Annotated in this window: 34 protein-coding genes and 1 pseudogene; 16 read left to right on the forward strand and 19 right to left on the reverse strand. The window is 72.0% G+C overall.

Translation table 11 applies throughout. From position 1 onward, the window contains the following. Positions 1 to 69: 69 nt before the first annotated feature. From ACFU3E_RS31935 to ACFU3E_RS31950, 4 genes are all read right to left on the reverse strand, one after another. A complete protein-coding gene (locus tag ACFU3E_RS31935; protein ID WP_030247095.1) occupies positions 70 to 444 on the reverse strand; it encodes an RNA polymerase-binding protein RbpA in 375 nt (124 codons plus the stop codon). 266 nt (positions 445 to 710) lie between these two features. Further along, positions 711 to 2,057, reverse strand: coding sequence for an MFS transporter (locus tag ACFU3E_RS31940; RefSeq protein WP_384166139.1), 1,347 nt, complete (start codon positions 2,055 to 2,057; stop codon positions 711 to 713). A 49-nt stretch (positions 2,058 to 2,106) separates the two neighbouring features. Beyond that, positions 2,107 to 2,874 (reverse strand): glycerophosphodiester phosphodiesterase, encoded by a 768-nt coding sequence (locus ACFU3E_RS31945; protein WP_384166142.1) that lies wholly within the window; start codon positions 2,872 to 2,874, stop codon positions 2,107 to 2,109. Continuing rightward, on the reverse strand, positions 2,871 to 3,524 hold the full coding sequence (locus tag ACFU3E_RS31950) for a YitT family protein (RefSeq protein ID WP_384166145.1): 654 nt from the start codon (positions 3,522 to 3,524) through the stop codon (positions 2,871 to 2,873). Before ACFU3E_RS31950 ends, ACFU3E_RS31945 begins: the two co-directional genes overlap by 4 nt. A gap of 100 nt (positions 3,525 to 3,624) precedes the next feature. Here ACFU3E_RS31950 and ACFU3E_RS31955 point away from each other — a divergent pair, with 100 nt between their 5' ends. After that, on the forward strand, positions 3,625 to 5,124 hold the full coding sequence (locus ACFU3E_RS31955; RefSeq protein ID WP_384166148.1) for a PLP-dependent aminotransferase family protein: 1,500 nt from the start codon (positions 3,625 to 3,627) through the stop codon (positions 5,122 to 5,124). A 58-nt stretch (positions 5,125 to 5,182) separates the two neighbouring features. Here ACFU3E_RS31955 and ACFU3E_RS31960 read toward each other — a convergent pair whose 3' ends face one another. Next, positions 5,183 to 6,892 carry a hypothetical protein gene (locus ACFU3E_RS31960; protein WP_384166151.1) on the reverse strand — a complete coding sequence of 570 codons (1,710 nt, stop codon included), beginning with the start codon at positions 6,890 to 6,892 and terminating at the stop codon, positions 5,183 to 5,185. A 52-nt stretch (positions 6,893 to 6,944) separates the two neighbouring features. After that, the gene (locus tag ACFU3E_RS31965; RefSeq protein WP_030843336.1) at positions 6,945 to 7,139 is read right to left on the reverse strand and encodes a hypothetical protein; all 195 of its coding nucleotides are present in this window, start codon (positions 7,137 to 7,139) and stop codon (positions 6,945 to 6,947) included. A 299-nt stretch (positions 7,140 to 7,438) separates the two neighbouring features. Between ACFU3E_RS31965 and ACFU3E_RS31970 the strand changes: the two genes are divergently transcribed. Both ACFU3E_RS31970 and ACFU3E_RS31975 read left to right on the forward strand, forming a co-directional pair. Beyond that, complete coding sequence (locus ACFU3E_RS31970; protein ID WP_384166156.1) at positions 7,439 to 7,831, forward strand: ankyrin repeat domain-containing protein; 393 nt, start codon at positions 7,439 to 7,441, stop codon at positions 7,829 to 7,831. A 300-nt stretch (positions 7,832 to 8,131) separates the two neighbouring features. Next, the gene (locus tag ACFU3E_RS31975) at positions 8,132 to 9,550 is read left to right on the forward strand and encodes a HEAT repeat domain-containing protein (RefSeq protein WP_384166159.1); all 1,419 of its coding nucleotides are present in this window, start codon (positions 8,132 to 8,134) and stop codon (positions 9,548 to 9,550) included. Between the two features lie 507 nt (positions 9,551 to 10,057). Here the strand turns inward: ACFU3E_RS31975 and ACFU3E_RS31980 are convergent. The 5 genes from ACFU3E_RS31980 to ACFU3E_RS32000 are packed head-to-tail and all read right to left on the reverse strand — an operon-like array spanning position 10,058 to position 14,428. Then, complete coding sequence (locus tag ACFU3E_RS31980; protein ID WP_384166162.1) at positions 10,058 to 10,927, reverse strand: biotin-dependent carboxyltransferase family protein; 870 nt, start codon at positions 10,925 to 10,927, stop codon at positions 10,058 to 10,060. Next, positions 10,924 to 11,541 carry an allophanate hydrolase subunit 1 gene (locus ACFU3E_RS31985; protein WP_384166165.1) on the reverse strand — a complete coding sequence of 206 codons (618 nt, stop codon included), beginning with the start codon at positions 11,539 to 11,541 and terminating at the stop codon, positions 10,924 to 10,926. The genes ACFU3E_RS31980 and ACFU3E_RS31985 overlap by 4 nt, the downstream gene beginning before the upstream one ends. Then, entirely contained in the window at positions 11,538 to 12,290 is a 753-nt protein-coding gene (locus tag ACFU3E_RS31990; protein ID WP_384166168.1) for a LamB/YcsF family protein, read from the reverse strand. Before ACFU3E_RS31990 ends, ACFU3E_RS31985 begins: the two co-directional genes overlap by 4 nt. A gap of 12 nt (positions 12,291 to 12,302) precedes the next feature. Further along, positions 12,303 to 13,130 (reverse strand): putative hydro-lyase, encoded by an 828-nt coding sequence (locus ACFU3E_RS31995; protein ID WP_384166171.1) that lies wholly within the window; start codon positions 13,128 to 13,130, stop codon positions 12,303 to 12,305. Further along, on the reverse strand, positions 13,127 to 14,428 hold the full coding sequence (locus ACFU3E_RS32000; protein WP_384166174.1) for an MFS transporter: 1,302 nt from the start codon (positions 14,426 to 14,428) through the stop codon (positions 13,127 to 13,129). Before ACFU3E_RS32000 ends, ACFU3E_RS31995 begins: the two co-directional genes overlap by 4 nt. A gap of 172 nt (positions 14,429 to 14,600) precedes the next feature. Between ACFU3E_RS32000 and ACFU3E_RS32005 the strand changes: the two genes are divergently transcribed. The 4 genes from ACFU3E_RS32005 (at position 14,601) to ACFU3E_RS32020 (ending at position 22,483) form a co-directional block, all read left to right on the forward strand. After that, positions 14,601 to 15,296, forward strand: coding sequence for a GntR family transcriptional regulator (locus tag ACFU3E_RS32005; RefSeq protein ID WP_384166177.1), 696 nt, complete (start codon positions 14,601 to 14,603; stop codon positions 15,294 to 15,296). A gap of 79 nt (positions 15,297 to 15,375) precedes the next feature. Next, entirely contained in the window at positions 15,376 to 16,902 is a 1,527-nt protein-coding gene (locus ACFU3E_RS32010; RefSeq protein WP_384166180.1) for a hypothetical protein, read from the forward strand. 31 nt (positions 16,903 to 16,933) lie between these two features. Then, positions 16,934 to 17,815, forward strand: a complete 882-nt coding sequence (locus ACFU3E_RS32015; protein WP_384166183.1) for a hypothetical protein — start codon at positions 16,934 to 16,936, stop codon at positions 17,813 to 17,815. Positions 17,816 to 17,851: 36 nt separating this feature from the next. Beyond that, positions 17,852 to 22,483, forward strand: a complete 4,632-nt coding sequence (locus ACFU3E_RS32020) for a hypothetical protein (protein WP_384166187.1) — start codon at positions 17,852 to 17,854, stop codon at positions 22,481 to 22,483. A gap of 516 nt (positions 22,484 to 22,999) precedes the next feature. On the opposite strand, the gene ACFU3E_RS32025 is transcribed toward ACFU3E_RS32020, so the two are convergent. Next, on the reverse strand, positions 23,000 to 23,605 hold the full coding sequence (locus ACFU3E_RS32025) for a hypothetical protein (RefSeq protein ID WP_384166189.1): 606 nt from the start codon (positions 23,603 to 23,605) through the stop codon (positions 23,000 to 23,002). Positions 23,606 to 23,983: 378 nt separating this feature from the next. On the opposite strand from ACFU3E_RS32025, the gene ACFU3E_RS32030 reads away from it, so the two are divergent. The 5 genes from ACFU3E_RS32030 to ACFU3E_RS32050 are packed head-to-tail and all read left to right on the forward strand — an operon-like array spanning position 23,984 to position 32,179. Further along, a complete protein-coding gene (locus ACFU3E_RS32030) occupies positions 23,984 to 27,058 on the forward strand; it encodes a nitrate- and nitrite sensing domain-containing protein (protein ID WP_384166192.1) in 3,075 nt (1,024 codons plus the stop codon). After that, positions 27,055 to 27,489 carry a roadblock/LC7 domain-containing protein gene (locus tag ACFU3E_RS32035; RefSeq protein WP_384166195.1) on the forward strand — a complete coding sequence of 145 codons (435 nt, stop codon included), beginning with the start codon at positions 27,055 to 27,057 and terminating at the stop codon, positions 27,487 to 27,489. Before ACFU3E_RS32030 ends, ACFU3E_RS32035 begins: the two co-directional genes overlap by 4 nt. 9 nt (positions 27,490 to 27,498) lie before the next feature. Further along, a complete protein-coding gene (locus tag ACFU3E_RS32040) occupies positions 27,499 to 27,894 on the forward strand; it encodes a DUF742 domain-containing protein (RefSeq protein ID WP_384166198.1) in 396 nt (131 codons plus the stop codon). 24 nt (positions 27,895 to 27,918) lie between these two features. Continuing rightward, a complete protein-coding gene (locus ACFU3E_RS32045) occupies positions 27,919 to 31,593 on the forward strand; it encodes a hydantoinase B/oxoprolinase family protein (RefSeq protein WP_384166201.1) in 3,675 nt (1,224 codons plus the stop codon). Further along, positions 31,574 to 32,179 (forward strand): ATP/GTP-binding protein, encoded by a 606-nt coding sequence (locus tag ACFU3E_RS32050; RefSeq protein ID WP_384166204.1) that lies wholly within the window; start codon positions 31,574 to 31,576, stop codon positions 32,177 to 32,179. Before ACFU3E_RS32045 ends, ACFU3E_RS32050 begins: the two co-directional genes overlap by 20 nt. Positions 32,180 to 32,263: 84 nt before the next feature. Here the strand turns inward: ACFU3E_RS32050 and glpK are convergent, their stop codons facing one another. The 4 genes and pseudogenes from glpK to ACFU3E_RS32070 all read right to left on the reverse strand — a co-directional run bounded on the left by glpK (position 32,264) and on the right by ACFU3E_RS32070 (position 36,648). Beyond that, positions 32,264 to 33,784, reverse strand: coding sequence for a glycerol kinase GlpK (gene glpK, locus ACFU3E_RS32055; RefSeq protein ID WP_384166207.1), 1,521 nt, complete (start codon positions 33,782 to 33,784; stop codon positions 32,264 to 32,266). Positions 33,785 to 33,805: 21 nt separating this feature from the next. After that, positions 33,806 to 34,035, reverse strand: a pseudogene (locus ACFU3E_RS32060) (aquaporin); the annotation flags it as partial. Between the two features lie 1,000 nt (positions 34,036 to 35,035). After that, positions 35,036 to 36,226 carry a lipid-transfer protein gene (locus ACFU3E_RS32065; RefSeq protein ID WP_384166210.1) on the reverse strand — a complete coding sequence of 397 codons (1,191 nt, stop codon included), beginning with the start codon at positions 36,224 to 36,226 and terminating at the stop codon, positions 35,036 to 35,038. Beyond that, on the reverse strand, positions 36,223 to 36,648 hold the full coding sequence (locus ACFU3E_RS32070) for a Zn-ribbon domain-containing OB-fold protein (RefSeq protein WP_384166232.1): 426 nt from the start codon (positions 36,646 to 36,648) through the stop codon (positions 36,223 to 36,225). The genes ACFU3E_RS32065 and ACFU3E_RS32070 overlap by 4 nt, the downstream gene beginning before the upstream one ends. A gap of 175 nt (positions 36,649 to 36,823) precedes the next feature. Between ACFU3E_RS32070 and ACFU3E_RS32075 the strand changes: the two genes are divergently transcribed. Beyond that, positions 36,824 to 37,633 (forward strand): M15 family metallopeptidase, encoded by an 810-nt coding sequence (locus ACFU3E_RS32075; protein ID WP_384166212.1) that lies wholly within the window; start codon positions 36,824 to 36,826, stop codon positions 37,631 to 37,633. A 47-nt stretch (positions 37,634 to 37,680) separates the two neighbouring features. Further along, positions 37,681 to 38,217 (forward strand): NUDIX domain-containing protein, encoded by a 537-nt coding sequence (locus ACFU3E_RS32080; RefSeq protein ID WP_384166215.1) that lies wholly within the window; start codon positions 37,681 to 37,683, stop codon positions 38,215 to 38,217. A gap of 2 nt (positions 38,218 to 38,219) precedes the next feature. Here ACFU3E_RS32080 and ACFU3E_RS32085 read toward each other — a convergent pair whose 3' ends face one another. Then, positions 38,220 to 40,586, reverse strand: a complete 2,367-nt coding sequence (locus ACFU3E_RS32085) for a TIM-barrel domain-containing protein (protein ID WP_384166217.1) — start codon at positions 40,584 to 40,586, stop codon at positions 38,220 to 38,222. A 210-nt stretch (positions 40,587 to 40,796) separates the two neighbouring features. Between ACFU3E_RS32085 and ACFU3E_RS32090 the strand changes: the two genes are divergently transcribed. Together ACFU3E_RS32090 and ACFU3E_RS32095 are read left to right on the forward strand one after the other, a co-directional pair. Then, the gene (locus tag ACFU3E_RS32090) at positions 40,797 to 42,764 is read left to right on the forward strand and encodes an acetoacetate--CoA ligase (RefSeq protein WP_384166220.1); all 1,968 of its coding nucleotides are present in this window, start codon (positions 40,797 to 40,799) and stop codon (positions 42,762 to 42,764) included. Between the two features lie 171 nt (positions 42,765 to 42,935). Continuing rightward, positions 42,936 to 43,826 (forward strand): hypothetical protein, encoded by an 891-nt coding sequence (locus tag ACFU3E_RS32095; protein WP_384166223.1) that lies wholly within the window; start codon positions 42,936 to 42,938, stop codon positions 43,824 to 43,826. A 71-nt stretch (positions 43,827 to 43,897) separates the two neighbouring features. On the opposite strand, the gene ptsP is transcribed toward ACFU3E_RS32095, so the two are convergent. Together ptsP and ACFU3E_RS32105 are read right to left on the reverse strand one after the other, a co-directional pair. Next, entirely contained in the window at positions 43,898 to 45,568 is a 1,671-nt protein-coding gene (gene ptsP / locus ACFU3E_RS32100; protein ID WP_384166226.1) for a phosphoenolpyruvate--protein phosphotransferase, read from the reverse strand. A 77-nt stretch (positions 45,569 to 45,645) separates the two neighbouring features. Next, complete coding sequence (locus ACFU3E_RS32105) at positions 45,646 to 46,095, reverse strand: PTS glucose transporter subunit IIA (protein ID WP_384166229.1); 450 nt, start codon at positions 46,093 to 46,095, stop codon at positions 45,646 to 45,648. Positions 46,096 to 46,447 lie beyond the last annotated feature (352 nt).

Here is a 46,447-nt window from a genome sequence, read left to right on the forward strand (position 1 = left end):
GCGCCGTACTTCTCGTACGGCGCCCGCGGTCTTCTGATGCGCTGTTACTTCGGCCAGGCCCTTGCGGGACTATGCCGACTTGCGGCTGTCGCGGGGATGAACAGCGATGTTCATCGCACCGGAGCGCAGAACCGCCAGGCGCTCCTCGAGGACCTCTTCGAGTTCCTCACGGGTGCGCCGCTCCATCAGCATGTCCCAATGCGTACGCGCGGGCTTGCCCTTTTTCTCTTCAGGGACATCGCCGTCGACCAGGAGTGCCTGGGCCCCACAGACCTTGCACTCCCACTCCGGCGGGATCTCCGCCTCGACCGAGAAGGGCATCTCGAAGCGGTGCCCCTTCTCGCATGCGTACTCCACGGCCTGGCGCGGGGCCAGGTCGATGCCGCGGTCCGTCTCGTAGCTGGTCACCACGAGGCGCGTGCCGCGAAGAGCTCGCTCACTCATGAATCGTGCCTCCCGGGCTTGTCGCCCACAGGACAGGTGTCGCTGTCGTCGTCATCCGGTCAACGTCCGGTCGGCGGTAAAGATTCCCGTTCCGAGTCCCGTTCCGGGTCATGCGTCGCCGTCGTAGCCGCCCTTGTTGTACCCACCAGCGCCCGGTTTGTCACATCTGATAGCAGATATAACCCAGCGTTTCGGCATCTTTGACGCGCAGTAACGGTACGCCTGGCAGGCCAAACGCGTACACTACAGCCCTTTCGCTCTGAGTGCTAAATCCTGTCAGGAACCGGATTCCCCGCTTCGCTGATCGCACGCCGCACCGGAACCCGCGCCAGCAGGGCGAAACCGAGCACGAAGAACGCCACCAGCGAGATGATCGCGTCCCGGTAGCTCCCGGTCAGCTGGTAGGTGACCCCGAACAGCAGCGGCCCGAGCCAGCTCATGCCGCGGTCGCTCATCTCGTACGCCGAGAAGTATTCGGCCTCCTTGCCCGGCGGGATCAGATGGGAGAACAGGGAACGGGACAGCGCCTGGCTGCCGCCGAGGACCAGGCCGATCCCGGCGGCCAGGACGAAGAACCACACCGGGGCCTCGGCCGGCAGGAAGTATCCGGCCGCCAGCGTCGCCGTCCACGCGACCAGCGAGCCGAGGATCGTGCGCTGGGCCCCGTACACCCGGGCCAGCCTCCCCATGGCCAGCGCGCCCGCCACCGCCAGCACCTGCACCAGCAGCACGGCGCCGATGAGGGTGGACTGCCCGAGACCGAGCTCCTCGGAGCCGTAGACGGAGGCCTGGGTGATCACCGTCTGGATGCCGTCGTTGTAGACGAGATAGGCGAGCAGGAAGGCCAGCGTCAGCGGATGGCGGCGCATGTCGCGGACGGTCGCCGCGAGCTGCCGGAAGCCCGGGAGGGCCGCCTCGCGTCCGGCCGTCCTGCGATCGCGCAGCCGCCGCAGCGGGATGAGGGCGAACGCACCCCACCACAGGCCGGCCGAGGCCAGGCAGATGCGGACCGCCGAGCTCTCGGAGAGGCCGAAGCTGTCGTGCCCGGTGTAGAGGACCAGGTTGGCGACGAGGACCAGTGAGCCCGCCGCGTAGCCGAAGGCCCAGCCGCGGGAGGAGACCGCGTCCCGCTGCTCGGGCGGGGCGATCTGCGGCAGGTAGGAGTTGTAGAGCATCATCGCCACGGACTGCGCGGCGTTCGCCACGATCAGGAGGGCCCCGCCCAGCAGGTAGCGGTCGCCGTCCAGGAAGAAGAGGGCCGCCGTGGCCGTGGCACCGGTGTAGGCGGCGGCCGCGAGGAGGGGTTTCTTGCGGCCGGTGCGGTCGGCGGCGGCGCCCACCAGGGGCATCACCAACACGGCCACGATCACCGACAGGGACACCGAGTACGCGAAGAAGGAACCGGCCCGTACCGGAATGCCGAGGGGGTGGACGTACCCGTCGGCATCGGCCGCCGACTTGGCCACCGAGGTCAGGTAGGGGCCCAGGAACACGGTGAGCACGCTCGTCGAGTAGACGGAGCACGCCCAGTCGTAGAAGTACCAGCCGCGCTGCTCGCGCCTCAGCTCCGCGGCCTCGTCGGCCGGCGGTGTCCGCACGGTGTCCTTGCCCACCCGTGCCCTCGCTTCCCCGTGAACGCGCAGAGGGGACGGTCCCGGGGCCTCAGACCCAGACGCCGCGGTCCTCCATGACCTTGCGCAACGTGTCGATGTGATCGGTCATGATGCCATCCACGCCCAGGTCGAGAAGCCGGTGCATGCTCTCCTCGTCGTTGACCGTCCACACGTGCACCTGGAGCCCGCGCGCGTGGGCTGCGTGCAGGAAGCGCTGGTCCACGACCTGGATGCCGGACTGGATCTCCGGGACCTGCGCGGCCACCGCCGAGCGGCGTACCGCAGCGGGCAGCCCCCAGGAGCGCAACCGCAGGTTCAGCACCCCCCGCGTGCCGTACGACGTGGCCAGGCGGGGGCCGGCCAGCCGCTGGGCTCGCACCACCCGCGCCTCGGAGAACGAGCCGAGGCAGATCCGGTCCCAGGAGTCCGTCCGCCCCACCAGGTCGAGGAAAGGCAGCAGGGCCGCCTCCGCCTTGACGTCCACGTTCCAGCGCACGCCGGGGAAGGTCTCCAGGAGTTCCTCGAAGAGGGGCAGAGGTTCCTCACCCGCCACGCGCGCCTGCCGGACCTCCTGCCACGGCAGGTCGGCGATCCGGCCCGCGCCGTCCGTCACCCGGTCCAGGGTCATGTCGTGGAAGGCGACGAGTTTGCCGTCCCGGGTGGTGTGGACGTCGGTCTCGATGTACCGGTAGCCGGCCTCGACGGCACACCGGAACTGCCGCACGGTGTTCTCCAGGCCGTCCGCGGCCCCGCCCCGGTGGGCGAAGGCGATCGGGCCGGGGTGGTCGAGGTAGGGATGGCGTATCCGCGGGGTCACGGACGCAGTATCGCCCCTCGGGGTTGACCCGTGGCAACGACCGTGCTGCCGCCGGATGCCGCAGGGACGGCGAACACGCGCAGGAACACCTGGGCGAGGGGGCCGATCGCCAGGGCGTACAGGAGGGTGCCGATCCCGACCGTCCCGCCCAGGGCGAAGCCGGCCGCCACGACCGCGAGCTCGATGCCCGTGCGGACCAGGCGGATCGAGACGCCCGTGAGCTGGTGCAGCCCGGTCATGAGGCCGTCGCGCGGCCCCGGTCCGAAGCGGGCCGCGATGTACAGGCCGGTCGCCGCGCCGTTCAGGACGATCCCCGCAGCCATCAGCGTGACGCGTGGGGCCAGGCCGTGCGCGTCGGGCACCAGGGCCAGCGCCGCGTCCATCGCCATGCCGATGACCAGCACGTTCGAGATCGTGCCCAGGCCAGGCCGCTGGCGCAGCGGGATCCATGCGAGCAGTACGGCGGCGCCCAAGAGGGTCAGCACGACGCCGATGGACAGCCCGGTCCGCTCGGCGAGGCCCTGGTGCAGCACGTTCCACGGCTCCAGTCCGAGCCCCGACCGGACGAGCAGTGCCGAACTCGCGCCGTACAGCGCGAGACCGGCGTAGAGCTGGACGAGCCGCCGGGTGAGACGTCCTCGCGTGGACATGATGTGCCCCCCTGTGGTGGTAGTGGACTGCTGCATGACACCATGTGGCTTGGATGGAGAGGCCATCCATGGCCAATCCGAGGAAGGTGGACTGATCTCTATGGCGGAATGGACCTCGGCCGTGGGTGCGGCGCAGCTCGCCCGGCTCCTCAGCTCCCAGCAGGACCGGCCAGCGGGTCCCGGCACCCGCCGCCCGCCCGCCTACCGCGCACTCGCCGACGGCATCCGCCTGCTGGTGCTCGAAGGGCGGGTCCCGGTGGCCGCCCGGCTGCCCGCCGAACGCGAGCTCGCCCTCTCCCTGTCCGTCAGCCGCACGACGGTCGCCGCCGCGTACGAGGCGCTGCGCAGCGAGGGGTTCCTGGAGTCCCGGCGCGGTGCCGGGAGCTGGACCGCCGTCCCGGCCGGGAACCCGCTGCCCGCGCGCGGGCTGGAGCCCCTGCCGCCGGAGGCCCTCGGCTCGATGATCGACCTCGGCTGCGCCGCACTCCCCGCTCCCGAGCCCTGGCTCACCCGGGCGGTCCAGGGGGCCCTGGAGGAACTGCCGCCGTACGCGCACACGCACGGCGACTACCCCGCCGGGCTTCCCGCGCTGCGGGCGATGATCGCCGAGCGGTACACGGCGCGCGGCATTCCCACCATGCCCGAGCAGATCATGGTGACGACCGGGGCGATGGGCGCGATCGACGCCATCTGCCACCTTTTCGCCGGGCGGGGCGAGCGCATCGCCGTCGAGTCACCCTCGTACGCCAACATCCTTCAGCTGATGCGGGAGGCCGGGGCCCGGCTGGTGCCCGTCGCCATGGCCGAGGGGCTCACCGGGTGGGACATGGACCGCTGGCGCCAGGTCCTGCGGGACGCCGCGCCCCGCATCGCGTACGTCGTCGCCGACTTCCACAACCCGACCGGGGCCCTCGCCGACGAGGACCAGCGGCGGCGGCTCGTGGACGCCGCGCGGTCCGCGGGGACGGTGCTGATCGCCGACGAGACCATGAGCGAACTGTGGCTCGATCCGGAGGTGCGGGTGCCGCGGCCGGTGTGCGCGTTCGACCCGGCCGGGTCCACGGTGATCACGGTGGGGTCGGCGAGCAAGGCGTTCTGGGCCGGGATGCGGATCGGGTGGGTGCGCGCCGCGCCGGACGTGATCCGCAGCCTGGTCGCCGCCCGGGCGTATGCCGATCTCGGTACGCCGGTGCTGGAGCAGCTGGCTGTGAACTGGCTCTTCGGGACCGGGGGATGGGGGCAGGCCGTGGAGGTGCGGCGGGAGCAGGCGCGGGCGAACCGGGACGAGCTGGTGGCCGCGGTGCGGCGGGAGCTGCCCGGGTGGGAGTTCGAGGTGCCCCGGGGCGGGTTGACGCTCTGGGTGCGCACGGGCGGCCTGTCCGGGTCGCGGCTGGCCGAGGCGGGGGAGCGCGTGGGAGTACGGGTGCCGTCCGGGCCGCGGTTCGGGGTGGACGGGGCGTTCGAGGGATACGTGCGGTTGCCGTTCACCGTGGGCGGGGCGGTGGCCGAGGAGGCCGCGGTGCGGTTGGCCGCGGCGGCGGCTCTGGTGGAGAGCGGCGCGGTGGGGAGCGCGGAGGCGCCGCGTACGTTCGTGGCCTGAGGGCCGGTCGGGCATGGCCGCCGGGGGCCGTGCATCCCCGGCGGCGCGCGGCCCATGGCTACTTCTCCTTGGTCAGGACCGGTACCGGCTTCGGCAGGGGCTCCTTGGTCAGGACGGGCACTGCCTCCGGCTCCGGTTCCGGCGTTTCCGGCGCCACCGGAACCGGCTCAGGTCCCTGCTCACCGGCCTGCTCCATCGGCACCGGCTCCGGCTCGCCTTCCGGCTGGTCCTGCTCCGGGATCGTCTCCCCGTCCGCCGGGGTCGTGCGCGGCGGGAGGAGGTCCAGGACCGCCTGGCAGAGGACGTCGGGCGTCGCGTCGTCGTAGGGGTTCGGGGTGGCGGGGACCTGCAAGCGGTGGACCGGGCCCGCGCCCAGGCGGGCGTAGCCGCGCCCGGGTGGGAGCTCGTCGATCGGAGTGGTGTGCGGGGGCGCGCCCAGGACCGACTCGAGCTGCTCCGCAGTCGCCGGGCCGAGGACCACGCGGGCGCGGGTGTGCCGGCGCACCGGCTCGCTCAGGGCGTCCATGCTGTCCAGCTGGTCGGCCACGACCACCGTCACGTTCGCCGGGCGGCCGTGCCGGAGGGGGACCTGGAGGAGGGACTGCGGGTCCTTGCGGCCGTCCGCCGCGGCCAGGTGGGTGAACGCGGTCGGACGGTCGAGGAGGATCCACAGCGGGCGCTTGGTGTCGTCGGGCGGCGGATGGCCCGCCTGGTGCGCGCGGTTGGCGGCGATGAGACGGCGCTCCGTCTCGGTCGCGGCCCACTCCAGGCTGGCCGTGACCCCGGCCGGCCCGGCCTCGACGGCCAGGACGCCGTCCCGGCCGGTCAGGCAGGCGTACTCGCCGGTGCCGCCGCCGTCGACGATCACCACGTCCCCGTGCTGCAGGGCCTGCAGGGCGATGGACCGCAGCAGGGTGGAGGTGCCGCTGCCCGGCTGGCCGAGAGCCAGCAGGTGCGGCTCGGTGGAGCGCAGGCCCGTGCGCCAGACGACCGGCGGCACGTCTCGCTGCTGCTCCCCGTGGGTGAGGGGGAGGGTGCGCCGGACCCGGGTGGGGTCGGTGAAGCCCAGGACCGTCTCGCCGGGGGTGGTGACGAAACGCTGGGCGGCGATGTCGACGGGCAGCGGCAGGAGTACGCCCACCGTCAACTGGTTGCCCTCCTCGTCCCACGTGAAGTGGTATTCGCGGCCCCGGCCCGACTTGGCCGCGAGGAGGTGCTCGATCCGGGCACGGGCCTCGGCCTCGCCGTCGGTGAAGTACGCAGGGTAGCGGACCACCAGCTGCGAGATCCGGCCCCCGCCGTCGAACGCGTAGGTGGGGAAGGCCTTGTCCCACGCGCCGCCGTGGGAGTACAGCGGATCGGGGTCCTCGGCGGCGGAGAAGTACGGCACGAGCGCCTCGTACAGCGACTTCAGCCGCTGGGTCTGCGGCTCGTCGGGCCCGTCGGACGCCGCCGAAGAGCGGTCCCGGCCCTGCCAGGCCGCCGCCGCCATCAGGGTGATGGCGGCGAGCAGCGGTCCGTACGGCACCAGCGCCACGACCAGGATCACGGAGGCCACCAGGAACAGCAGCGCCCCCCGTCGCTCCTTGGGGGTCTCGGTCCATCTGCGCCGCCCGGCCGCTGCCAGCCGGCGCAGACCCCGCGCGATCGTGATCAGCGGGTGGAGGACGTCGGTGGCGCTGTCGGCGGCCGTCCGGGCCAGCTCCCGGCTCCGGGCGAGCTGCGCGCTGCCGTTGCTCAGAATGCGGGGGAGGGGGCGCCGGGCCACTACTGCCTCCAGTGAGTGCGTACGAGGGGGATGCGTACGGGGAGCGGGGGCGTCAGAACTTGATTCCGCCGAGGAGGCTCGCCAGGCTCTCGCCGCCCGCCTTGATGCTCGGGGCGATGGCCGTACTCGCCAGGTAGAAGCCGAACAGCATGGCGACCACGGCATGCGATGCCTTCAGTCCGTCCTTGCGGAAGAAGATGAAGACGACGATGCCGAGCAGGACCACGCCTGAGATGGAGAGGATCATTTGAGTTCTCCTGGTTCGCGGGGACAGTCACCATGAGTACTTCCAGGCTCACAGGATGTATCCATACGATAAAAGGTGCAACTGGGTGAAATTCGGACTATTTCCCCCGAGCGGCGGAGTGGTCCCGGGCCCGGTGGGGCCGGGCGGTTGCGCTGGTCCGGGTCTGTGCTGATCTTTACCTCGGGCACATCGGGTCATGTGCCGCGCGAGCCAGTACCCTGGCGATTCACTCGTACGGCTGCGCCCTTCGCAGGCGTACGCACCCCGAGGCGATGCGTAGTGGAGAGGCGGTCCGGCCGATGACCGAAGTCCCCGACCCCGAGGTCGTGGAGCTGGCGACCAAGATCTTCGATCTGGCCCGGCGGGGACAGACCGAAGCGCTCGTGGCGTACGTCGACGCGGGTGTCCCGGCCAACCTCACCAACGACCGCGGCGACTCGCTCGTGATGCTCGCCGCCTATCACGGCCACTCCGACGCGGTCCGCGCGCTGCTCGACCGCGGCGCCGAGGCCGACCGGATCAACGACCGCGGCCAGACCCCGCTCGCCGGAGCGGTCTTCAAGGGGGAGGCGGACGTCATCATTGCCCTCCTGGAGGGTGGCGCCGACCCGTCCGCCGGCACGCCGTCGGCGGTCGACACCGCAAGGATGTTCGGTCGGACGGAATTGCTCGAACTGTTCGGCGAGTACTGAGCCGACAGATCTGACCAGCAACGACACAGAAAACGGGGGAGGCGGTACAGGGCCGCCGAAATTTCGGTCGCGGCAGACGAGAGTGCCGGGTCATCATGACGACGTGGTTCACGGACGTGATGGCTGGGCAGGTGTTGCCGCACCGCGCGGACCGTGACGCGGTCCGCAAGGGCCACCGACGAGAGGCAGAGGAAGATGGTCTACAGCAAGCAGGAAACGGCGGGCACTCCGGCGTGTTGTCACGCGGCCAGGTAGTACACGTCCCCGGTTGCGTCGACGCTTGATGTGAGGCTGTTTCCCATGTTCGATCCGGTCATAGCGCCCAGCTGTACCCTGCTCGGCCTGCTCCAGCGGGGCCGCGGCGACGGCACGTTGCACGCGCTCACCGCCCCGCGCCCCGAGGCGCTGGCGGCGCTGAACCACTGTGTGCTGCGCGATCCCCGCCACGACTGGCAGCTGGAGAACCGCTCCCTCTACTACGCCCGCCTCTACCTCGACCTCAACGGCGAGCTGGACGAGATCGAGGCCCATCTCTTCTGCGCCGAGGACGTCCTCGACGGCGACGAGTCACGCACCGGGCTCGCGCTCGCCGTCCTCGGGCACCTCGCCTCCTACGGCAGGCGGGACGCGCTCGAACTGCTCCGCAGGTACGCCGCCCACGGCTCCAACTGGGCCTGGGCCCTCGACGAGCTGGCCCTCAGGGACGACGACGCGGGCCTGCGCGCCCTCGCCGCACCCGTCCTCGCCCGGTTCCCGGCCGATCCGGAGGGCGACGCCGAGCTGGCCGCCACCGTCCGGGACGCCTTCGAGCCCCGGCCCTGGCGCCTGTGGGCCGAGGATCCGCGCGAATCCGTCGCCACACGCGTGCGTGCCGCCCACGAAACGGGCTGTTTCGACCGCTGGCAGCGGCAGATGCGGCCCTCCGGCCCCCGCCCGGGGTGGAGCGTGCAGGCCGTCTTCGACTGGGCCCAGCAGGGCATCGAGCGAGGTGCCGCCCTCCATGTGCCGGCCGCCCGCTGTCTCACCGCCGTGGCGGGCCCCGACGACCGGTCCGAGATCGTCCGGGCGGCGAAGGACGGCATCGACGGTGCCCGGTGCACGGCCCTCAGGTACCTCGCCGACGGCGACGATCCCGAGGCCCTCGATCTGATCGAGGGCGCCGTGGCCACCGGCTCGACGCTCGTCGTGGACGCGGCCGTCGACGCCTTCGAACGGATGCGCTCGCCGGCCGCCGTGGACCGGGCGCGTTCCTGGACCCGCCGGCCGGACGCCCTCGGTGCCGCCGCCGGACGCGTCCTCGCCTGCCGGGGCGGGGTGCAGGACCGCGACAGCGTCCTCGCGGCGCTACGGGAGGCGGTGCGGGGCGAAGGCCCCGATGCGCCCACCCTGTGGACCCTCGTGGACGGCGCCGGACGGCTCGGCATCGCCTGCGCCGCCCCCGTACTCCGCCACGTCTACCGTGAGACCGCCTCTTCCCATCTACGCGGCCGGGCCGCCCGCGCCCTCGCCGCCACCGACCCCTCCTTCGGCACCGGCTTCGCCGTCGAGTGCCTGTGGGACTGCGAGGAGACCACCCGGGAGATCGCCGCCCGGCACGCCGAGACCGGAGACGCCCGCGTCGTCGAGCGACTGCGCCGGCTCGCCGCCGACCCGGCCGAGGAAGCCGAGGTGCAGACGGCCGTACGCAGCCGGATCGGCCCCGAGGAGACCGCTGTGTGACCCCCCCCGAGGGGCTGCCGGGGCGGATTCGCGCCTCCAGGATGAACATGGGGTGACGCGCGGGTCAGGAGGACAGGGGGCACCCCCGTCCGGGAAGAAGCCCGACGCCTTCGCGCCGTGCCCCGTCGTCCACGTCCCCTCCCGCCCCCCAGGTCCGCGTCGCCCTCCCCAGCCGCCGCCTGGCCGCCACCCTCATCGAGCACCGCGCCGATGTGGTCCACCTCGCCAGCCCGTTCGTCCTCGGCGTGCGCGGCATGGCCGCCGCCCGATGGCTGGCCAGGGCGGGCACCGACCGGGTGGCACGCCGGTATACCGACCTGCTGCCCCAGCTGACCCTGGCCGCCGGCGAGCTCAGGCACCGCGCCCGCGGCACGAGCGCCCGGCTCGACGTGAGGGCCTCGGCCGCGGTGCCGGCCGCCCTCGCCGCCGTGCCGGTGGCGGAGCGGGCGGACGCGCGGCCTGACGGGTCTGTCCCGTGCGTGGGGTGCGCTGTACGGGCCGGCCGCTCTAACGGCGACGTACGGCCACGAAGCGGACCGGTGTGCCGGGGACCGCCTGGGCGGCGGCCGGGAGGTCGGCGGAGCGGACCACGGCGATCACCGGGTAGCCCCCGGTGGTCGGGTGGTCGGCCAGGAACACCACCGGCCTGCCGTCCGGCGGGACCTGCACGGCGCCCAGCACCATGCCCTCGCTGGGGAGTTCGCCCGGCAGGGCCCGTGCCAGAGGCGGCCCCTCCGTGCGCAGTCCGATGCGGTTGCTCGCGGAGGACACCCGGTAGGCGCGGGAGACGAAGGTACGCACGGCCTCCGGCGTGAACCAGCCGTCGCGCGGACCGAGTGTCACCCGCAACACCAGCTCGGCCGGTGGCGCCGGCTGCGGAGCGACGTCCACCCGTGCGGGCACGCCGGCCGGCCGTCCCAGGGGCAGCACCATGCCGTCCGCGAGCGGGGGCGGACCGAGCCCCGACAGCAGGTCCGTGGACCGGCTGCCGAGCACCGGCTCGACCGCGATGCCCCCGGCGAACCCCACGTAGGCGCGTACGCCCGACACCGCGGGCCCGATGTCCAGCAGCGACTCGGCGGGCACGCGCACCGGCGCGCCCCAGGCGACGGGCCGTCCGTCCACCGTGACCCGGCAGGGCGCGCCCGCAACCGCCACGGTGACCGTCGAACGGGGGCGTACGGCACAGCCGTCGAGGGTCGTCTCCAGGACGGCCGTCTCCGGCGGATTGCCGGCGATCCGGTTGACGAGGTCCGCGGCGGGCCGGTCCAGCGCACCGGAGCGGGGGACACCGAGATGGGCGTGGCCGGGGCGGCCCGCGTCCTGCACGGTGGTGAGGGCCCCGGCGCGGACCACGGCGAGCGCACGGTCCGTCATGACCCCGCCCCGGGGACGAAACGCACCCGCGTGCCCGGCGACAGCAGCGCGGCCGGCACGCGCGCGTGGTCCCACAGCACGGCGTCCGCCGTGCCGATCAGCTGCCATCCGCCCGGCGACGAGCGCGGGTACACGCCCGTGTACGGGCCCGCCAGGGCGACCGACCCCGCCGGGACGGCCGTGCGCGGAGTCGCCCGGCGCGGCACGTCGTAGCGTGGCGGCAGCCCGGTGAGGTACCCGAAGCCGGGTGCGAAGCCGCAGAAGGCCACCCGGAACTCGGTGTCACCGTGGATGCGGGCGACCTCCCGCTCCGGCACGCCCCAGTGGGCGGCGACGTCGGCCAGGTCCGGGCCGTCGTAGCGCACCGGGATCTCCACGACTTCACCCGCGCGTGGGGGTGTGGCCGGCAGGTCGGCGGCGGTCAGTTCGGCGGCCAGCCGGGCGGGGGCGTCGAGGCCGCCGAGGAGGACCGTTCGCGCCGCGGGCACGATCTCGCGGGCCGCGAGGGAGCCCTCCGCGCGGCGCCGCAGCAGCTCCGCGTGCAGGGCCTGGGCCTCGTCGTCCGAGGAGACCTCGACGAGCAGGGCGTCCTCGCCGACGGGCAGTACCTTCATGCGAAGGCCTCCACCCGGACCCCCGACGCCTCCAGCCGCTTCCGCACCCGGCGCGCCAGCTCCACCGCGCCAGGGGTGTCGCCGTGCAGGCACAGGGAACGCGCACGCACCTCGATGCGCGTGCCCGAGCGGGAGACGACCTCTCCGGAACGGGCCAGGCCCAGGGAGCGTTCCACGACGGCGTCCGGGTCGGTGACCACGGCTCCCTCCAGGGTGCGCGGCACCAGGGTGCCCGCGTCGGTGTACGCCCGGTCCGCGAACGCCTCGGTGACGACCGGCAGTCCGGCCTTCCCGGCCAGCTCCAGCAGGCGCGAGCCGGGCAGCCCGAGGACGGGCAGCGCGGCGCCCGCGAGGAGCACTCCGTCGACGACCGCGGCGGCCTGCTCCTCGTCGCGCACGACCCGGTTGTAGAGCGCGCCGTGCGGTTTGACGTAGGCCACGCGGGCGCCGGCCGCGCGCGCGAAGACCTCGAGGGCGCCGATCTGGTAGGCCACTTCGGCCGCCAGTTCGGCGGGCGGCACGTCCATCGCGCGCCGCCCGAACCCGGCGAGATCCCGGTAGGAGACCTGCGCGCCGATCGTCACGCCCCGCTCGGCGGCCAGCTCGCACACCCGCCGCATGGTGGACGCGTCCCCGGCATGGAAGCCACAGGCCACGTTGGCGCTGGTCACGACGGACAGCAGTCGCTCGTCGTCCGTCAGCTGCCAGCGTCCGAAGCCCTCGCCCAGGTCGGCGTTGAGATCGATCATGCTGTCTCCTGGTCAGGCCACGCGGTACTGCTCGTCGCGGGCGTCGGTGAGGAACATCTGCCCCGGGGCGTGCGTGAGGGCGAAGGGCGGACGCGAGGCCATCACGGCCGCCTGCGGGGTCACACCGCAGGCCCAGAAGACCGGGATGTCGTCCGGCTCGGCGTCCACCGCGTCCCCGAAGTCGGGGCGGCCGAGGTCGTCGATGCCGAGGCCCGAGGGATCTCCGCAGTGCACGGGGCTGCCGTGCACCGCCGGCAGCAGGCTGCTCTCCCGGATCGCCGCCGCCAGATGCCGGGGCGGCACCGGCCGCATGGACACCACCAGCGGGCCGTGCAGCCGCCCGGCCGGACGGCATTGGCGGCCCGTCACGTACATCGGCACGTTGCGGCCCTGCTCGACGTGGCGGATCGGCACGCCCGCCTCGCCCAGGGCCCACTCGAAGGTGAAGCTGCAGCCGATCAGGAACGACACCAGGTCGTCCCGCCAGTACGGGCGCGCGTCCGTCGGCTCGTCCACCAGCTCGCCGTCCCGCCACACCCGGTAGCGGGGCAGGTCGGTGCGCAGGTCCGCGCCGTCGGCGAGCTCGGTCGTCCAGGATCCGGCGTCCGTGACGTCGAGGACCGGGCAGGGCTTGGGATTGCGCTGGCAGAAGAGCAGCATGTCGTAGGCCCAGTCGGCGGGCACCGAGATCAGGTTGACCTGGGTGTGGCCCGCCGCGACCCCGGCCGTGGGACCCGTCAGGCCCTGTCGGAACCGGGCCCGCGCCGTTTCGGGGCTCCACGCGTGGGCGTGCTCGTCGAGCAGGAGCAGGGGGCGGTCGTCGGTGCTCGTGCGGTTCACGCGAGTTCCTTCCCGCGCGTCTCCGGCAGCCCGAGCAGCGCCAGCGCCGCGATGCCGTAGCCGATCGCGCCGAAGACCAGCGCGCCGCCGACGCCCCAGCTGTCGGCCAGGAACCCGACGGTCGTCGGGAACACGGCGCCCACCGCGCGGCCGGTGTTGTACGTGAAGCCCTGCCCCGTCCCGCGCACCGCCGTCGGGTACAGCTCGCTCAGGTAGGACCCGAAGCCGCTGAAGATCGCCGACATGCAGAACCCGAGCGGGAAACCGAGCACCAGCAGCAGGGTGTTGGCGCCGCTCGGGATGTTCGCGTACGCCAGGATGCAGAGCGCCGACAGCAGCGCGAAGAGCCAGATGTTGCGCCGCCGGCCCAGCTTGTCGGTGAGGTAGCCGCCGGTGAGGTAGCCGATGAAGGCGCCCGATATGAGGAACGTCAGATACCCGCCGGTGCCGACGACCGACAGGTCGCGCTCGGACTTCAGATACGTCGGCACCCAGGTGGCCAGCGTGTAGTAGCCGCCCTGGACACCCGTCGACAGCAGCACGGCGAAGAGCGTGACCCGCAGCAGGCCGGGCTTGAAGATCGCCGTGAACGAGCCCTTCTCCGTGCTCTGTTCACGAGCGGCGGCCGCCTCGGGCGCGTCCTGCACACTGCGCCGCAACCAGATGACGAGCAGCGCGGGCAGCGCCCCGGTCCAGAACATGATGCGCCAGGCCAGGTCGTCGCCGGCCACCGAGAAGATGACGGTGTAGGCGATCACGGCCATACCCCAGCCCACGGCCCAGGAGCTCTGGATCGCGCCGAGCGTGCGGCCCCGGTGCTTGGCGCTCGCGTACTCCGCGACCAGGATCGCGCCGACCGCCCATTCGCCGCCGAAGCCGAGGCCCTGGAGAGCGCGGAAGACCAGCAGTGTCTCGTAGTTGGGTGCGAAACCGCAGGCGACGGTGAACACCGCGTAGGTGATCACTGTGACCATCAGCGCCTTCACCCGGCCGACGCGGTCGGCGAGCACGCCCGCGAGGGCGCCGCCGATCGCGGAGACCACCAGGGTGACCGTCGTGAAGAGGCCGGTCTGGCCGCTGTTCAGGCCGAAGTAGGCCGACAGCGCGACCATGCTCAGCGGCAGCGTGAAGTAGTCGTACGAGTCCAGGGCATAGCCGCCGAAGGCACCGCCGAAGGCGCGGCGGCCGCGCGGGCCCAGGGCGCGCAGCCAGCCGAACGCCCCGTCGTCCGGGGAGCGTTCGGTGGTCGCGGGGCGTGTGTCGTCGGTCAGGGCCTGCGGTGGAGGGGTCGTACTCATGGGCACCTCGCAGTGGGAGGACGGAGGGTGCTTGGGAGTGAGCCGTGCCGTACGGAAGCGGTCGGCGCCGCGGTGGGGGAAGCGACGCCGTGCGTAGCACCGTAGAGGATTGTTCAACGATCCCTCAATACCCATGTTGGTTCGTACTTGTGATCTGCGATTGAATTCCGGCATGGCAGAGCAGCTGAAGGACCTCGCCGACGACCGGGCTCTCCTGGGGCGCACCAGCACCGCGGAACGGGTCTCGGACATCCTCAGGAGCCGGATCGCCGAGGGCTACTTCCCACCCGGCACCCGCCTGTCGGAGGACAGCATCGGCGGCGCGCTCGGCGTCTCCCGCAACACGCTGCGCGAGGCGTTCCGGCTGCTCACACACGAGCGTCTGCTCGTCCACGAGCTGAACCGGGGCGTCTTCGTGCGGGTGCTGACCGTGGAGGACGTCGAGGACATCTACCGCACCCGGCGGCTCGTCGAGTGCGCTGTCGTGCGCGGGCTCGGTGAGCCGCCGTACGGGCTCGACGGACTGGCCGGGGCGGTCGAGGAAGGGCGGACGGCGGCTCGGGAAGGTGACTGGAAGGCGGTGGGTACCGCGAACATCCACTTCCACCGGGAGCTGGTCGCTCTCGCCGCGAGCGAGCGCACCGCCGAACTGATGCGGAGCGTCTTCGCCGAACTGCGGCTCGCCTTCCACGTGGTGGATGAGCCGCGGCGACTGCACGAGCCGTACATCACACGAAATGTCGCGATTCTTGAGGCTCTTCAAGGAGGAGACCGCGGGAAGGCCGAGCGTCTGCTCGCGGGATACCTCGACGACTCGCTGGAGCGCGTGGTCGAGGTGTACCGGCGGCGGGTCGGCGAGGACGGCTGAGGACGGCTGAGGGCGGCGTCACTGGGGGCGTACCGCGTCGTTTGGGCCGATGTCAGACCCAGGACCTAGTCTGTGCACCGTGACTTCGCCTGCATCGACGGACAGCGTTCCGCCCCAGCTCAGCGCGGGGCCCCGCCCCGCCCCGGGGCCGGCCGCCGACGAGGGCCTGGCGCGGCGCCTGCGTGCGCTCGCCTGCACCGCGCCGCTGCACGACCTGGACACCCGCAAGGCCAACCTGGCCGGCGAGTACTCGGTGTACGGCATGGCGGAGGTCGCCCTCGCGGCCATCGACCTGGTCACCCTGAACATGGACTTCGACACGGGCGCGGACCACGACCAGATCGTCGCCCGCCTCATCCCACGCATCGCCGCCCAGGCCGCGCAGCGCCCCACCGCCGAGCACGAGCGGGTGGCCCGGTGGGTCCTGGAGAACCTGATCAACGTCGGCAGCGTCGACCGCGGCTTCCGCGCCGTGTACGGCACGTTCGGGGCGGACGGCACCTATGTGCGCCGCGACTACGACTTCAAGTTGATCGAGGAGGTCCCCGGCCCCGGCGGCACGGTCTACCTCCGCACGACGGACGAGGCGGTCAACGTCCTCGTCGGCGCCCTCGACACGGACGTCACCAGCGCGCAGATCGCCGCCGAGGTCAAGCTGGAGGTGCTGATCAGCCGCGGCCGGCTCGCCGACGCCCAGCTCGCGGCCGAACAGGCCCGCTACCGCACCGTGCAGTACTCGGAGACCCTGCGCCGCGCCCTGGACGCGACCCGGCGCAACGTGCGCGCGGTGGACTGGCTCAGCACCGTGCCCGACATGATCGCCGAAGCGCTGGAACACGTCGCCGACCGCTACCGGCACGAGAACGCGATCCTCACCAACATCCGCAAGGCGCGTGACGAGACCGAGGAGCCCGAGCACAAGCGCCGCGCCGCCGAGCTCGTCGACATCGTCAAGGACTGCATCCGCCGGCACACGCAGTTGCAGTCCCGGCTGCTGGAGGCCGGACCACTGTTCCGCGCCGAGCAGGACCGGCAGGCCTTCGCCACTCCGATGACGACGTCCGGGATCGACCTGTACGGACATCTCGTCTCCCCCGTGCTGCCGCTGCCGCTGGAGCAGGCCGTCCGCGTCACCGACGCGTTCTTCCGCCGCGGCACCGGGCTGCGCACTCCGGTGTCCGTCCGGGTCGGGGACCTGGTCGACATACTGCTGACACCGCCGCTGGAGCGGGAGCACCTGGGTGCGGAGATGCCGGAGCCCGACCTGATCGCCACACCGGACGACAGCCGGTTCAGCGAGGAGCAGATGGCGGCGGCGCAGGAGCTGCTCGACCTGCCGGCGGACGCCCCGCGCCGGTTGTCGGGGCTGCTGGCACAGGCCCGGCGGCAGGACCCCGAGCTGCCGTATCTGGTGGCCCTGCTGGCGGTGCACGCCGCCAGCCCGCCGGTCGGCACGGCCTACCGCCAGGGCGAGCAGAAGCTGCTGTTCGCCGTGGACGACGGGACCGAGCTCGACGACCCGGAGTTCGGTGGGGCGGACCTGATCGTCGGTACCGCGCTGCTGGACGCGGCGGGGATGGCGGCGGACCGGACGGAAGCAGCATGAGTCAGTACGAGCGGCACAAGGAGTCCCGACCGTGAGCGAGCATGTCGAGTGGAGCGAGCCGGACGGGCCGGCCCCCGCGGCCGGCGCCGCCGTCACTCCCGCCGACGCCGCCGACGCGGCTCGGCTCGTGTCCTTCGGTTTGCAGCCCAAACTGCAGCCCGCCCGTGACCAGGAGTACGCGGACCTGCTGCGGCGCTACCGCGAGGACCCGCCGTTCGCGCGGCTCGCGGACGCCGTGGCGACGGGTCTGGGGCTCATCGTGCTGGAGGTGTCCCCGCGCGCGGGCATGGCCGTGACCGCCGCCGAGGACTCGGTGTTCGCCGTCCGTATGGGTGACTACGCGCGTCGTACGTCCGCCGACGGCGGCGACCGGTTCCTGCACGGGCTCGCCCATCTCGCCGTCGCCGCCATGGCGTTCCCCCGCCCCGAGGACCTCGCCGACGACGGCTACATCGGCAGGGTCACCGTCAACGGCGTCGACGCCTTCGTGCGCCAGGCATGCCGCCGCCTGGAGGAGCGCGCCGAAGAACAGGGCGAGAACACCGACCCGGCGACCGACGCGCCCGGCCTGGAGGCGGCCTGGCGGATCTGGGTGCGGCGCACCGCCACCGGCGCCACCAAGGACGCGCGCCGCCTGGCCGGTTCGACCACCGGCATCGTCGCCAAGGCCGTCGCGTTCCTCACCGAATCCGGATTCCTGCAGCGCACCGGCGACGACCACGGCGGCACGTACCGCACGACCGCCCGCTACCAGCTCCAGGTCCGCGACATGGCCGGCAGCGCCGCCATGGCCGAGCTGCTGGACCTGGGCGTCGTCCCGGTCACCGACGGCACACCGACGCTGCTGCCCCCAGAGGAGAGCGACGACCTGGAGCTGGTCGCCGACGCCGGGCTGCCGTTCCACTCCTCCTGACCCCCCCCACTTCACGAAGACTTACGAGAGTCCGCCATGTACGAGCTGTCCCGGGTCCGCCTCTACTCGATCGGGCCCGCCGGTGCGCGCTACGCCGACACCCTGCTTGACCTGCGGGGAGTGGGCGAGATCGTGCCCGATCCCGCGCCCACGCAGGCGGAGTTCTTCGAGGAGGAGCCGGTCGGCCCGCCGCGCCGGCCCGCGCCCGCGGGCGTGCTGTTCCTGGAGAACGGCGGCGGCAAGTCGGTGCTGCTCAAGCTGATCTTCTCCGTGATGCTGCCGGGCCACCGCAACACCCTCGGCGGCGCCAGCTCCGGCGTGCTCCGCAAGTTCCTCCTCGCCGACGACTGCGGACACGTGGCCCTGGAGTGGCAGCACGTGCTGACCGGCGAGTGCGTCGTCGTCGGCAAGGTCAGCGAGTGGCGCGGGCGGCAGGTCTCCAACGACCCCCGGAAGTTCGCCGAGGCCTGGTACTCCTTCCGTCCGGGCCCCGGCCTGAGCCTCGACAACCTGCCCGTGGCGGAGGCCACCGCCGTACGGGCCCCGGTCGAGGGCCAGTCCAGTGCGCGCGGGCGGCGCCGCACCATGAAGGGCTTCCGGGACGCCCTCACGGAGGCGGGCAAGACCTACCCGCACCTGGAGGTGCACTGGGAGGAGACGCACGACCGCTGGATCGAGCACCTGGGCGACCTCGGCCTCGACCCCGAACTCTTCCGCTACCAGCGTGAGATGAACGCCGACGAAGGTGAGGCGGCCGGTCTCTTCGCGGTCAAGAAGGACGCCGACTTCACCGACCTGCTGCTGCGCGCCGTCACCGACACCCGCGACACCGACGGGCTCGCCGACCTGGTCAGCGGCTTCGGCAACAAGCTGGGCCGGCGCGCCGAGCTGATCGCCGAACGCGACTTCACCGCCGGGTCCGTCGACCTCCTCGGACGGATCGTCGAGGCCGCCGAGGCCCGCTCCCGCGCGCGTGACGTCCACACCGGAGCCGAGCGCCGTACCCGGACCCTGGCCCGCAGGCTGTCCGCGCGGGGGGTGCGGGAGCGGGTCCGGGCCGCCGACCTGGCCCAGCGGGTCACCGCCGCCGCGTACGCCGTCACGCACGCCGAGGCGGCCCGCGAGCGCAGCGCGCTGATCTCCGCCGAACTCGCCTACCGGCATGCCTCGCTGGCGCTGGCCGGGGCGGAGAAGTCCGCCGCCGCGCAGAAGCGCGAGCTGGCCGACGCCCGCACCCTGTACTCGGCGTGGCAGGCCGCCGAGGCCGTGCTGCGCCACCGCGCCGCCTCCGACCGCGTCACCCGTGTGTCCGCCGCGATCCAGGAAGCCGAGCGGGACGCGGCGCCCGCGCTGGCCGCCCGCTCCAAGGCCGCCGTCGACCTCGTACGGGCCCTGCACGCGGCCGCGGAGAAGGCCGAGAGCCACGCCAACGAGGAGGAGGAGCGCTCCGCCGCCCTGCAGGAGGTCAGCGACGAGGCCTACCGGGACTCCACTGCCGCCGCCACGCAGGCGCAGCGCGCCCGCAGCGAGGTCGGTCATCTCAAGCAGCGCCTCGCCGAGGTCGAGCAGGAGACCGCCGAGGCAGTACGGGCCGGCTGGCTCGACGACTCCGCGCCCGACGCCGACCCGGCCCGTGCGGCCCTGGCCGCCAGCGACGCCGAGAAGACCGCCGTCGCGGCCTGGGACGCTGCCCGCGAGGCATCCCACCGGGCCACGGAGCACGCGCGCGAAGCCGCTTCCACCGAGACCCGCGCGGAACTGACCGCGGCCCGCGCTGCCGACGCGGCCACGGCGGCCGAGCGCTCGTACGAGGCCGAGCGCCGCACCGCCGAGGCGCTGGCGGGCGAGGAACGGCTGGCGGAGGTGCTCAGCCTGACCCCGCAGACCCGCCCGGGCATCCCGCAGCCCCGCCACGGCACGGACGGCGACTCCGTCGTGCCGCCGGCGTCCGGCGACCAGGGACTCACCCCCGAGGAACTCGACCGCTTCGCCGACGACCTGCGCGACCTGCTCGACGACGCCGTCTCCTCCGCCGAGCGGCAGCTGTTCGAGCTGCGTACGGCCGCCGCCGACGACTCCCGGATCCTCGGCGCGCTCGGTGACGGCGGGCTGCTGCCGCCCGGCCCGGACGTGCTCGCCACGGTCGAGTTCCTCGGCGAGCACGGCATCCCCGCGCTGCCCGGCTGGCGCTATCTCGCCCAGGCCGTCGACCCGGCCGACCACGCGCGCGTACTGGCCACCCGGCCCGAACTCGTCGACGGCGTGATCATCACCGACCCCGCCTCCCACGCACGCGCCCGGGAGGCGCTGGGCGACGCGGCGCTGCTGCCCCGCTCCGCCGTGGCGGTCGGCACCGCCGCCGCCCTGCTCGCCCCGACCCCGGCCCCGGACACCGACAGCGGGGACGTGTTCCTCGTGCCGCCGAACCCGGCCATGCACGACGAGCACGCCGCCGACGAGGAGCGACAGGCGCTGCGGGCCCGGGCCACCGAGCGGGACGAGGAGATCCGCACACTCGCCGCCCGGCTCGGCAAGGACCGCGAACTGGCCGCCCGGCTCGCCTCCTGGCGCACCGGCTGCCCCGCCGGCCGGCTCACCGAACTGGCCCGGGCGGCCCACGACACCCGCGAGTTCGCCGAGGAGTCGGAGGCCGAGCTGGCCGAGGCCCGGACCGTGCGGGCCGAGGCCGACGAGGTCGCCGCCGAGGCCGCGCGCGTCCGGGACGAGCGGCAGGAGGCCGCACAGAAGGCCCGCCGCTCCGCCGACGCTCTCGCCGGGCTCGCCTACCGGCTGCGCGAGCGGTCCGGCTGGCAGGTCAAGCTACGTGAACTGGCCGACGAGGCGGCCGAGTCCGAGGCGAGCGCCCAGGCCTGCCTGGAGCGGGCCAGGGCCGCCGACGAGGACCGGCGTGCCGCCCAGCGCGCCGCCGACGACACCCGCCGCACCGCCCGCGCGCTGCGCGCCGAGCGCTCCGAGATCGCGGGCGCCCCCGACGACGTACCCGAGGACGACGCCCAGACCCCGAAGGCCTCCCTGCCCGCACTGCGCGAGGCCTACCGGGCCGCGTCCCAGCTGTACGAGAAGGTCGGCGTGGGCGCCGACCTGCGCGCCGAGCAGGCCCGGGCCGAGAGCGACGAGAGCGCGGCCCGCGCGGAGCTGGACCGGCTGAGCAACAAGGTCCGTACCCGCGCGGAGCAGCTTCTCGAATCCCCCGACGGCTCCGACGGCCCCAGCCGCCAGGCCGCCGCCGCCCGCGCCGAGGAGCTGGTGCAGCTCCTGGAGACCCGGATGTCGACCGCGAGCGAGCAGCTCGGCCGGCTGCGCGGCGAGGCCGAACGCCTCGCCCCCGCCGACGACGGCGAGACGCACACCGACCTCCCGGAGGACCTCCAGCCCCGCGACGCCGAGCACGCGCAGTCCCTGCTGCGCACCGCCACGACCGAACTCACCTCCCACACCGAGGCGCTGAACCAGGCCCGGGAAGCGCACGCCGAACTCCTCGACGCCCACCGGGCCGCCGAGGACGCGGCGAGCGGCTTCGACGAGATCGCCGCCATGCTCCGCGACCTGCTGCGCGAGCACAGCACCGAGGAGGAGCAGGAGGAGACGGAGCCGTACCCCGGCAGCCCGGAGGAGGCCCGGCAGTCGGCGGCCGAAGCCCGTCGTTCGCTGCGCGGCTGCGCCGCCGACCTGTCGGCCGCCGAGGCGGCCGTCCGCGAGGCCAGCGACATCCTCGTCCGGCACGCCAACTCCACGCGCTACGAGCAGGTCCGCACCCCGGCCCGCCAGCAGATCCGTGAACTGCCCGCCTCCGCGCTGCCCGAACACGCCCAGAAGTGGGCGGACGCCTTCGCACCCCGGCTCCGCGTCCTCACCGACGAGCTGGCGCAACTGGAGCGCAACCGCGACTCGATCGTGGACCGGCTGCGCGGCCTGGTCGAGTCGGCCCTGGCCACGCTGCGCTCCGCCCAGCGGCTCTCCCGGCTGCCGGAGGGCCTGGGGGAGTGGTCGGGGCAGGAGTTCCTCCGCATCCGCTTCGAGGAGCCCGACCAGGCCACCCTCACCGAGCGGCTCGGCGAGGTCATCGACGAGGCGACCCGCGCCGCCGTCAAGAAGAACTCCGACCTGCGCCGCGACGGCATGTCCCTGCTGCTGCGGGGCGTCGGCGCGGCCCTGCAGCCCAAGGGCGTCGCCGTCGAGATCCTCAAGCCCGACGCCGTGCTGCGCGCCGAGCGCGTCCCCGTCGGGCAGATGGGCGACGTCTTCTCCGGCGGCCAGCTCCTCACCGCGGCCATCGCGCTCTACTGCACGATGGCCGCGCTGCGCTCGAACGACCGGGGCCGTGACAAGCACCGGCACGCCGGCACGCTGTTCCTCGACAACCCCATCGGCCGCGCCAACGCCACATACCTGCTGGAACTCCAGCGGGCGGTGTCGGACGCCTTGGGCGTCCAGCTCCTGTACACCACGGGCCTGTTCGACACGACCGCGCTGGCCGAGTTCCCCCTGGTCATCCGCATGCGCAACGACGCCGACCTGAGGGCGGGCCTCAAATACATCAGCGTCGAGGAACACCTCCGCCCGGGTCTGCCCCCGCAGCCCCAGGCGGGGGAGGCCGTCCACAGCGAGATCACGGCGACCAGGATGTTCAAGCGTCCTGTGTCATGACGCCCCGATCACCATGGTCGCGATGCAGGGGGTCGACTCTGACGAGGTCGGTCATGACCGGGACCGGTCGGTGATCCGCACCCCCCACTCCCTGGACCCGCAGCCTTGCGTCCAGGGAGGGCGGATGGATCATCGTCCGCTCCCCTCTTCACAAGGCGCGGCCCCTTTCGGGGCCGCGGGTCAGGTGACCGATCTGCCGGCCGATGTCACAGCTGCCGGACCGCTCGGTGCCGCCGCCGGCCCCCGCCCACCCGCTCAGCGTGGGCTGCCCGGCGATCTGCCGGGCAGCTTCAGCCCCGACCTTGGGCTTGTCCCAGAAGTCCCGGGTCCGCGGCCGGGCTGTCCCGCGTGCCCTCGACCGCGTCCTTCATGCGGACGACACGCGAACTCGCGCGAGGCCCGGGGGAGGAGCCGGCACAGTCGGTCCGACGGTGAGGAGCCGCCGGGTCTGGCCTCGGCCGAGCGGCCGCTCCCACATCCGGTCTGTCGCCGCGTCCGGGCAGCTGCCGCCGTGCCTCACGGGTGGGACAACTGCCCGGCTCCAGCCCGCCGGCGTATCCGCTCCCGCGCCCGCTCGGCGGCGCGCTCCTGCCGCCGGGTCCGGCGCCGTTCGCGCCGCAGGGCCCGGGCCGTGCTGCTCGGCACGGACACCACCCCGTGTCGCTGGTTCCAGACCTGACGCGTCACCCATACATCGAGGGCACCCCATGTGGCCGCGATCGTGCTGACCACACTGCTGATCACCATGGGAAACGCCAGCCAGGACCCGGCCATCGTGCACAGGAAGGCCACCATCGCCTGGATCAGTGTCACGGCTATGAGGAGGACCGCCCGCACGGCCGCCGTCCGCACCGGATCCGGCAGGCGCCGCCGCCGCGCGGGCTCCTCGACCCACAGGGGCCGGTAGTACTGGTGCTCCCGGGCACCGCGGCCCTCCTCGTGGGCCGGAACCTCCGTGTCCCCTCCTGAGGGCTCCGCCACGCCCTCGGGAATGTCGCGATCGGCCGCTTCGGGATCCCGATGCCCCGTCAGCTGCGCCCCACCCGCCCTGGGCGCACCGCGCCGCTCCGCCGTGCCCATCACCGTGTCACTCCCCACCGCCAGCAGACCGCTCGCTCGCATCCGAAGACCCGTGCTCCCCAGTGGCTGCCCGGCTTGCGCTGTTTTACGCCGCCCAGATGCGGGACGCGGCTCCTGTGGCCGATTCCGCCCCCGTTTCCCACAGAGAAGGACGAACAACTCCTCACGAAGATTCCCGAAAACCGAAAAATTTCAGCCAACCGCCCTGGCTTACTTCGGGGATTGGCCCGCTCCACTACCACTGCTTTCGGGGAGACAACTCCCGCAATGCCCGGACAACTCGCCATGCCTCGCGGCTGGCGCGGAAGTTCAGGTTCCGGACCGGTCTTCGAGTTCCCTGTGGGTCGGTAGTAGGCTCGCGCCGTTTGTTGACGCACATGTGTACCCCCGGTAGCCGGGGGGCCCGAGCTGGGGGAGGCCATGCGCTTTCGCGGGAAGTCCATCCGCCGGAAGATCGTGGCGCTGCTCCTCGTGCCGCTGGTGTCCCTGACCGCGATCTGGGCCTTCGCCACGGTGCTCACGGGACGTGAGGCGGGCGATCTGTTCAACGTGTCGTCCGTGGTGGAGAAGATCGGCTACCCCGTCGAGGACACCGTCCGCGTCCTCCAGGAGGAACGCCGTCAGACCCTCGTCTACCTCGCCGACCCCCGAGCCTCCGACGGACTCGCCGCCCTCCGGCGCAGCCGGACCGCCACCGACGAGGCCGTCAGCGGCATCCGTGAGAACGCACGGAACCCGGATGTGCGCGACGCCATGGGCGCGGCCACCGACGAGCGGCTGACCGCCGTCCTGGACGCTTTCGACGGCATCGAGTCGCTGCGCCGCAGTGTCGAGGACGGCACCGTCAACCGCACCCAGGCCCTCGACCTCTACAACCGGCTCGTCGACCCCTGCTACGTCCTCCTCGCCAACCTGCACGTGGTCGACAACGTCGAACTGGACAAGCAGTACCGCGCGCTGGTCAATCTCGCCCGCGCCCGTGAACTGCTCTCCCGCGAGGACGCCCTCCTCGGCTCCGCCCTGATCGTCGGCAGAATGTCCCACTCCGAGGAGCGGCACATCTCCGACCTCGTGGCCCAGCGCACCCTGATGTACGACGTCAACCTGCCGCTGCTGCCCGTGGCGGAGCGCGACCGCTACCAGAGCTTCTGGAAGAACGCCTCCTCCGCTCCCCTGCGCGTGGCCGAGGAAGCCGCCGTCTCCTCCGGGGCCGGAACCCCCCGCGGCGTCTCCGCCAAGAGCTGGGACAGCGCCGCCGGCAACGTGCTCGACGAGCTCGGCACCCTCAACGACCAGGCCAACGACCGCTACCAGGACCGCGTCCACCCTGTGGCCGTCGGTGTCATCGCCAAGGCGGTCATCGCCGGCGCACTCGGCCTGATCGCGCTCCTGATCTCCCTCTTCCTGTCCGTACGCGTCGGCCGCACCCTCATCCGAGATCTGCGGCAGCTGCGTCTGGAGGCGCACGAGGCGTCCGGAGTGCGCCTGCCGAGCGTCATGCGCCGCCTTTCCGCGGGCGAGCAGGTCGACGTCGAGACCGAGGTCCCGCGCCTCGAATACGACAAGAACGAGATGGGCGAGGTCGGCCAGGCCCTGAACACCCTGCAGCGCGCCGCCGTCGAAGCCGCCGTCAAGCAGGCCGAGCTGCGCGCCGGCGTCTCCGAGGTCTTCGTCAACCTCGCACGCCGCAGCCAGGTCCTGCTCCACAAGCAGCTCACCCTGCTCGACGCCATGGAGCGCCGGACCGAGGACACCGAGGAACTCGCCGACCTGTTCCGCCTCGACCACCTGACCACCCGCATGCGCCGGCACGCCGAGGGCCTGGTGATCCTTTCCGGCGCGGCGCCCTCTCGTCAGTGGCGCAAGCCCGTCCAGCTCATGGATGTCGTACGCGCCGCCGTCGCCGAGGTCGAGGACTACGAGCGCATCGAGGTCCGCCGCCTTCCGCGGATCGCCATCGGTGGCCCGGCCGTCGCCGACCTCACGCATCTCGTGGCCGAACTCCTGGAGAACGCCACGGTCTTCTCGCCGCCGCACACCGCTGTCCAGGTCCTCGGCGAGCGCGTCGCCAACGGCTTCACCCTGGAGATTCACGACCGGGGCCTCGGCATGGCCGCCGAGGCTCTGCTGGACGCCAATCTCCGGCTCGCCGAGACGCCGGAGTTCGAGCTCTCCGACACCGACCGGCTCGGCCTGTTCGTGGTCAGCCGGCTCGCCCAGCGCCAGAACGTCCGGGTCTCCCTGCAGCCCTCCCCGTACGGCGGCACGACCGCCGTGGTCTTCATCCCCGACGCACTGCTGACCGACGACGTCCCGGACACCAACGGCATCGGGTTCCGGCTCGACCGCCCCCAGCCGGCCCCGGAGAGCGAGCCGCGGGACAGCCGCCGCGCCGCGCTGTCCCAGGCACCCGCACAGCGCCCCGGACTGCCCGCCTCGCTGCTGGACGGCCCGGTCGAGCTGGAGGCCCCCGTCGGCCTGGACGCCGTCGGAGACTTCCCCGGCGCCATCCAGGACGAGGACAGCGAGCACGGCGGCCTGTTCCGCCCCCGCCACTCCCTCACCCGCGCCCCGGACGAGACGGCGGGCCGCCGCACCGATCCGCGCCAGCAGGCAGCGGGCACCCGCGGTGCGGGGCACCGGACCGACGGCGACGACGAACTGAGTGCTCCGGTCCCGCTGTCCCGCCGGCACACCCCCAAGCTGGTCAGCTCGCACGGGCGCCCGGTCACCGAGCAGCGCGCCCGGCGGGGGAAGCCGGACGAGGAGACCACCGCGGCCACCGGCCGAACGGAGTCGAGTGCCACCTCCGCCCTCCCGCAACGTCGCCGGGGCGAGGAGCCCGCGGGCGGCCGGGCCACCGGCCGGCCGGGAGCCGAGCCCACACCTGCCCTTCCGGCCCGGCGACGCAGCGAGAGCTCCTCGACCGGCAGTCGGCACGGGGACGCCCCTCCGGACGCACCGCCGCCGCTGCCTGCCCGCCGTCGCGGGACGGAATCCGCCCGCCGTGGCATCGGCGCGGCCGGCCGCAACGACGACCACACCGAAGCCCCGGCCTCACCCGGCAACGCCGTCGGTGACCCGGAGCCGTCCGCTCTCCCCAGGCGGACCCGCCGCGCGGAGATCGCCTCGAGCGGCCCGGACGGACCCGAGCCGGGCTCCGGCTCGACGTCGGAGATCGCCGGCGAGCCCTCGCTCCACGGGACAGGCTCCGGCGCGCCCCAGGAGCACGGCTCCGCACCACGGTCCGGCTCCGGCTCCGCGCCGCTGCCCCGGCGAGTCCGGCAGGCCAACCTGGCCCCGCAGCTGAAGCGGAGCTCGGAGCCGCGTACCGACGGCAGGGCCGAGCCCGTCGAACTCGATGCCGAGGAAGTACGCAGCCGCATGGCATCGCTCCAGCGTGGCTGGCAGCGCGGCCGTGAGGAGAACGCCGCGGGCGATGACGCCCACAGCGGCGCAGCACCACAAGGAACGACAGAGGGGGACGGTCGATGACCGCACCGAAGGCGACCGGCCACACCGCGACCGACAAGGGGGAGCTGAACTGGCTCCTCGACGACCTGGTGGACCGTGTCGCGAGCATTCGCAAGGCCCTCGTGCTCTCCGGCGACGGATTGCCGACGGGCGTGTCCAAGGACCTGACCAGGGAGGACAGTGAGCACCTGGCCGCCGTCGCCTCCGGGTTCCACAGCCTCGCCAAGGGTGTGGGGCGCCATTTCGAGGCCGGCAACGTCCGCCAGACGGTCGTCGAGCTCGACGACGCCTTCCTGTTCGTGACCGCCGCCGGCGACGGCAGCTGCCTCGCCGTCCTCTCGGACGCCGACTCGGACGTCGGCCAGGTCGCCTACGAGATGACGCTCCTCGTGAAGAGGGTGGGTGTGCATCTGGCCGCCGCTCCGCGCACCGATCTGCCCGCAGGCGGGTAGTGGGATGACATGAGCGCTGACGGTCAGGGAAGAAGCCACTGGTTCGACGACGAGGCCGGACCGGTCGTCCGTCCGTACGCCATGACCCGCGGCCGTACCAGCAGCCAGGGCCAGCACCGCCTGGACCTGATCGCGGTCGTGGTCGCGGAGCCGCACGCGGACGATGCGGAAGCGGACCACATGCTCTCCCCGGAGCACGTGGACATCGTCGAACTGTGCCGCGACATCCCCCAGTCGGTTGCCGAACTCGCTGCGGAACTCGACCTGCCGATCGGGGTGGTACGGGTCCTTGTCGGAGATCTCGTGGACGCGGAATTCGTCCATGTGAACCGGCCCGTACCCCCTGCGGAACTGCCGGACGAGAGTATTCTGCGCGACGTGATCAACGGCCTCCGGGCGCTGTGAGCAGCGTGGAAGCGGGGTACTGACGTGACTGGCTGGCAGTTCTGGGTGGACCGTGGCGGCACCTTCACCGACGTCGTCGCCCGGCGCCCGGACGGCCGACTGCTCACGCACAAGCTGCTCTCGGACAGCCCCGCACGCTACGCCGACGCCGCGGTCGAGGGCGTCCGCACCTTGCTGGCCGGCTCCGGCGACCCCGTCGACAGCGTGCGCATGGGGACCACCGTCGCCACCAACGCCCTGCTGGAACGCAAGGGCGAGCGCACCCTGCTGCTCATCACCCGGGGCTTCCGAGACGCCCTGCGCATCGCCTACCAGAACCGCCCGGGCATCTTCGCCCGCCGCATCGACCTGCCCGCGCTGCTGTACGAACGGGTCGTCGAGGTGGACGAGCGCATCGCCGCCGACGGCACCGTCCTGCGCGCCCCTGACCTGGATGCCCTCGCGGGGCCCCTCCGGGAGGCGTACGACGACGGGATCCGCGCTGTCGCCGTGGTCTGCATGCACAGTCACCTCCACCCGGCCCACGAACAGGCCGTCGGCGAACTCGCCGCCCGCATCGGCTTTCCGCAGATCTCGCTCTCCAGCGAGGCCAGTCCCCTGATGAAACTCGTCCCCCGAGGCGACACCGCCGTCGTCGACGCCTACCTCTCGCCCGTACTGCGCCGGTACGTCCGGCACGTCGCCGACGAGCTCGAAGGCGTCCGGCTGATGTTCATGCAGTCCAACGGCGGCCTCACCGAGGCCGGGCAGTTCCGCGGGAAGGACGCCATCCTGTCCGGGCCCGCCGGCGGCATCGTCGGCATGGCCCGCATGTCGCAGCTCGCCGGCTTCGACCGGGTCATCGGCTTCGACATGGGGGGCACCTCCACCGACGTCTCCCACTTCGCCGGCGAGTACGAACGCGTCTTCACCAGCCGGATCGCCGGCGTCCGGCTGCGCGCCCCCATGCTGGACATCCACACCGTCGCCGCCGGTGGCGGGTCCGTCCTGCACTTCGACGGCTCCCGCTACCGCGTAGGGCCGGACTCGGCGGGCGCGGAGCCGGGACCCGCCTGCTACCGCGGCGGCGGACCGCTCGCCGTCACCGACGCCAACGTCATGCTCGGCCGGATCCAGCCTGCCCACTTCCCGCAGGTGTTCGGTGCTGACGGCGACGAGCCCCTGGACGAGGCGCTCGTCCGGGACCGGTTCACCGCCCTCGCTCGCGAGATCAGTGAGCGGACCGGCGACGACCGCACCCCGGAGCAGGTCGCCGAGGGCTACCTGCAGATCGCCGTGGCCAACATCGCGTCCGCCGTGAAGCGGATCTCCGTCCAGAAGGGCCACGACGTCACCCGTTACGCCCTCACCACGTTCGGCGGCGCCGGTGGCCAGCACGCCTGTATGGTCGCCGACTCCCTCGGCATCCGCACCGTCCTCGTGCCGCCCATGGCCGGCGTCCTCTCCGCACTCGGTATCGGCCTCGCCGACACCACCGCCATGCGCGAGCAGTCCGTCGAGGCGCCCCTGGAACCCGCCTCGATGCCCCGCGTCTCCAGGACCGCCGAAGATCTGGAAGCGGCGGCACGCGCCGAACTCCTCGCCGAGGACGTCCCCGAGGAGCACATCGAGGTCACCCGCCGTGCGGAACTCCGCTACGACGGCACCGACACCACCCTCACCGTCGAGCTGACCGAGCCGAGCACCATGCGGCACGCCTTCGAAGAGCGTCATCGCGCCACGTACTCCTTCACGCTCGACCGCCCGATCGTCGTCGAAGCCCTCTCCGTCGAAGCCACCGGCATCACCGAACCCCCCGATCTGTCCGCTCTAGCTCCCTGCGGAGCCGCCCCCGACGGCAGCCCCGTCCGTGGCTCCGCAGCGCCCCGGACCGTCCGTCTTCACACGGGCGGCGCCTGGCGCGACGTGCCCCTCCACCGCCGCGAGGACCTTCCCCCCGGCGACACCGTCACCGGCCCGGCGATCATCACCGAAGCCGGGTCCACGACCGTCGTCGACGACGGCTGGCGGGCCGCGGCGACCGACGACGGGCATCTGGTCATGGAACGCGCCGCGATTACGCAGAGTTCCGATCTCGACACGACAGTCGACCCGGTTCTGCTTGAGGTCTTCAACAACCTCTTCATGTCGATCGCCGAGCAGATGGGCGCCCGCCTCGAATCCACCGCTCAGTCCGTCAACATCAAAGAGCGTCTGGACTTCTCCTGCGCGCTCTTCGACCCGGACGGAAACCTGGTGGCCAACGCCCCGCACATCCCCGTCCACCTGGGCTCGATGGGCACCAGTGTCAAGGAGGTCATCCGGCGGCGGGGCACCCGCATGCGCCCGGGCGACACCTACGCCGTCAACGACCCGTACCACGGGGGCACCCACCTGCCCGACGTCACCGTGATCACCCCGGTCTTCGACGCCACACCGCCGACCGACACGGAGGGTGACCCCGAGCACGGCCCGGAGATCCTCTTCTACGTCGCCTCACGCGGCCACCACGCCGAGATCGGCGGCATCGCCCCCGGCTCCATGCCCGCAGACAGCCGCACCATCGAGGAGGAAGGCGTCCTCTTCGACAACTGGCTCCTCACCGAGAACGGCCGCTTCCGTGAGAAGGAGACCCTCCGCCTCCTCACCGAGGCGCCCTACCCCTCCCGCAACCCGAAGACCAACCTCGCCGACCTGCGTGCCCAGATCGCTGCCAACCGCAAGGGCGTCGACGAGGTCGGCCGCATGATCGAGGACTACGGCCTCGATGTCGTACAGGCCTACATGAGCCACGTCCAGGACAACGCCGAAGAGGCCGTACGCCGCGTTATCGACGCCCTCGAGGACGGCGACTACGCCTACGAGACCGACTCCGGCGCGGTCATCCGCGTGGCCGTGCGCGTGGACCGCGAGAACCGGGCCGCGACCATCGACTTCACCGGCACGTCCGCGCAGTTGCCCACCAACTTCAACGCCCCCTTCTCGGTCGTCAACGCCGCCGTGCTGTACGTCTTCCGCACCCTCGTCGCCGACGACATCCCCCTCAACGACGGTTGTCTGCGCCCCCTGAGTATCGTCGTCCCGCCGGGCTCCCTGCTCGCCCCCGAGCCGCCCGCCGCCGTGGTCGCCGGGAATGTGGAGACGTCGCAGGCCGTCACCGGCGCCCTCTACGCGGCGCTCGGCGTCCAGGCCGAGGGCTCAGGGACCATGAACAACGTCACCTTCGGGAACGACCGCCACCAGTACTACGAGACCGTCGCCTCCGGCTCCGGCGCAGGCGACGGTTTCCCCGGCGCACCCGTCGTCCAGACCCACATGACCAACTCGCGCCTCACCGACCCCGAGGTGCTGGAGTGGCGGCTGCCCGTGCGCCTCGAGGAGTTCGCTGTCCGGCGCGGCAGCGGCGGCGCCGGCCGGTGGCACGGCGGAGACGGCGCCGTACGCCGCATCCGCTTCCTCGAACCCATGACCGTCTCCACACTGTCCCAGCACCGCCGGGTCCGGCCGTACGGCATGGCGGGCGGCGAGCCGGGCGCTCTCGGCGCCAACCGGGTGGAGCACGCCGACGGCACGGTGACCGAACTCGGCGGCAGTGCCTCCGCGGACCTCGTCACCGGCGACGTACTCGTCATCGAAACCCCAGGCGGCGGAGGCTACGGCCCGCCGTCGCCCGACCCCCATCAAGCAGGAGAAGAGATCGATGATCTTCGGGCGTTCTGAGCGCGGCAAGCCTCCGGTCGAGCCCGTCACGCTCAAGATCCTCGTGGCCGGCGGCTTCGGCGTGGGCAAGACCACGCTCGTCGGCGCGGTGAGCGAGATCAGGCCGCTGCGCACCGAGGAACTGCTCACCGAGGCCGGGCGTCCGGTCGACGACACCAGCGGTGTGGAGGGCAAGCACACCACGACCGTGGCCATGGACTTCGGACGTATCACGCTCCGCGAGGACCTCGTGCTGTACCTCTTCGGCACGCCCGGCCAGGAGCGGTTCTGGTTCATGTGGGACGAGCTCTCCGAGGGCGCGCTCGGTGCCGTCGTCCTCGCGGACACGCGCCGCCTGGAGGACAGCTTCGCCGCCGTCGACTACTTCGAACGGCGCTCGATCCCCTTCCTCGTCGGCGTCAACTGCTTCGAGGGCGCTCCCCGTTATCCCACCGAGGACGTCCGCCAGGCCCTCGACCTCGACGAGGGCGTGCCGCTCCTGATGTGCGACGCCCGTGACCGCGAGTCGGTCAAGGAAGCACTCATCGGCGTCGTCCAGCACGCCATGGCGTACGCGGCGGAGCGCCGCGAGGCCGTCACCGGCTGACGCCGCCCGGTGGCGTACACGGCCCGTACCCCCGCCGACCGGGGTACGGGCCGCAGTCGGGAACGACGCGCCACGCGCGCGTGGTCAGCTGTCGCCGCCCTCCTCCCAGCCGAAGCTCTTCTCCACGGCCTTGCGCCAGTTGTGGTACTCGCGGTCCCGCACCGACGCCTCCATGTTCGGCGTCCACTCGACGTCCTTCTGCCAGTGCGCCTTGAGCTCGTCCAGGTCGTTCCACACACCGGTGGCCAGACCGGCCGCGTACGCGGCGCCCAGACAGGTCGTCTCGGAGACCTTGGGCCGCACCACCGGCACGTCGAGGACGTCCGACTGGTGCTGCATGAGCAGGTTGTTCTTCGTCATGCCGCCGTCGACCTTGAGGGTGGTGATGTGCACCCCCGAGTCCTGGTACATGGCGTCCACGACCTCGCGCGTCTGCCAGCTCGTCGCCTCCAGTACCGCGCGTGCGAGGTGCGCCTTCGTGACGTACCGGGTCAGGCCGGTGATGACACCGCGTGCGTCGGAGCGCCAGTACGGTGCGAACAGGCCCGAGAACGCCGGCACGATGTACGCGCCGCCGTTGTCCTCCACGCTCGCGGCCAGGGGCTCGATCTCGTCGGCGGTACGGATGATGCCGAGCTGGTCGCGGAACCACTGGACCAGCGCGCCCGTTATGGCGATCGCCCCCTCCAGGCAGTAGACCGGCGCCTCACTGCCGATCTTGTACCCCATCGTCGTCAGCAGGCCGCTCTTCGACGACACCGGGCGGTTGCCTGTGTTGAGCAGCAGGAAGCTTCCCGTGCCGTAGGTGTTCTTCGCGGTGCCCACGTCGTAGCAGGCCTGCCCGAACACGGCGGCCTGCTGGTCGCCCAGTGCGGAGGCCACGGGCACGCCGGCGAGCTGGCCGACAGCGGTGCCGTAGACCTCGGAGGAGGAGCGGATCTCGGGCAGCATGGCCTCGGGGATGTTCATCGCCGAGAGGATCGAGGAGTCCCACTGGAGGGTCTCCAGGTTCATCAGCATGGTGCGTCCGGCGTTGGTCACGTCGGTGACGTGCTGCCCGCCGTCCGTGCCGCCGGTGAGGTTCCAGATCAGCCAGGAGTCCATCGTGCCGAAGGCGATCTCACCGCGTTCGGCACGCGCCCGGAGGTCGGGCACGTTGTCGAGCAGCCAGGCCGCCTTGGGCCCGGAGAAGTAGGTCGCCAGCGGCAGACCCGTCTGCTCACGGAAGCGGTCCTGCCCGTCCGAGCCGCCGAGCTGGTTGCACAGCGCCGCCGTGCGCGTGTCCTGCCACACGATGGCGTTGTGCACCGGCTTGCCCGTGGCGCGGTCCCACAGGAGGGTCGTCTCGCGCTGGTTGGTGATCCCCATCGCGCTCAGCTGGTCGGCCCTCAGACCGGCCTTGGCGATCGCTCCCGCCACCACCGCCTGCACTTTGGACCAGATCTCGGTGGCGTCGTGCTCCACCCAGCCGGGTTTCGGGAAGATCTGGCGGTGCTCGCGCTGGTCCACGGCGACGATCGCGCCGTCCTGGTCGAAGACGATGCAGCGGCTCGATGTGGTGCCCTGGTCGATCGCGGCGACGTACTTCTCGGCGTTGTCCGTCATGGCTACCCCTTGATCGCTTGGTCAGAAGGCTGCGTTGTAGATGAGCGCCCCGAGAATTCCGCCGACAGCGGGTCCTATCACCGGGACCCACGAGTACCCCCAGTCCGACGTGCCCTTGTTCGGGATCGGCAGGAACTGGTGCACGATGCGCGGACCGAGATCGCGTGCCGGGTTGATCGCGTAACCGGTGGCCCACCGAGCGAGAGTCCGATGCCGACGACCAGGAGGGACACCAGCAGGACACCGGCGCCGAAAAGGATCAGGATCGCCGTGCCGATCATCTCACCGACGAAGATGTCTCCGTTACTCATGGCCGCTCCTAGGCCGTGGCCCGGGACGATTCGCCCCGGGCCTCACATGCAGGGTGCGTTCCCATGGCCACTTCAGCCGAAGACAGGGGATCCCGCCCCGCCCGGCATTGGTGACGAGCGTTCCGCTCCAGCCGAATCGCCCGCGGGGGATGGGCCTCGGCGCAGGCGCACCCACGTGCCGCAGTGCCGGAATACGCCGAATATGTACGGCGATGTCGACTGACACCGGAAGTGTTCACCGGCACCCAGAGGGCGTCAAGGTCGCCGACCGCAACGGTTGGCGACCATCGACGTGGCCGGGTCCGCGCCGAGCCGACGGGCCGGGTTGTTCGGCCACGGCGGGCGCCCGGTCGGGGCGTTGTTCAGATCTGGTCCGGGCCCGCGCGGGCCTGGATGGGCCGCGCGGGACGTGGCTGATGGTGTCCGGCCTCTGCCGAGCTCCGCCCGAAGGCGAAAGCCCAGCCGCATCCGACTCCTCGCTTGCTCGTGTCCAGGATTCACCTGACCTGGCGGTTTCTCAACCGCAGGAGTTCTGCGGGGCTGCGCCGCCGCGGAGGGCCCCGGCAGCGGGTCACCCGCCGCGCCCGGGGCATGGCTTCCACAGGGCTGCACTTCCATGTGCCGAGCCCTCTCGGCTCAGCCGGCGAACGGCGCGTGCACCGCCGATCAGGCACCCGCCGACCAGGAACCGCCCCGATCTCGGGATCCCCGGAGCCCCGGCCAGGATGTCGCCGGCCTCCGGGCGGGCGAGTATCTCCAGCCCCGCGACCGCACCGGTCGTCAGGTTGACCACCGGTTGGAAGGCGAAGCGGGGAGTATCCGTCCAGGAGTGCACGGGAGCATGTTCGACGCCACCTGCGCATACCCAAGCCGGTTCATGAGGCGTTCATACACGGTTCCCGCGTGATCGCGCAGCGTATGCCCCAGGGGTCACAGCGGCTCAGCGCACCGCGATCACCGCCGACCCATGCCCGAACAGCCCCTGGTTCGCCGTCATGCCCACGCGCGCTCCCATGACCTGCCGGTCGCCCGCCGCGCCCCTCAACTGCCAGGCCAGCTCGCAGACCTGGGCTATCGCCTGCGCCGGAACCGCCTCGCCGAAGGAGGCCAGTCCACCGCTGACGTTCACCGGTATACGACCACCCAGGGCCGTCGCCCCGTCCCGCAGCAGCTTCACACCCTCGCCTGCACCGCACAGCCCCAAGTCCTCGTACCACTGCAACTCCAGGGCGGTGGACAGGTCGTAGACCTCGGCCAGCGACAGGTCCTCCGGCCCGACACCCGCCTCCTCGTACGCGGCGCGGCCTATCGATCTCCGGAACGTCCCGTCGGGCGGATCCATCGCAGCCGCAGCGTCCGTGGCGATGTCCGGCAGGTCCAGCGCGGTGTTCGGATAGCGCGGTGTCACCGTGGACACGGCCCGGATCCGCACCGGCTGCGCCTGCCCGTGCCTGCGCGCGAACTCCATGCTCGAGAGCACCACCGCCGCGCCGCCGTCGGAGGTAGCGCAGATGTCGAGAAGCCGCAGCGGGTCAGCGACCACGGCGGAGGTGGCGACCTCCTCGGCGGTGACGCGGTTGCGGTAGCGCGCATGCGGGTTCAGCGCGCCCATCTCCGAGTTCTTCACCTTCACCTGTGCGAAGTCATCCGGTGTGTCGCCGTGCAGAGCCATGCGTCTGCGGGCGTACAGCCCGAAGTACACAGGGTTGGTCGCCCCGAGAATCCGGAACCGCAGCCAGTCGGGATCGTCCGGCCGGTCCCCGCCCGCAGGGCGGAAGAATCCCTTGGGAGCGGCGTCAGCCCCTACGACGAGCACCGCATCGGCGAGCCCGGCGAGGATCTGGGCCCGCGCGGCGTCGACGGCCTGCGCCCCGGACGCGCACGCCGCGTACACGCTGGTGACCCGGGCGCCCTGCCAGCCCAGTGCTTTCGCGAACGTCGCCCCGGCGACATACCCGGGATATCCGCCCCGCACCGTGTCGGCACCGATGATCGCGCCGATGTCCCGCCATTGCAGCCCGGCGTCGGTGAGCGCCGCGCGGGCCGCTGCGACGCCGTACTCCACGAAGGCGCGCCCCCACTTGCCCCACGGGTGCATGCCCGCGCCGAGTACCGCCACCTCGTCCGTCATCCCATCGCCCCCGTCGGCCGCCAGTGCCACGTCGTCCAGGTCGTCTCCGCGTCCTCATGGAGCACGCCGGGCACGACCTCGACCTCCAGGCCCACCGCCAGGTCGGCGACGGTGATCCCGGGAGCCGCCTGTCCCAGCACCACCATCCGCTCGGCCTCCAGCTCCACAGCGATGAACGCGCACGGCTCCCATGAAAGTTCCGGATCGGTCACGTAGGGTGACGGCGGTCGATACCGGCTGTCCGTGAACGACCAGATGCGCCCCCGCCGCGAGAGCGGGACCTGCACCAATGCGCCGCCCGCACAGTCGGGGTTGCGGCAGTGATGGTCCTCGCGGGGGAAGAAGACCGAGGCACACGCCGCGCAGCGCGTGCCGAGCAGCCGGAAATCGGCCCCGTCCCCGGCGAACCACCCTGCCACCACAGGTGTTCGTGCACGCGCCACAGCACCCTCCCCGCAGGTCGAATCTGACGGTACGTCAGAAGTGTGTCACGGGCGGCCGGAGAGCGGCAGCCCACGGGTCCGAAACCGCCGGGCAGTTGTCACGCCGTATGCGGTCCCTTCCCACGGTGCCCTCACGCCTGATAGACGCAGGGGCATGACACGACTCACCACCGTGGCACGTGCCCTGATCACCGCGCTCGCCGCCCTGCTGGCCGCGACCGCTCCCACCGCGACCGCGCGGGCCGGCACCGACCCCAAGGCGCCGAAGGACTTCGTGGCGCTGAGAAGCGTGGACCCGACGATCATTCAGGAGATGCGCTACGTCACCCCGCACAACTTCGTGGGCGAGCGCATCGACGGCTACAGGCAGCCCGTCTGCATCCTCACCCGCCCCGCCGCCGAGGCCCTCCACAAGGCCCAGCGGAAGCTCCTGCGCCAGGGCTACACGCTCAAGGTGTACGACTGCTACCGGCCGCAGCGGGCGGTGGACCACTTCGTCCGCTGGGCCGAGGATCTGGACGACGAGGCGATGAAGGGCGAGTTCTACCCGAACGTCGACAAGACCCGGCTGTTCGCCGACGGGTACATCGCGGCGAAATCGGGTCACAGCCGCGGTTCGACCCTGGACGTCACGCTCGTCAGGCTCCCGACGAAGCCGACCCGGCCCTACCACCCCGGGGAGCCCTTGGTGCCGTGCTTCGCTCCGCAGGGCGAGCGGTTCCCCGACAACTCGATCGACATGGGGACCGGCTTCGACTGTTTCGACACCCTCTCGCACACCCTCGACCCACGCGTCCAGGGCCGGCAGCGCGCCAACCGGCTGCTGCTCAAGAGCACCCTGGAAGGCCTCGGCTTCGTGAACCTGGCAGAGGAGTGGTGGCACTACACCTTCAGGCCCGAAGCCCATCCGGACACGTACTTCGACTTCCCCGTGTCCAGGAAATCGCTCACCAGCGCCCACTGAGCAGCCTGCTCGAGGTGCCCTCTCCGAGATCGGCTACAGTCCGCCGCGTGTCCGAAACTCAGCACTCCGCTACCAACTCCGCGCCGAACTCCCACTGTTCGAGCTGCGGCACGCCCTACGGAGAGGGCGTCACCGGCTGGCCCCGCACCTGCCCGGCGTGCGGTGCCGTGGCCTACCGCAATCCACTCCCGGTCGCGGTCGCCCTCCAGCCCGTGTACGACACCAACGGCACAGCCCTGGTCGTCATCACCCGAACCATCGCCCCCGCGCGCGGGGGCATCGCCCTGCCCGGCGGCTACATCGACGACCGGGAGGACTGGCGGCAGGCCGTCATACGCGAACTCAGGGAGGAAACCGGCATCGACGCGGCCGGCCGTGACGTACGGCTCGTCGACGCGATGAGCTCACCCGACGGCCACCTGCTGCTGTTCGGTCTCCTCCCGGAGCGCCCGGCCGAGGGCCTCCCCTCCTCCGCCGCGACGGACGAAACGGAGGGCTGGCACCTCCTGCGCAGGCCCGCGGAACTCGCCTTTCCCCTGCACACTCTGGCCGTAAGGGCCTGGTTCGACGGCCGGTACATCTGAGCTCACAGCTCCCCGGCCCCACGGACGCGCACCGGGTAGGGCAGCCTGCCCCCGCCGTTCTCACCCTCCCGCTCGACGACCACCCGCGAGCCCATCCACCGTGCGGTGTAGCGCTCGATCTCCGGCTCGTCCCACCCGTCGCCCCTGTCCGGCACGACCAGCCCGCCCCCGGTCCGTCCCCGGGCGGGCGCCCACACCTCCAGTTCCACCTCGCCGTCCTCCCCACGTACCGGAAACACGGCACCCGCGCGTGCCAACACCGGTATCCGCGACAGCGGCGCGTCGACCAGCACCTGCCCCGGCCCCTCGAACGCCCGCCCCGTCGCGGTGTCGTACCAGCGCCCCCGCGGCAGCCGCACGGCACGCCGATCGACGCCCGGGCCGAGGACCGGCGCCACCAGCAGGCTGTCACCCAGCAGAAAGGCGTCCCCGCAGTCACGCAACGCCCGCTCCTCCGGCGCCGCCCACCACAGAGGCCGCACATAGGGCGCTCCGGTACGCCGCGCCAGATGCGCCAGCGTCATGAAGTACGGCAGCAGCCGCCGGCGCTCCACGAGCGCCACGCGCGCGTGCTCCAGCACCTCGCCACCGAACTCCCACGGCTCCCTGCGCCCCGCCCGCAGACTCGCGTGCGTACGGAACAGCGGCAGATACGCGGCCAGCTGGAACCACCGCAGATACAGCTCGGGAGACGGATCCCCGTCGAAGCCCCCGACGTCCGGCCCCGAGTACGGGACGCCGCACAGCCCGAGGCCCATCACCAGGGCCAAAGACGCCCGCAGCCCCGGCCAGCCGGTGGCCACGTCCCCCGACCACGTCCCTCCGTAGCGCTGCATGCCGGCCCACCCGGAGCGGGAGAACAGGAACGGCCGCTCCTCGGGCGCGAGCCTCCGCAGCCCTTCGAAGCCCGCCCCGGCCATACACAGCGCGTAGACGTTGTGCGCCTCACGATGGTCACCGCCCCTTCCCTCCAGGGAGTGCCGGGCCGAACGCGGCAGCGTCGACTCCCCGAAGGCGGTGAACGACGTGGGCTCGTTCATGTCGTGCCAGAAACCCGAGAAGCCCTGAGCGAGCCGCTCCTCGTAGAGACCGCCCCACCACGCACGCACGCGCGCGTGCGTGAAATCGGGAAACACCGCCTCCCCGGACCACACGACCCCCTCCACCACCTCCCCCGAGGCGTCCCGCACGAACGCGCTCTCGGCCGCCCCGCCGTCGTACACCGCATGGCCGGGCCGGGCCTTCACACCCGGGTCGACGATCGACACCAGCCGGATGCCGTCCCGCCGGAGCTCCTCGGCCAGCACGGGCAGCTTCGGGAAGCGGTCCTGGTCGACGGTGAACACCCGATGTGCCTCGAGGTGGTCGATGTCCAGGTGCACGGCGTCGAGCGGCAGACCGTGCTCCAGATAGCCCGCGACGATCCGCCGCACCTCCTGCTCGCTGCCGAACCCCCACACCGCGTGATGGTGCCCGAGCGCCCACGCCGGCGGCAGCGCGGGCGCCCCGGTGAGCGACGCCCAGGCGAGCAGCACGCGCGCGGGGGTACCCACCATCACCCAGCAGCGCAACGGACCGCCGTCCATCCGCAGCTCGCTGGTCCCGGCACGGTCATGCCCGGACCCCGCGCCCTCCTCACCCTCCCGCAACGTCACCCTGCCGTCCCACGAGCTGTCGTGGAACGCCAGATGCGTACCCCCGTCGGACACCACCAGCTGCACCGGCATCGTGATGTACAGCGGGTCGTCCCCGGGCACGAAGGCACGGCCGGGGTCGGTGTTCCACAGCCGGTACGTCCCGTCCGGCAGCCGAGGACCCGAGGAACGCCCCCCGAGCCCGAAGAACCGGGCGTCGGCACCCACCTCCGACCGCTGCATCCACCGCGCCGGGCCACCGCCGACAGGCTCCCACCACCGCGGCGGCAGATCACGCCGCAGCGTCACCCCGCCCGGAGTGCGCACCTCCACCGCCCCGTGCCGCGAGACCACGACCGTCACCCGCTCCGCAACGACACGCCAACCGCCGTCCTTGTCCGGTTCCAGGACCGCCCTGGGATCCGGCTCCGGGCAACTGCCGGCCAGCGCGTACGACGGCTCGGGCTCCGCCCCGTCCCAGCCCCAGAACACGGCCCCGCTCACGGCGACCAGAATCCGCAGCTCCGATCGGCTGAACCGGACGACACCGCCCCCCGGCCCCGGCTCCGCGTCCACCACAGGCCCGGGCACCCGCGCACGCTCCGCCCCTCGCGCCGGCAGCCCGGTGGCGTCGGCCCGGCGCCTGCGCCACGCTGCTCGTACGGTACGCACACCCTGCGCCGCCCCCACCGAAGCCACCGCCTTCACCGAACGCACCAGGTCACGACCGTTCATGCTGCTCACCCTGCCACTGACCGCCCCGCGCACGGGTGTCGTTCGCCTGCCGTTCACCCGTGCCAGGACCACATCTTCACGACACGGACTATGTGGGGCGCACCCTGGTATCGAAGTCGATCACATGGCATTGTCCGTGCCAGCCGCTCACGCGCACACCCCAGCCCGTGCGCGGAGGACGCACACGACGCGCACAGCCGGGAGCCGACCATGTCGACCGACAGTTTCCAGCCGCTCTGGCAGCCCGACCCCGAGCGCATCGCCCGGGCACGGATCACCAGCTTCCAGACCTGGGCCGCCGAACACCACGGCGCCCCCGCCGAAGGCGGCTACGCGGCGCTGCAGCGCTGGTCCGTCGACGACCTGGAAACCTTCTGGAAGGCCGTCACCCAGTGGTTCGACGTCCGCTTCTCGCACCCCTACGCACGCGTACTCGGCGACCGCTCGATGCCGGGCGCCCAGTGGTTCCCCGAAGCGACCCTCAACTACGCCGAACACGCCCTGCGCGCCGCCGGCACGCGCGCGGACGAACCGGCCCTCCTGCACGTCGACGAGACCCACGAACCACGCCCCGTCACCTGGGCCGAGCTGCGCCGCCAGGTCGGCTCCCTGGCCGCCGAACTGCGCGCCCTCGGCGTACGCCCCGGCGACCGCGTCAGCGGCTACCTCCCGAACGTCCCGCAGGCAGTGGCCGCCCTCCTCGCCACGGCCGCCGTCGGCGCCGTCTGGACATCCTGCGCGCCCGACTTCGGCGCCCGCAGCGTCCTCGACCGCTTCCAGCAGGTCGAACCCGTCGTGCTCTTCACGGTCGACGGCTACCGCTACGGAGGCAAGGAGCACGACCGACGCGAGGTCGTCGCCGAACTGCGCCGCGAACTGCCCACCCTGCGCGCCGTGATCCACGTCCCGCTCCTCGGCACCGAGGCACCCGAGGGCGCCCTGGACTGGTCGGCCCTCACTGCGGCCGACACGGACCCCGTCTTCGAGCAGGTGCCCTTCGACCACCCCCTGTGGGTGCTCTACTCCTCAGGCACGACAGGCCTGCCGAAGGCCATCGTCCAGTCCCAGGGCGGCATCCTGGTCGAGCACCTCAAGCAACTCGGCCTGCACTGCGACCTCGGACCCGAGGACCGCTTCTTCTGGTACACCTCGACCGGCTGGATGATGTGGAACTTCCTCGTCTCCGGCCTGCTCACCGGCACCACGATCGTCCTCTACGACGGCAGCCCCGGCTACCCGGACACCGGCGCCCAGTGGCGGATCGCCGAACGCACGAAGGCCACTCTCTACGGCACCTCCGCCGCCTACGTCATGGCCTGCCGCAAGGCAGGCGTGCACCCGGCCCGCGACTTCGACCTCTCCTCCGTCCAGTGCGTCGCCACCACCGGCTCGCCCCTGCCGCCCGACGGCTTCCGCTGGCTCCACGACGAGGTCCGCGACGACCTGTGGATCGCCTCCGTCAGCGGCGGCACCGACGTGTGCTCCTGCTTCGCCGGAGCCGTACCGACCCTCCCGGTCCACGTCGGTGAGCTCCAGGCCCCATGCCTCGGCACCGACCTGCAGTCCTGGGACCCCACCGGCAGCCCCCTCGTCGACGAGGTCGGCGAACTCGTCGTCACCAACCCCATGCCGTCGATGCCCATCCACTTCTGGAACGACCCCGACGGCAGTCGCTACCACGACAGCTACTTCGACACCTACCCAGGTGTATGGCGGCACGGCGACTGGATCACCGTCACCTCACGCGGCTCCGTGATCATCCACGGCCGCTCCGACTCCACGCTCAACCGCCAGGGTGTCCGCATGGGATCCGCCGACATCTACGAAGCCGTCGAGCGGCTCCCCGAGATCAGAGAGTCCCTCGTCATCGGGATCGAGCAGCCCGACGGCGGCTACTGGATGCCCCTCTTCGTACACCTGGCCCCCGGAGCCGTCCTCGACGAGGCCCTGCTGAACCGCATCAAGCAGACGATCCGCGAGCAACTCTCACCGCGCCACGTCCCCGACGAGATCATCGAAGTACCCGGCGTCCCGCACACCCTCACCGGCAAGCGCATCGAGGTCCCCGTCAAGCGCCTTCTCCAGGGCACCCCGCTGGAGAAGGCGGTCAACCCGGGCTCCATCGACAACCTCGACCTGCTGAACTTCTACCAGGACCTGGCCCGCAAACGCGCCTGACCTCCACCACCCCCAGCACACAACCCCAAGTCACCAGGGCAATGAGAGCAGGTCACAGCAGATACCGCTGTGACCTGTGGTTTCCGTCCTCCGGTGAACCGACCCCGCCTCGATGTCAGTGCCGCCGGTTACTGTGAGTGAGCATTGATCGACCGTGGACAGGGGGAAACAATGGCGCACACAGACAACCGCACCATGCGACGCGTCCTGCATCGCGAAATCGCCGGCACCATCGGCCTGCTGACCGACGAACACGACTTCCGGGCCATGCGGCGCTACCGCAGCTTCACCTTCGCCGACCACGCGACCTACCTGAAACAGGTGGAGACCCTCCTCAAGACCCGTGCCCTGCAGGGCAGCCACACCACGGTGGCCCTCTTCGACCCCGAGGAGTACGCCGAGTTCTGCACACGGAAGGGCCTGGACCCCGACAACCCGTCGAGCCGCACACGCTTCACCGCACAGATCTCGGTCACAGGCCCCACCCTGCCCTACGACGGCAGGCCGCTGGCCGACCTTCTCCCGGACCTCGTCGACGAAGCCGTACGTCAGGCCACCTGGGAGTATGCGACCACCCTCCTCGCTCGCCTGGGCGCCTGCACCTCCTGCGGCGAGGACATCGGACGCGCCGCCTTCACCCGGGCCTCTGACCTCCTCGTCCGCATCCTCGACACGGCCCCACCCGGTCACCGCCACCTCGTCTGCAGCGTCACCGGACCGCCCGAAACCCTCATCGCGGCCCTCCACATCACCGACAACGGGGCCGACCTGAAACCGGACGAGTCCGAAGCCCTCGAGTTCACCACTGTCCTGGCCCTCGGCCTGGCCACCGAAAGCCCCGGAGGACTCGTCATCCGCGTCAGCGCCCCGGACACACCCGACCGCGTCTACGGCTGGCGCATGCGCGCATACGGACTCGACCCCCTCACCCCAGGAGAGGTCTTCGACGCCTACTGCACCGACGTCGAATCCGGAGACCTGATCTCACCGGAATCCAACGTCGACTACTGCGCGCCGCCCGACCTCGGCGAGGAGAAACCCGTCCAGGGGCACCAGCACTGAACCGCGGGAGGGGCGCCCCACATCAGTGGGGCGCCCCTCCCTGGCCGCCGTCGTCGCAGGCCGGCCCGGTCTTACTCGCCCGACAACACCGCCTGCGCGGCGCTGCGCGCCTCCTCGGCACTGTCCGTCGCCCGCGCCGCCGCAGCGGCCCGCTCGCACTGCGCCAGCGTGTACTTCGCCAGCGTCGCCCGGACATAGGGGATGGACGCGGCACCCATCGAGAGAGAGGTGACGCCCAGACCGGTCAGCACACACGCGAGCAGCGGGTCGGACGCGGCCTCACCACAGACACCACAGCTCTTGCCCTCGGCCTTCGCCGCCTCGGCGGACAGCTCCACCAAGTCGAGCAGAGCGGGCTGCCAGGGATCCTGCAGGCGGGACACCGCGCCCACCTGGCGGTCGGCGGCGAAGGTGTACTGAGCGAGGTCGTTGGTCCCCAGCGACAGGAACTCGACCTCCTGCAGGATCGAGCGTGCCCGCAGCGCGGCCGACGGGATCTCGACCATCGCGCCGAACTTCGCCCGCAGCCCAGCCTCACGGCAGGCGTCCGCGAAGGCCCGGGCGTCCGTACGGTCCGCCACCATGGGAGCCATGACCTCGAGGTAGACAGGCAGCCCCTCCGCGGCCTTCGCGAGCGCGGTGAGCTGGGTACGCAGGACCTCCGGGTGGTCGAGCAACGTCCGCAGACCCCGCACGCCGAGCGCCGGATTCGGCTCGTCGGCCGGCGTGAGGAAGTCGAGCGGCTTGTCCGCACCCGCGTCCAGCACCCGCACTACGACGCGCCCCTCGGGGAACGCCTCGAGAACCTGCCGGTACGCAGCGACCTGCTTCTCCTCCGACGGCGCCTGCTTGCTGTCGTCCAGGAAGAGGAACTCGGTACGGAAGAGACCGACTCCTTCAGCACCGGCCTCGACGGCGGCCGCCACATCAGCGGGGCCACCGATGTTCGCGAGCAGCGGCACCTTGTGGCCGTCCGCAGTGGCACCGGGCCCGGTCGACGCCGCCAACGCGGCCTTCCGCTCGGCGGCCGCGGCCTCGAGCTGAGCCTTCTTCTCGTCGCTCGGGTCCACGAAGATCTCTCCCGTGCTGCCGTCCACGGCGATCATGGTGCCCTCGGCGAGCTCGCCTGCACCCGGCAGCGCCACGACGGCCGGCACGCCCAGCGCCCTGGCCAGAATCGCACTGTGGCTGGTCGGACCGCCCTCCTCGGTGACGAAGCCGAGCACCAGAGTCGGGTCCAGGAGCGCGGTGTCAGCCGGAGCAAGGTCGCGGGCAACCAGGACGTACGGCTCGTCGCTGTCGGGGACGCCCGGCATCGGCACCCCCAGCAGACGGGCGACTATACGATTCCGCACGTCGTCGAGATCGGCCACGCGACCGGCGAGGTACTCACCGGCCCCCGCCAGCAGCTCGCGGTAGGAGGCGAACGCGTCGTACACCCCGCGCTCCGCCGTGCTGCCGACGGCGATCCGCCGCTCGACATCGGCCATCAACTCAGGGTCCTGGGCCATCATGGCCTGCGCCTCGAGCACCGCCTGGGCTTCGCCGCCGGCCAGGTTGCCGCGCGCCATCAGGTCCGCCGCCACCGCCTCCACAGCCTTGCGGGCGCGCCCCTGTTCACGCTCCGCCTCTTCCGCCGGGATCTGCTTCGCGGGCGGCTCGAGCACCGCCGTTCCCATGTGCCGAACCTCGCCGATGGCCACACCATGGCTCACGCCGACGCCTTGCAGCGTTGTCTCCATCTCACCGTCTCCGATAGAGCGGCGGGCCCGGCCGCCGCATTGGTTGTGGTACTCGCCGTCATACGACGGCACTGACGTCACTTCCAGAGGAAGAGACTGTCGCCGGCCTTCACTTCACCGTCGATGCGAAGATCGGAGAGAGCTTCGACCGTGGCCTCCAGTGCCACGACCGGGCAGACCGCGGACTTGCCGGCGGCCTCGACGGCAGCCGGGTTCCAGCGCACGACGCCTTGGCCCCGTCTGACGGTGTCGCCCTTGTTCACGAGCAGCTCGAAGCCCTCGCCGTTGAGCTGCACGGTGTCGATACCGAGATGGGTGAGCACGCCGTGTCCGCTCTCGTCGACGACGACGAAGGCGTGCGGGTGCAGGGAGACGATGACGCCGTCCACGGGTGCGACGGCCTCGGAAGGCTCACGCACGGGGTCGATCGCTGTGCCCGGGCCGACCATGGCCCCGGAGAAGACCGGATCAGGCACGGCTGCCAGTCCGATGGCGCGTCCTGCAAGCGGGGACGTCACGGTGGTCATGGGAAGCCTCCCAGGGGTGGAGATCGATATGGCCGTCCCCGTAGGTACCGGGCGGCACACTGTTCAGCAGCGTATGTCACGTGAAGTGCCGGTTCCGCGCGAGCACCTCGAAGTGGTCTAGACCATACCTCAAAGTGATTTGCACCCGCTCCGAGGCCGCGTGTACAGTCGTACTCCTGCTTGGGGCTGAGCGGCGCAACCTCGCGTCCTGGCCGGGCAGCAACCAACTTGTCAGATCCTATCTTTGGGTCGCTTTCTGCATGCCTGCAGAACGGTGGTCAGAGGGCCGGAAGAACACTGATAGAGTCGGAAACGCAAGACCGAAGGGAAGCGCCCGGAGGAAAGCCCGAGA

Origin of the sequence: Streptomyces sp. NPDC057424 (assembly GCF_042803315.1) — a bacterium.
GTDB lineage: Bacteria > Actinomycetota > Actinomycetes > Streptomycetales > Streptomycetaceae > Streptomyces.

Coding starts and splice junctions, on each gene's coding strand:
- ACFU3E_RS31935 (WP_030247095.1), bottom strand. CDS start 444: ATGAGTGAGCGAGCTCTTCGCGGCACGCGCCTCGTGGTGACCAGCTAC.
- ACFU3E_RS31950 (WP_384166145.1), bottom strand. CDS start 3,524: ATGTCCACGCGAGGACGTCTCACCCGGCGGCTCGTCCAGCTCTACGCC.
- ACFU3E_RS31955 (WP_384166148.1), top strand. CDS start 3,625: ATGGCGGAATGGACCTCGGCCGTGGGTGCGGCGCAGCTCGCCCGGCTC.
- ACFU3E_RS31965 (WP_030843336.1), bottom strand. CDS start 7,139: ATGATCCTCTCCATCTCAGGCGTGGTCCTGCTCGGCATCGTCGTCTTC.
- ACFU3E_RS31970 (WP_384166156.1), top strand. CDS start 7,439: ATGACCGAAGTCCCCGACCCCGAGGTCGTGGAGCTGGCGACCAAGATC.
- ACFU3E_RS31975 (WP_384166159.1), top strand. CDS start 8,132: ATGTTCGATCCGGTCATAGCGCCCAGCTGTACCCTGCTCGGCCTGCTC.
- ACFU3E_RS31980 (WP_384166162.1), bottom strand. CDS start 10,927: ATGACGGACCGTGCGCTCGCCGTGGTCCGCGCCGGGGCCCTCACCACC.
- ACFU3E_RS31985 (WP_384166165.1), bottom strand. CDS start 11,541: ATGAAGGTACTGCCCGTCGGCGAGGACGCCCTGCTCGTCGAGGTCTCC.
- ACFU3E_RS31990 (WP_384166168.1), bottom strand. CDS start 12,290: ATGATCGATCTCAACGCCGACCTGGGCGAGGGCTTCGGACGCTGGCAG.
- ACFU3E_RS32000 (WP_384166174.1), bottom strand. CDS start 14,428: ATGAGTACGACCCCTCCACCGCAGGCCCTGACCGACGACACACGCCCC.
- ACFU3E_RS32005 (WP_384166177.1), top strand. CDS start 14,601: ATGGCAGAGCAGCTGAAGGACCTCGCCGACGACCGGGCTCTCCTGGGG.
- ACFU3E_RS32020 (WP_384166187.1), top strand. CDS start 17,852: ATGTACGAGCTGTCCCGGGTCCGCCTCTACTCGATCGGGCCCGCCGGT.
- ACFU3E_RS32025 (WP_384166189.1), bottom strand. CDS start 23,605: ATGCGAGCGAGCGGTCTGCTGGCGGTGGGGAGTGACACGGTGATGGGC.
- ACFU3E_RS32030 (WP_384166192.1), top strand. CDS start 23,984: ATGCGCTTTCGCGGGAAGTCCATCCGCCGGAAGATCGTGGCGCTGCTC.
- ACFU3E_RS32035 (WP_384166195.1), top strand. CDS start 27,055: ATGACCGCACCGAAGGCGACCGGCCACACCGCGACCGACAAGGGGGAG.
- ACFU3E_RS32040 (WP_384166198.1), top strand. CDS start 27,499: ATGAGCGCTGACGGTCAGGGAAGAAGCCACTGGTTCGACGACGAGGCC.
- ACFU3E_RS32050 (WP_384166204.1), top strand. CDS start 31,574: ATGATCTTCGGGCGTTCTGAGCGCGGCAAGCCTCCGGTCGAGCCCGTC.
- glpK (WP_384166207.1), bottom strand. CDS start 33,784: ATGACGGACAACGCCGAGAAGTACGTCGCCGCGATCGACCAGGGCACC.
- ACFU3E_RS32065 (WP_384166210.1), bottom strand. CDS start 36,226: ATGACGGACGAGGTGGCGGTACTCGGCGCGGGCATGCACCCGTGGGGC.
- ACFU3E_RS32075 (WP_384166212.1), top strand. CDS start 36,824: ATGACACGACTCACCACCGTGGCACGTGCCCTGATCACCGCGCTCGCC.
- ACFU3E_RS32085 (WP_384166217.1), bottom strand. CDS start 40,586: ATGAACGGTCGTGACCTGGTGCGTTCGGTGAAGGCGGTGGCTTCGGTG.
- ACFU3E_RS32090 (WP_384166220.1), top strand. CDS start 40,797: ATGTCGACCGACAGTTTCCAGCCGCTCTGGCAGCCCGACCCCGAGCGC.
- ACFU3E_RS32095 (WP_384166223.1), top strand. CDS start 42,936: ATGGCGCACACAGACAACCGCACCATGCGACGCGTCCTGCATCGCGAA.
- ptsP (WP_384166226.1), bottom strand. CDS start 45,568: ATGGAGACAACGCTGCAAGGCGTCGGCGTGAGCCATGGTGTGGCCATC.
- ACFU3E_RS32105 (WP_384166229.1), bottom strand. CDS start 46,095: ATGACCACCGTGACGTCCCCGCTTGCAGGACGCGCCATCGGACTGGCA.